General features: G+C 69.5%; 53 protein-coding genes (2 of these 53 running past the window's edge). 10 read left to right on the top strand and 43 right to left on the bottom strand.

Features of this window, described 5'->3' with window-relative positions; all coding sequences use genetic code 11:
• The 6 genes from lepB to rpsP all read right to left on the bottom strand — a co-directional run.
• Positions 1–785 carry the 5' portion of a signal peptidase I gene (lepB, locus tag AB0B90_RS26045; protein WP_350948692.1) on the bottom strand. It extends 82 nt beyond the left edge of the window, so the window shows 785 of its 867 coding nt (coding positions 1–785); the start codon lies at positions 783–785; its stop codon lies beyond the left edge, outside the window.
• A 156-nt stretch (positions 786–941) separates the two neighbouring features.
• On the bottom strand, positions 942–1,295 hold the full coding sequence (gene rplS / locus AB0B90_RS26040; protein WP_350948693.1) for a 50S ribosomal protein L19: 354 nt from the start codon (positions 1,293–1,295) through the stop codon (positions 942–944).
• A 199-nt stretch (positions 1,296–1,494) separates the two neighbouring features.
• On the bottom strand, positions 1,495–2,295 hold the full coding sequence (gene trmD, locus AB0B90_RS26035) for a tRNA (guanosine(37)-N1)-methyltransferase TrmD (RefSeq protein WP_350948694.1): 801 nt from the start codon (positions 2,293–2,295) through the stop codon (positions 1,495–1,497).
• Between the two features lies 1 nt (position 2,296).
• On the bottom strand, positions 2,297–2,845 hold the full coding sequence (gene rimM / locus AB0B90_RS26030; RefSeq protein WP_350948695.1) for a ribosome maturation factor RimM: 549 nt from the start codon (positions 2,843–2,845) through the stop codon (positions 2,297–2,299).
• A 93-nt stretch (positions 2,846–2,938) separates the two neighbouring features.
• A complete protein-coding gene (locus AB0B90_RS26025) occupies positions 2,939–3,181 on the bottom strand; it encodes an RNA-binding protein (protein WP_329091253.1) in 243 nt (80 codons plus the stop codon).
• 1 nt (position 3,182) lies between these two features.
• Positions 3,183–3,686, bottom strand: coding sequence for a 30S ribosomal protein S16 (gene rpsP / locus AB0B90_RS26020; protein WP_350948696.1), 504 nt, complete (start codon positions 3,684–3,686; stop codon positions 3,183–3,185).
• 258 nt (positions 3,687–3,944) lie between these two features.
• Between rpsP and AB0B90_RS26015 the strand changes: the two genes are divergently transcribed.
• On the top strand, positions 3,945–4,520 hold the full coding sequence (locus AB0B90_RS26015; protein ID WP_362925200.1) for a hypothetical protein: 576 nt from the start codon (positions 3,945–3,947) through the stop codon (positions 4,518–4,520).
• Here AB0B90_RS26015 and ffh read toward each other — a convergent pair.
• From ffh to AB0B90_RS25990, 5 genes are all read right to left on the bottom strand, one after another.
• The gene (ffh, locus tag AB0B90_RS26010) at positions 4,498–6,057 is read right to left on the bottom strand and encodes a signal recognition particle protein (RefSeq protein ID WP_350948698.1); all 1,560 of its coding nucleotides are present in this window, start codon (positions 6,055–6,057) and stop codon (positions 4,498–4,500) included. The two genes, AB0B90_RS26015 and ffh, sit on opposite strands and share 23 nt — an antisense overlap.
• A gap of 85 nt (positions 6,058–6,142) precedes the next feature.
• A complete protein-coding gene (locus tag AB0B90_RS26005; RefSeq protein ID WP_031158879.1) occupies positions 6,143–6,703 on the bottom strand; it encodes an ATP/GTP-binding protein in 561 nt (186 codons plus the stop codon).
• 13 nt (positions 6,704–6,716) lie between these two features.
• On the bottom strand, positions 6,717–7,115 hold the full coding sequence (locus AB0B90_RS26000; protein ID WP_362504964.1) for a DUF742 domain-containing protein: 399 nt from the start codon (positions 7,113–7,115) through the stop codon (positions 6,717–6,719).
• Positions 7,116–7,241: 126 nt separating this feature from the next.
• Positions 7,242–7,655 carry a roadblock/LC7 domain-containing protein gene (locus AB0B90_RS25995; protein ID WP_326646986.1) on the bottom strand — a complete coding sequence of 138 codons (414 nt, stop codon included), beginning with the start codon at positions 7,653–7,655 and terminating at the stop codon, positions 7,242–7,244.
• A 43-nt stretch (positions 7,656–7,698) separates the two neighbouring features.
• Complete coding sequence (locus AB0B90_RS25990; protein WP_350948700.1) at positions 7,699–10,860, bottom strand: nitrate- and nitrite sensing domain-containing protein; 3,162 nt, start codon at positions 10,858–10,860, stop codon at positions 7,699–7,701.
• A gap of 502 nt (positions 10,861–11,362) precedes the next feature.
• Here AB0B90_RS25990 and AB0B90_RS25985 point away from each other — a divergent pair.
• The 5 genes from AB0B90_RS25985 (at position 11,363) to AB0B90_RS25965 (ending at position 15,790) form a co-directional block, all read left to right on the top strand.
• Positions 11,363–12,349, top strand: coding sequence for an ABC transporter substrate-binding protein (locus tag AB0B90_RS25985; RefSeq protein ID WP_350948701.1), 987 nt, complete (start codon positions 11,363–11,365; stop codon positions 12,347–12,349).
• A complete protein-coding gene (locus AB0B90_RS25980) occupies positions 12,346–13,134 on the top strand; it encodes an ABC transporter permease (RefSeq protein ID WP_362925197.1) in 789 nt (262 codons plus the stop codon). Before AB0B90_RS25985 ends, AB0B90_RS25980 begins: the two co-directional genes overlap by 4 nt.
• Positions 13,134–13,925: an ABC transporter permease gene (locus tag AB0B90_RS25975; RefSeq protein WP_362925195.1), complete on the top strand. Its 792-nt coding sequence runs from the start codon at positions 13,134–13,136 to the stop codon at positions 13,923–13,925. Before AB0B90_RS25980 ends, AB0B90_RS25975 begins: the two co-directional genes overlap by 1 nt.
• Positions 13,926–13,934: 9 nt before the next feature.
• Positions 13,935–14,717 (top strand): ABC transporter ATP-binding protein, encoded by a 783-nt coding sequence (locus tag AB0B90_RS25970; RefSeq protein ID WP_350948704.1) that lies wholly within the window; start codon positions 13,935–13,937, stop codon positions 14,715–14,717.
• 68 nt (positions 14,718–14,785) lie between these two features.
• Positions 14,786–15,790 carry a methyltransferase gene (locus AB0B90_RS25965; protein ID WP_350948705.1) on the top strand — a complete coding sequence of 335 codons (1,005 nt, stop codon included), beginning with the start codon at positions 14,786–14,788 and terminating at the stop codon, positions 15,788–15,790.
• A gap of 336 nt (positions 15,791–16,126) precedes the next feature.
• Here AB0B90_RS25965 and AB0B90_RS25960 read toward each other — a convergent pair whose 3' ends face one another.
• The 6 genes from AB0B90_RS25960 to AB0B90_RS25935 form a co-directional block, all read right to left on the bottom strand.
• Positions 16,127–16,666, bottom strand: coding sequence for an ATP/GTP-binding protein (locus tag AB0B90_RS25960; RefSeq protein ID WP_350948706.1), 540 nt, complete (start codon positions 16,664–16,666; stop codon positions 16,127–16,129).
• Positions 16,667–16,673: 7 nt separating this feature from the next.
• Positions 16,674–17,075, bottom strand: a complete 402-nt coding sequence (locus AB0B90_RS25955; protein ID WP_350948707.1) for a DUF742 domain-containing protein — start codon at positions 17,073–17,075, stop codon at positions 16,674–16,676.
• A 9-nt stretch (positions 17,076–17,084) separates the two neighbouring features.
• A complete protein-coding gene (locus AB0B90_RS25950; protein ID WP_350948708.1) occupies positions 17,085–17,507 on the bottom strand; it encodes a roadblock/LC7 domain-containing protein in 423 nt (140 codons plus the stop codon).
• The gene (locus tag AB0B90_RS25945; RefSeq protein ID WP_362925192.1) at positions 17,504–20,464 is read right to left on the bottom strand and encodes a nitrate- and nitrite sensing domain-containing protein; all 2,961 of its coding nucleotides are present in this window, start codon (positions 20,462–20,464) and stop codon (positions 17,504–17,506) included. The genes AB0B90_RS25950 and AB0B90_RS25945 overlap by 4 nt, the downstream gene beginning before the upstream one ends.
• Positions 20,465–20,661: 197 nt before the next feature.
• On the bottom strand, positions 20,662–22,068 hold the full coding sequence (locus AB0B90_RS25940) for an aminobutyraldehyde dehydrogenase (RefSeq protein WP_350948710.1): 1,407 nt from the start codon (positions 22,066–22,068) through the stop codon (positions 20,662–20,664).
• Positions 22,069–22,102: 34 nt separating this feature from the next.
• Positions 22,103–23,242 carry a nucleotide disphospho-sugar-binding domain-containing protein gene (locus AB0B90_RS25935; RefSeq protein WP_362925190.1) on the bottom strand — a complete coding sequence of 380 codons (1,140 nt, stop codon included), beginning with the start codon at positions 23,240–23,242 and terminating at the stop codon, positions 22,103–22,105.
• Between the two features lie 257 nt (positions 23,243–23,499).
• Between AB0B90_RS25935 and AB0B90_RS25930 the strand changes: the two genes are divergently transcribed.
• Positions 23,500–24,108: a TetR family transcriptional regulator gene (locus AB0B90_RS25930; RefSeq protein ID WP_350948712.1), complete on the top strand. Its 609-nt coding sequence runs from the start codon at positions 23,500–23,502 to the stop codon at positions 24,106–24,108.
• On the opposite strand, the gene AB0B90_RS25925 is transcribed toward AB0B90_RS25930, so the two are convergent.
• The 4 genes from AB0B90_RS25925 to AB0B90_RS25910 are packed head-to-tail and all read right to left on the bottom strand — an operon-like array spanning position 24,102 to position 27,895.
• Entirely contained in the window at positions 24,102–25,127 is a 1,026-nt protein-coding gene (locus tag AB0B90_RS25925; protein ID WP_350948713.1) for an ABC transporter ATP-binding protein, read from the bottom strand. The genes AB0B90_RS25930 and AB0B90_RS25925 overlap by 7 nt on opposite strands.
• Positions 25,127–25,900, bottom strand: coding sequence for an ABC transporter permease (locus AB0B90_RS25920; protein ID WP_350948714.1), 774 nt, complete (start codon positions 25,898–25,900; stop codon positions 25,127–25,129). The genes AB0B90_RS25925 and AB0B90_RS25920 overlap by 1 nt, the downstream gene beginning before the upstream one ends.
• Positions 25,893–26,774 carry an ABC transporter permease gene (locus AB0B90_RS25915; RefSeq protein WP_350948715.1) on the bottom strand — a complete coding sequence of 294 codons (882 nt, stop codon included), beginning with the start codon at positions 26,772–26,774 and terminating at the stop codon, positions 25,893–25,895. The genes AB0B90_RS25920 and AB0B90_RS25915 overlap by 8 nt, the downstream gene beginning before the upstream one ends.
• On the bottom strand, positions 26,771–27,895 hold the full coding sequence (locus tag AB0B90_RS25910; RefSeq protein WP_350948716.1) for a spermidine/putrescine ABC transporter substrate-binding protein: 1,125 nt from the start codon (positions 27,893–27,895) through the stop codon (positions 26,771–26,773). Before AB0B90_RS25910 ends, AB0B90_RS25915 begins: the two co-directional genes overlap by 4 nt.
• Before the next feature lie 394 nt (positions 27,896–28,289).
• Here AB0B90_RS25910 and AB0B90_RS25905 point away from each other — a divergent pair, with 394 nt between their 5' ends.
• Together AB0B90_RS25905 and AB0B90_RS25900 are read left to right on the top strand one after the other, a co-directional pair.
• Positions 28,290–29,180: a hypothetical protein gene (locus AB0B90_RS25905; protein WP_362925186.1), complete on the top strand. Its 891-nt coding sequence runs from the start codon at positions 28,290–28,292 to the stop codon at positions 29,178–29,180.
• 55 nt (positions 29,181–29,235) lie between these two features.
• Positions 29,236–30,189, top strand: a complete 954-nt coding sequence (locus AB0B90_RS25900) for an SIS domain-containing protein (protein WP_350948718.1) — start codon at positions 29,236–29,238, stop codon at positions 30,187–30,189.
• 90 nt (positions 30,190–30,279) lie between these two features.
• Here AB0B90_RS25900 and AB0B90_RS25895 read toward each other — a convergent pair whose 3' ends face one another.
• Together AB0B90_RS25895 and AB0B90_RS25890 are read right to left on the bottom strand one after the other, a co-directional pair.
• A complete protein-coding gene (locus tag AB0B90_RS25895; RefSeq protein ID WP_350948719.1) occupies positions 30,280–30,876 on the bottom strand; it encodes a DUF742 domain-containing protein in 597 nt (198 codons plus the stop codon).
• 1 nt (position 30,877) lies between these two features.
• Complete coding sequence (locus AB0B90_RS25890; RefSeq protein ID WP_350948720.1) at positions 30,878–33,667, bottom strand: nitrate- and nitrite sensing domain-containing protein; 2,790 nt, start codon at positions 33,665–33,667, stop codon at positions 30,878–30,880.
• Positions 33,668–34,056: 389 nt separating this feature from the next.
• Here AB0B90_RS25890 and AB0B90_RS25885 point away from each other — a divergent pair, with 389 nt between their 5' ends.
• A complete protein-coding gene (locus AB0B90_RS25885; RefSeq protein ID WP_350948721.1) occupies positions 34,057–35,043 on the top strand; it encodes an ABC transporter substrate-binding protein in 987 nt (328 codons plus the stop codon).
• Positions 35,044–35,137: 94 nt separating this feature from the next.
• Here the strand turns inward: AB0B90_RS25885 and AB0B90_RS25880 are convergent, their stop codons facing one another.
• The 20 genes from AB0B90_RS25880 to AB0B90_RS25785 form a co-directional block, all read right to left on the bottom strand.
• The gene (locus AB0B90_RS25880) at positions 35,138–35,725 is read right to left on the bottom strand and encodes an ATP/GTP-binding protein (protein ID WP_350948722.1); all 588 of its coding nucleotides are present in this window, start codon (positions 35,723–35,725) and stop codon (positions 35,138–35,140) included.
• The gene (locus tag AB0B90_RS25875) at positions 35,706–36,068 is read right to left on the bottom strand and encodes a DUF742 domain-containing protein (RefSeq protein ID WP_350948723.1); all 363 of its coding nucleotides are present in this window, start codon (positions 36,066–36,068) and stop codon (positions 35,706–35,708) included. The genes AB0B90_RS25880 and AB0B90_RS25875 overlap by 20 nt, the downstream gene beginning before the upstream one ends.
• A 39-nt stretch (positions 36,069–36,107) precedes the next feature.
• Positions 36,108–36,521, bottom strand: a complete 414-nt coding sequence (locus AB0B90_RS25870) for a roadblock/LC7 domain-containing protein (RefSeq protein ID WP_350948729.1) — start codon at positions 36,519–36,521, stop codon at positions 36,108–36,110.
• Between the two features lie 5 nt (positions 36,522–36,526).
• Positions 36,527–39,337: a nitrate- and nitrite sensing domain-containing protein gene (locus tag AB0B90_RS25865; RefSeq protein WP_362925182.1), complete on the bottom strand. Its 2,811-nt coding sequence runs from the start codon at positions 39,335–39,337 to the stop codon at positions 36,527–36,529.
• Between the two features lie 204 nt (positions 39,338–39,541).
• On the bottom strand, positions 39,542–41,818 hold the full coding sequence (locus tag AB0B90_RS25860; protein ID WP_350948725.1) for a [protein-PII] uridylyltransferase: 2,277 nt from the start codon (positions 41,816–41,818) through the stop codon (positions 39,542–39,544).
• Between the two features lie 3 nt (positions 41,819–41,821).
• Complete coding sequence (locus tag AB0B90_RS25855) at positions 41,822–42,160, bottom strand: P-II family nitrogen regulator (RefSeq protein WP_350948726.1); 339 nt, start codon at positions 42,158–42,160, stop codon at positions 41,822–41,824.
• Positions 42,157–43,476 carry an ammonium transporter gene (locus AB0B90_RS25850; protein ID WP_350948727.1) on the bottom strand — a complete coding sequence of 440 codons (1,320 nt, stop codon included), beginning with the start codon at positions 43,474–43,476 and terminating at the stop codon, positions 42,157–42,159. Before AB0B90_RS25850 ends, AB0B90_RS25855 begins: the two co-directional genes overlap by 4 nt.
• Before the next feature lie 1,492 nt (positions 43,477–44,968).
• Positions 44,969–45,916, bottom strand: a complete 948-nt coding sequence (locus tag AB0B90_RS25845; protein WP_350949804.1) for a sigma-70 family RNA polymerase sigma factor — start codon at positions 45,914–45,916, stop codon at positions 44,969–44,971.
• Between the two features lie 211 nt (positions 45,917–46,127).
• Entirely contained in the window at positions 46,128–47,300 is a 1,173-nt protein-coding gene (gene hutI / locus AB0B90_RS25840) for an imidazolonepropionase (protein ID WP_350949805.1), read from the bottom strand.
• A complete protein-coding gene (locus tag AB0B90_RS25835; protein WP_362925179.1) occupies positions 47,297–48,670 on the bottom strand; it encodes a formimidoylglutamate deiminase in 1,374 nt (457 codons plus the stop codon). Before AB0B90_RS25835 ends, hutI begins: the two co-directional genes overlap by 4 nt.
• Positions 48,658–49,821 (bottom strand): allantoate amidohydrolase, encoded by a 1,164-nt coding sequence (locus AB0B90_RS25830; RefSeq protein WP_350949857.1) that lies wholly within the window; start codon positions 49,819–49,821, stop codon positions 48,658–48,660. Before AB0B90_RS25830 ends, AB0B90_RS25835 begins: the two co-directional genes overlap by 13 nt.
• A gap of 105 nt (positions 49,822–49,926) precedes the next feature.
• Positions 49,927–50,613, bottom strand: coding sequence for an SDR family oxidoreductase (locus AB0B90_RS25825; protein WP_362925177.1), 687 nt, complete (start codon positions 50,611–50,613; stop codon positions 49,927–49,929).
• 126 nt (positions 50,614–50,739) lie between these two features.
• Positions 50,740–51,564 (bottom strand): MurR/RpiR family transcriptional regulator, encoded by an 825-nt coding sequence (locus AB0B90_RS25820; protein ID WP_350949808.1) that lies wholly within the window; start codon positions 51,562–51,564, stop codon positions 50,740–50,742.
• A gap of 180 nt (positions 51,565–51,744) precedes the next feature.
• A complete protein-coding gene (hutU, locus tag AB0B90_RS25815) occupies positions 51,745–53,400 on the bottom strand; it encodes a urocanate hydratase (RefSeq protein ID WP_350949809.1) in 1,656 nt (551 codons plus the stop codon).
• Positions 53,401–53,767: 367 nt separating this feature from the next.
• Positions 53,768–55,588 (bottom strand): ABC transporter ATP-binding protein, encoded by a 1,821-nt coding sequence (locus AB0B90_RS25810; RefSeq protein ID WP_362925174.1) that lies wholly within the window; start codon positions 55,586–55,588, stop codon positions 53,768–53,770.
• Positions 55,589–55,813: 225 nt separating this feature from the next.
• The gene (locus tag AB0B90_RS25805) at positions 55,814–56,011 is read right to left on the bottom strand and encodes a hypothetical protein (protein ID WP_350949811.1); all 198 of its coding nucleotides are present in this window, start codon (positions 56,009–56,011) and stop codon (positions 55,814–55,816) included.
• A gap of 135 nt (positions 56,012–56,146) precedes the next feature.
• Positions 56,147–56,551, bottom strand: a complete 405-nt coding sequence (locus AB0B90_RS25800; protein WP_362925172.1) for a hypothetical protein — start codon at positions 56,549–56,551, stop codon at positions 56,147–56,149.
• Positions 56,552–56,592: 41 nt separating this feature from the next.
• Positions 56,593–56,835 (bottom strand): hypothetical protein, encoded by a 243-nt coding sequence (locus AB0B90_RS25795; RefSeq protein WP_362925170.1) that lies wholly within the window; start codon positions 56,833–56,835, stop codon positions 56,593–56,595.
• A 51-nt stretch (positions 56,836–56,886) separates the two neighbouring features.
• A complete protein-coding gene (locus AB0B90_RS25790; RefSeq protein ID WP_350949814.1) occupies positions 56,887–57,573 on the bottom strand; it encodes a nucleotidyl transferase AbiEii/AbiGii toxin family protein in 687 nt (228 codons plus the stop codon).
• Positions 57,570–57,671: the 3' portion of a hypothetical protein gene (locus tag AB0B90_RS25785; RefSeq protein WP_362925168.1), read on the bottom strand. 294 nt of this gene lie beyond the right edge of the window; 102 of the gene's 396 nt are visible here — the last part of the coding sequence; the start codon falls outside the window, past its right edge — the gene reads right to left on this strand; the stop codon is at positions 57,570–57,572. Before AB0B90_RS25785 ends, AB0B90_RS25790 begins: the two co-directional genes overlap by 4 nt.

Below are 57,671 nucleotides of genomic sequence, written 5' to 3'. Positions count from 1 at the left end.
CCCACGGCCGCGGCCGCCTTGAGGGCCGGTTGGCCGAAGATGTCGGGAATGGGAAGGGTCGTGGCCCTGGAGAACGGCCACACGATCACGAAGGCCCGGCCGATCACCTTGTCCACCGGGATCGTCCCGCCACCGGGGTCGCCGAGGTGGGAGCGGGAGTCGAGGGACACCATCCGGTGGTCGCCCATCACCCACAGGCGGCCCGCACCGACCTTGGCCTCGAAGAAGCTCTGGGACGGCACGTCGCCCGGGTAGAGGTAGTCCTCGTCGAGGGGAACCCCGTTGACCGTCACCCTGCCCTTGTCGTCACAGCACTTCACGGTGTCACCGGGGACGCCGATGACCCGCTTGATGTAGTCCTTCTCACCGGGAACCACCCCGAAGGCGGTGCCGACCCAGCGGAAGAACCCCGCGACCGGGTTGGACGGCTCCTCGATGGAAACCTCGGGGTCCCAGGAGTCGACCCCGGAGAAGACCACCACGTCGCCGCGCTCGATGTCACGGACGTGGTAGACGAGCTTGTTGACCAGCACCCGGTCGTTCGTGAGGAGGGTGTTCTCCATCGACTCCGATGGGATGTAGAACGCCTGGATCACGAAGGTCTTGATGACGAGGGCGAGCACCAACGCCACGACGACCAGGACGGGCAACTCCTTCCAGAAGGAGCCCTTCTTCTTGCCTTTGCCGTCCTCGGCGCTCTTCTGAGTGTCTTCGGCGACCACGTCCACCTCGTCCTCGACAGGTCGACGCGAAACCGCGCCGTACTCCCGGTCTTCGCTAGTCATCGCTGACGAGCCTAGATGATGGGCGGTACCAAGTGCTTGAGTGACGGGGTACCGCATAGCCATGCGTATTGCCATAGGAGGTCAAACCTCCTTACATGCGACTGGCCCGCTCCCCGGTGAAGGGGGCACGGGCCAGGCCGACGGGCGCTGACGCGCCTAGCGGGCTTCGCGCTTCTCGCGGATGCGGGCGGCCTTGCCGCGCAGGTCACGCATGTAGTAGAGCTTGGCGCGGCGGACGTCGCCACGGGTCACCAGGACGATCTTCTCGATGACCGGGCTGTGCACCGGGAAGGTCCGCTCGACGCCCACGCTGTAGCTGACCTTGCGGACGGTGAAGGTTTCACGGGAGCCGCCGCCCTGACGGCGCAGGACGAAACCCTTGAAGACCTGGACACGGGACCGGCTGCCCTCGATGACCCTGACGTGGACCTCAAGAGTGTCACCGGGCCGGAAGTCCGGGACGTCGGTGCGGAGCGAGGACTTCTCAAGCTCGCTGATCAGCGTGTGCATGGCAGTGGTACCTCATTTACGAACGCACCCGGAGGTCCATCCGGCCGCGGCGGAGCGGCGTCGCGATGGACACGCGTGCTGAAGTGGACTATGTCTCGGGACTGGCCGGCCGACCGGCCGCGATGAAACCGGTCTGGGGACCGGATGGGCAGTCGGCGGCAACGCTTCAGTCTGCCATATTTTCCCGACCGACCGGAAATCAACCGGTCAGAGCGGCCGGACCGGCCTGGCCCGCCTCGGGCGGCTCCAGCTCCGCCAGGACCCGCCTGTCGTGCTTGTCCAGGCTCTCAGGGTCGAGCGCCGCCAGGAGTTCGGGCCGGTTTCTCGCGGTACGGCGCAGCGCCTGGTCGCGCCGCCACCTGGCGATCTTCCCGTGGTGCCCGGAGAGAAGGATCTCCGGCACCTCGTGCCCCCGCCACTCGGGCGGTTTGGTGTAGACGGGGCCCTCAAGGAGGTTCTCCATCGCGCCGGGCGCGAAGGAGTCGTCCACCGCCGAGTTGACGTTGCCGAGCACGCCCGGCAGCAGCCGCCCGACGGCCTCGATCATCACCAGCACCGCCACCTCACCCCCGGCGAGCACGTAGTCGCCGACGCTGACCTCGTCCACGCGCATGCGGGCGCCGTACTCGGCCATCACCCGGGAGTCGATGCCCTCGTAGCGGGCCGGGGTGAACAGCAGCCACGGCTCGGCGGCGTACTCCATCGCCAGCCTCTGGGTGAAGGGCACGCCGCTGGGGGTCGGCACGATCATCCTCGGGACTCCGGCCGGGCCCGAGGCGAGGACCGCGTCGAGGGCCTCCCCCCACGGGCCGGCCTTCATCACCATGCCGGGACCACCGCCGTAGGGGGTGTCGTCCACGGTGCGGTGCACGTCGTGGGCGTGGTCGCGGAGCTGGTGGAGGTGGACGTCGAGGATGCCGCGCTCACGGGCCTTGCCGATGAGGGAGACGTCGAGGGGGGCGAAGTACTCGGGGAAGATGGAGATGACGTCGACCCGCATGTCAGACCATCTCGTCCGGGTCGAGCAGTCCGGCGGGGGCGTCCACGACGAGGACGCCCTTGGCGAGGTCGATCTCCGGGACCAGCGCCTTGACGAACGGCACGTAGACCTCGGCGCTCCCGGCGCCTCCGGCACCCCTGGCCCCCGGCTTCCCGCGCCGTACGACGAGCAGGTCCTGGCCGTGGTGGAGCACGTCGGACACCTCTCCCACCGGCTCGCCGTCCGGCTTGACCACGGTGAGGCCGATGAGCTGGTGGTCGTAGAACTCGTCGGGATCCTCGGGTGGCGGGATGTCGTCCGAGTCGATGACGAGCATGGTGCCGCGGAGCTCCTCGGCCCGGTCGCGGCCGGTCACGCCCTCGAACCTGACCAGCAGGATCCCGGAGTGCCAGCGGCGGGACTCGACGACCAGCGGGCCTGTCGACGCGGGGTCCGTGGCCAGTGCGGTGCCCGGGGCGAAGCGCCTGTCCGGCTCGTCGGTGCGCACCTCCACGGACACGTCCCCGCGGAGTCCGTGCGGGCGGCCGATCCGGCCTACGACGAGCTGCACGCCCGCCTCCTCACGTAATGGTGTCTGTGAAAAACGGACGGGCCACCCACGCTGGGCGGGTGGCCCGTTCGCTCGATGGACGCGTCTCGCCGGCTAGCGGGCCTCGTTCAGGTCGAGAAGATCGACCCGGACGTACTTGCCGTCACCAAGGGCGTTCACGACCGTGCGAAGCGCCTTGGCCGTCCGACCGCCGCGGCCGATGACCTTACCGAGGTCCTCGGGGTGGACCCGGACCTCAAGCACACGCCCGCTGCGGATGCGGCGAGCGTGAACCTGGACGTCGTCAGGATGCTCGACGATGCCCTTCACCAGGTGCTCGAGGGCCTCCTCGAGCACCTCAGGCCTCGCCTTCCGGCTTCTCCTCGGCGGCCGCGGTGGGCTCAGCCGGGGTCTCGGCGGCGGCCTCTTCGGCCTTGGGGGCCTCGGCCTTGGGAGCGGCCTCCTCAGCCTTGGGAGCCGACTTGCGGGTCGACTTCTTCGGCGTGGTGGCGGCCTCCAGGGAGAGCGACTCCTTGGCCGCGGCCTCGTAGACGGCGTGACGGTCGGCCTTGGGCTCGGCGACCAGGAGCGGGGCCGGAGCCGGCTCGCCCTTGAACTTCTGCCAGTCGCCGGTGAGCTTGAGGAGCTTGAGCACGGGCTCGGTCGGCTGCGCGCCGACACCCAGCCAGTAGGCCGCCCTGTCGGAGTCGACCTCGATGCGCGAGGGGTTCTCCTTCGGGTGGTACAGGCCGATCTCCTCGATCGCCCGGCCGTCACGCTTGGTGCGGCTGTCGGCGATGACGATGCGGTACTGCGGGTTGCGGATCATGCCGAGCCGCTTGAGCTTGATCTTGACTGCCACTGGTGTGGTCTCTCCTGCATTAGAGCGTGGGTGAGCGGCGTCTCATCGAGTGGGGCACGAGGAGAGGACCGTCCAAGGGACAGGCATGGCACGCGGGAGTGAGAGGGCAACCGCGTGTCACGATGTTCCAACATGTCATTGTGCCAGACGTGCGGGGGTGCCCTGCCAACTCGCGGCCATCCGGTACGGCGGCCGGAGGGCAAATCTCGGTAATCCCCGTGTGTCCGGGCCCTCCTCCGGGGCGGCCTGGTGCGCTAAATGGCCGCCGTGGCAACCACCCTCAGATCCCTGCTGCTGACCGCGACCGGATCCATCGCCGTGCTGGGCACGGTGCTGGCCATCAGGGCGACGACTCCGGCGGGCCAGGCCGACGTGTTCCCGGCGCCCGTCTCGTCCCCCACCGGCGGCTCTGCCGACAGCTCCGCCAGGACCTTCGCAGGACCTTCGGGAGCCGCGGAAAGCCCGGAGAGCCGGGGAGCGCCCACCTCACCGGTGATCCCGGTCCCGCTGGAGGACTCGGCCCCGCTGGGGCTTCTGCCCCCGTGGGGTATCCCGATCCCACCGGGGGCACCCGCGCGCGTCGCGTCCCCGCCGTCCTGGCCGTCCCTGGCACCCCCGCTCTCGCCGTTGGCGCCCGTGCCGCTCCCCCCGCCGTTCCCGCTGCACTCACCGCGCGAGGGGGAGGCCGGGGCGCCGAGGTGGGAACACTATCTGGGGCGTACCCCGAGGAGTTCGAGCACGGCGACGAGGATGAACCCCCCGACGATGATCACCCAGATCCACCTGGCGCGCGCGTGGAAGCCGTCGTCGCTCATTTCTGGCCGGGGAACTTGAACTTCGAGGGGTCGAAGCCCGGCGGCAGCTCCATGCCGGGCGGCAGCTGCTGCCGGGAGCCCAGCTTGCCGAGGAGTCCGTTGCCCGCGGAGGGCGCGGGCTCGTCGGCCTTGCCGGGGGCGGCCTTGCCGAGCGCCGCCTTGCGCGGGTCTCCGCTGACCCTGCGCCCCTTGGCCGCCTTCTTCTGCGCGGCCTTGCCACCCTTGCGACCACCCGGCATGCCGGGGATGCCCATGCCGCCGGCCATCCGCTTCATCATCTTCTGGGCGTCGAAGAAGCGGGTGACCAGGCCGCTCACCTCGGTCACCGTCACGCCGGAGCCCTTGGCGATGCGGGCTCGGCGAGAGCCGTCGATCATCTTCGGGTTGTGACGCTCGGCGGGGGTCATCGAGCGGATGATGGCGGCGATGCGGTCGAGGTCGCGGTCGTCGACCTGGTTGAGCTGATCACGCATCTGCCCCATACCGGGCATCATCCCGAGCAGGTTCTTGATGGGGCCCATCTTCTGGACCATCATCATCTGCTCAAGGAAGTCTTCCAGGGTGAAGTTCTCGCCCGAGGTGAGCTTGCTCGCCATCTTGGCGGCTTCGGCCTCGTCGAAGGTCTTCTGGGCCTGCTCGATCAGGGTGAGGATGTCACCCATGTCGAGGATGCGCGACGCCATCCGGTCGGGGTGGAAGGCGTCGAAGTCCTCGAGCTTCTCACCGGTGGAGGCGAACATGATCGGCCTGCCGGTGATGTGGCGGACCGACAGGGCGGCGCCACCGCGGGCGTCGCCGTCGAGCTTGGTCAGCACGACGCCGTCGAAGCCCACGCCCTCCATGAATGCCTGGGCCGTGGAGACGGCGTCCTGGCCGATCATGGCGTCGACGACGAACAGGACCTCGTCGGGCGAGACCGCGTCGCGGATGTCGGCCGCCTGCTTCATCAGCTCCTGGTCGATGCCCAGGCGGCCCGCGGTGTCGATGATGACGATGTCGTGCTGCTGCCGCTTGGCGTGGTCGATCGACTGACGGGCCACCGCGACCGGGTCGCCGACGCCGTTGCCCGGCTCGGGCGCGTAGACCGCGACGCCCGCGCGCTCGGCCACGACCGAGAGCTGCTGGACGGCGTTGGGCCGCTGGAGGTCGGCGGCGACGAGCAGCGGCGTGTGGCTCTGTTCCCGCAGCCAGCGGGCGAGCTTGCCCGCCAGGGTCGTCTTGCCCGCGCCCTGCAGGCCCGCGAGCATGATGACGGTCGGCGGGTTCTTCGCGTAGCGAAGCCGCCGGGTCTCACCGCCGAGGATCTCGATGAGCTCGTCATTGACGATCTTCACGACCTGCTGCGCCGGGTTCAGCGCCTGGGAGACCTCGACGCCGCGGGCGCGCTCCTTGACCTGGGCGACGAACGCCTTGACCACGGGCAGCGCGACGTCGGCCTCGAGCAGCGCGATGCGGATCTCGCGGCAGGTCGCGTCGATGTCGGCGTCGGACAGCCGACCCTTGGATCGAAGGGAGGAGAAGACCGATGTCAGCCGGTCGGAAAGCGTCTCGAACACGTGATTGGCCAGCCTCTGCGCTACAGGTCTGCGACTCGACCTCCCAGCCTATCCGCTGGGAGGTGCGACTGACGCCCTCCCTCGGTCAGCGACCCCAGCCGGGGACGGCCATCCGCATGGTGAGCGCGTGCTCGACAAGCGTGATGAGCGTGGCCTTCACCGCGTCGCGCGAGCGGGCGTCGGTCCGGGAGATGGGGATGTGAGGCGCGAGTGTCAGAGCCTCGCGTACCTCCTCCTCACCGTGGAGGTAGGTGCCGTCCCAGCCGTTGACCGCGACGACGAAGGGGAGTTTGGCCTCCTCGAAGTAGTCGATCGCCGGGAAGCTGTCGGCGAGCCGCCGGGTGTCGACGAGCACGATCGCGCCGATCGCGCCGCGCACCAGGTCGTCCCACATGAACCAGAACCGGTGCTGACCCGGCGTACCGAACAGGTACAGGATCAGGTCACGGTCCAGCGAGACACGACCGAAGTCCATCGCGACCGTGGTGGTCGTCTTGTTCGGTGTGAGGCCGAGGTCGTCGATCCCGGCGCTGGCGTCGGTCATCACCGCCTCCGTGGTCAGCGGCAGAATCTCCGACACCGCCCCCACGAAGGTGGTCTTGCCGACACCGAATCCACCGGCGACGACGATTTTCGTCGATGTCAGGCCGCCGCCGCGGCTAGAGCCTGCGAAGTCCACTGAGCACCCTTTCCAGCAGGTTGAGATCCGGCTTACCCGCGTCCAGCTGCGGCTGGTGGATCTGCACCAGGCCCTCGGCGGCCATGTCGGCCACCAGGATCCGGGTCACGCCGAGCGGGATGCGGAGCATCGCGGAGATCTCAGCGACCGAACGCACTTGCCGGCACAGGCCGCTGATCGCCTGATACTCCGGGGTGCGGGTGGATAAATCATGATGTATGGAGGTCGCCGAGGAGACCAGGGCCTCCAGGGCGAGTTGGGTCCGGGGGGCTGTGCGCCCCCCGGTCACCGCATACGGACGGACGAGGGAGCTCTGCTCCGACGGCGCCGGGTGCATGAGATGCGAAGGAGCGCCCTGATTCCGGTAGGGGTCGTCCATCGATTGATAGGGACCGCCCTGTTGCCGATGGGGGTCGTCCATTGATTGATAGGGATACCCGCCGTGCGGGTCTCCCTCACCGATCCAGCCACGGCCTGCCACGGCAGCCTCCTCGCGTCATCGCCGTTACCGTGAATGGGAAGACTGCAGCTCAGCGCGAACGGCAGGAGTCAGCACCTGGCCCGCCCGCTCGACGAGCATCGTCATCTGGTAGGCCACCAGTCCCATGTCACAGTCAGCGGCGGCCAGCACCGCCAGACAGGAACCGTCACTGATCGACATGATGAGAAGCAGCCCTCGCTGCATCTCCACCACGGTCTGGGTGACCGCTCCGCCCTCGAAAACCCGGGACGCCCCCTGGGTCAGGCTGATCAAACCCGCCGCTACCGCGGCCAACTGGTCGGCCCTGTCCCTGGGGAATCCATCCGAATACGCCAACGGCAGACCGTCTGCTGACACGACGACCGTGTGCGCCACACCCGGGACGTTGTTCACAAAGTCAGTGATCAGCCAATTGACCCCCCGGGCGGCCTGGCTCATTTCGCGCACGTGTCATCCTCCTTGGCGACCATGATGAGCTCGCTCACCGGTCCTCCTTGTTTCCTTCAACGTCCCGGCCGAAGTCGGGATACGGCCGCCCGTCTCCGGCTCCGCCCCTGGCGGCCGCGCGCCCCTGCCGTACTCCCTGCTGGAAGCTCGCCAGTCTGTTGCGCACCGCCTCCGGGGAGATCGTCGGCCGGTGCACGGGAGCTTGGGGTGCCGCGCTCAGGTCGGGCGCGGCCGTACCGGGTACCAGGTTCGCCTTGGGCACCCGCTTGGGCAGCCCGGAACCGGTGATCCCCCCGAGTGAGGGTTCGCTGGCGGCCTTGGCCGCCTGCCAGCCCACGTCGGCGGGCGACGACCAGCCGTTCCCCTGGGAGGGGGCGGCCGGCTGCGAGAGCTGGACGGTCTCGTGGGCGACCTGGGTCTCGGGGGCCGCCTCGGCCCGTTCCTGAACGGCCGGAGCCGGCTCGACCTTCCTGAACCAGTCGGACTCGACGGCCGCGAAGATCGGCAGGAACTCCTCCTTCGCCTCTTCCATGGGCGAGGAGTCGGGGATCACCGGCAGCGGGCCGGTGTTGTCCGCCGGGTCGAAGACGCGCCGCCCGAACGGTCCGGAGTCGCCGGTGGACGGCCATCCCCCGGAGTCGCCGCGCGAGGCGGCCGACCAGACGTCGGAGCCGCTGTCCCTGCTCTGCTGCCCGCCGGGCCAGACGGGGGCGTCGCCACGCGCGGGTGCGCTCTGGCCCGCCGACCACGTCCCCACCTCGCCACGGGTGCCGCCCCGTCCCTGCCACCCCGGGGGGTCGGGCTGGGAGACGTTCGGCCAGCCGTTGGGATCGGCGCCGGGCGGCGGTACCTGTCCCGGCCAGGGGGTGTCGACGGGCGCCTGCCCGAACTGGCCGCCTCCGAGGGGAGGCTGCGAGGCGTCGAAGGAGTTGAACTGCTGCCCCAGGTCGAAGGAGGCGAACGAGTTCTGGTGGGCGGCCTCGAACGAGGCGAAGGAGGGTATCGGGGGGGCCGCGGGGCTGGCCAGCACGGGCGGGCGGTCCATGGAGGCCATCGACCCCGCCCAGTCGCCGCTCTGCATGCCACCGGGAGGTCCGCCCGGACGGTTGGCGACGGCGAGCAGGTTCTCCGGGAGCAGGACCATCGCGGTCAGACCGCCACTGTCCTGCTGCCTGAGCTGGACGCGGATGCCGTGCCTCAGGGCGAGGCGGCCGACCACGAACAGGCCCATCCTGCGGGAGACGGAGACGTCCACCACCGGTGGGTTGGCCAGTCGCCAGTTGGCCTGGGAGAGCTCCTCGGCGGTCATGCCGATGCCGATGTCGGTCACCGAGACCATCACCCCGCCGCCGTCGATGCGGTTGCTGGAGACGATGACCTTGGTCTCACGCGGGGAGAAGGAGATCGCGTTCTCCACGAGCTCCGCGATCAGGTGGACGACGTCGTTGACGGAGGTGCCCGCCACGGACACTCCCGCGGACAGCTGCAGGTCGACCCGCTCGTAGTTCTCGACCTCCGACAGCGAGGCGCGGACCACGTCGATGAGCGGGACCGGCTGGCTCCACCGGCGGGCGGGCTCCTGGCCCGCGAGGACGAGGAGGTTCTCGGAGTTGCGGCGCATGCGGGTGGCGAGGTGGTCGAGGCGGAAGAGGCTGCCGAGCCGGCCCTCGTCCTGCTCGCCCTGCTCCAGGCTCTCGATGAGGGAGAGCTGGCGCTCGACCAGGGTCTGGCTGCGCCGGGAGAGGTTGACGAACATCGAGTTGACGTTGCTCCGCAGCGTGGCCTCCTGGCCCGCCAGTCGCACGGCCTCGCGGTGGACCTCGTCGAAGGCCCGGGCCACCTCACCGATCTCGTCGTCGGAGGCGACGCCGATCGGGGTGATGTCGGTGGTCGAGACCTCGCCGCTCTCGCGCATGGTCTGGACGGTCTCGGGAAGACGCTGGCCGGCGATGGACAGCGCCTCGGTGCGGAGCCTGCGCAGCGGCCTGACCAGCGAGCGCGCCATGACGGCGGTGATGATCAGGACCAGGAGGAGCAGCAGTCCGCTCAGCCCGGCGGCGATCAACGCGCCGCGCTGCTCGGTCGCCTGCAGGACCTCGCTCTGCATGATGAGGGCGCCGGCGACCTCTTCCTCCACCGTGCGCATGCGCTCGACGACGTGGTTCGAGGCGTCGAGCCAGGTCGCCTGGTCGGTGAGCGCGCTTTTCGAGACGTCGACGTTCCTCAGCGGCTGGCCGTTGAGCGCCATGAAGACGGCGCGGGCGCGCATCGCCGCCGCGCGGTCCTTCTTCTGGCCGCTGACCGTGTCGTCGTAGAACTGGCGCTGTTCGACCGACGCCTCGGAGCGGAAGGTCGCGAGCTCTCCGTCGAACTGCGCGCGGGCGGCCAGCATGGCGTTGAGGCCCTCGGCGCTGAACCCCCTGACGGCGAGGGCGACGGCGAGGTTCGCCCGCTCCCTGGACACCTGTTCCTTCGCCCTCGCCAGCGCGGCGAACGCGACCGCGCCACCGGCGAGCTCCTGGTCGGAGACGCCCTGGATGATCTCGTCGTGCAGGGCGAGCAGGTCGGCGATGGTACGGGAGTACATGGCGATCGTGGGCTGGGCCGGCAGCTGGGTGTTCTCCCCCGAGGCCAGTTCGCGCACGCTCTTGATCTCGTCGATGCGACGGCGGATCTGGGTGAGCTCGGTCTCGCCCCGGGTGCCGAGGGTCTCCAGCAGACCGCTGTCGGCCATCGCGGCGTTGACGCGGGGGCTCACCTGCCCGACGGCCTCGTCGACCTCTTCGTACTGCTTGCGCAGGTTCGGCTTGCCGGTGGACGGACGGCCCTGCGCCACGAACCTGGCCGACAGGTCTCGCTCAAGCTGCAGCTCGTCGACCAGGTCGCTGAGACCCGCCGTGAGCTCGGCGGTGGTGCGCACGCGCTCGTAGTCGGCGGCGCTGCTGATCGAGCCGGTGACCCGCAGGCCTCCCAGCACGATCGCGGCCACCGTGGGAACGACGATGAGCGCGATGAGCCGCGACCTCACCCGCCAGTTCTTGAGCGCTAGCTTGCTGCCGTTTCTCGCGGACTCCTCGGAGTCGCGACCGTCGAGGTCCTGACCCGGGCCGCTCCGCGGCCGCCCCCCCTGGTTGTCGAATCCCAGGGCAGGTGCCGGCCCGGATTCGCGTTCGCTGGGGATTGACGCTGTCCTCACTGGCCTCCGCTGCCTCTCCTCGGATCGTCTGCTTGGAGGGGATCGCGTCACGCAAATGATGTGCGAGTGACGCCGACGCATCCATGGGGTAGGGGTTATTGGAGCACAGCCGGATCAGTTCGGCCAACAGCACATAACTCGCATTCTTCACTTAACGGGTACACAGCACCCGTAACCGGGCGACGACTCTCCGCCCTGTAACCACAAACTTCCACAAAGTTGCCAAACAGATTTATTGACATCTTTCGCTATGCCCGCTACATCCGCTCACCCGGTTGATTGATACGCATGTGACAACCGAGACAGCTATGACCGCTTTGTGGCTTCGGGGCGATAGGGGCGAAAGAGGCGATATTTGTAATTTGACTGATCTACTCCGCTACTCTGATCCGCGGTCGGCATACCCCCCTTTGACCAACATGCCTCCCGGGACCCTCTCCATGTCGCCCGTTGAGTTATCGCGAGTTCCGGCAGGGGCGGTCAAACGCAGCTAAGGAGACCCATGAGGTTCAAACTTGCGAGCCGGGCCGTCGTCGCAGGAGTGGCCGCGGCCCTCGTGCTCACCGCCTGCGGAGGATCTGACACCCCCACTGACACCACCGCGGCGAACGCGGGTGGCCTGGAGAAGACCAGCCTCAAGATGGGGGCGCTGCCGATTCCCGACTCCGCCGCACTCTACATCGCCAACAAGAGGGGGTTCTTCAAGGAGGAGGGGCTCACCGTCGACATCGAGCCGGTGCCCGGCGGCGCCCAGGCCCAGCAGGGCCTCATCGGCGGCAGCCTGGACGCCACGCAGACCAACTACGTCTCCACCTTCCTCGCCGTCTCCAAGGGCCAGAAGATGAAGATCATCTCTGACCTCTACCAGGCCGCCCCCAACTCCTTCAACCTCATGGTGCCGAAGGACTCCACGATCAAGACGCCGGCGGACCTCAAGGGCAAGAAGATCGCGGTCAACAGCAAGCAGAACATCGGCACCCTGGCGGTGACCACGGTGCTCAAGACGCACGGCCTCACCGAGAAGGACGTGGAGTTCGTCGAGTTCCCCTTCCCCGAGATGGGGGCCCAGCTGGCGAGCGGGGTCGTCGACGCCGCCTGGATGACGGAGCCCGCCCTCACCGCGTCGCAGAAGGTCATCGGCGCCCAGAAGCTCGCCGACACGATGGTCGACTCCACCGCCGACTTCCCCATCGCGGGAGTGGCCGTCACCGAGAAGTTCGCCGCCGACAACCCCAAGACGGTCGCCGCCTTCCAGCGGGCGATCGCCAAGGCCCAGCAGATCGCCGCCACCGACCGCAAGGCCGTCGAGGAGATCCTGCCGACCTACACCAAGATCGACGCGGCGACCGCGGCCGTCATCACGCTCGGGTCCTTCCCCACCAGCCTCGACGAGACCCGTCTGCAGCGGGTCGCCGACCTCATGCTTGAGCAGGGCTACCTCACCAGCCCCATCCAGGCCAAGTCCATCCTTCCCGGAAACCTCGGGTGACACGGCGCAACCCGCTCGACAACAGACTGCTCTGCGGCGCCCTCGGCGTCGCGGGGCTGTTCTGCGTCATGGAGGCGGCGGGCCGGGCCGAGCTGATCGACCCGCTCGCGTTCCCGCTCGCCTCCACGGTGCTCGTCCGGGCGGCCGCTCTCGTGACGGACGGGGAGTTCCTCTCCGACGTCGCCTCGACCCTCGGCGCGTGGGCGACCGGGCTGCTGCTCACGGTCGCGATCGCGGTGCCCGCCGGGTTCCTGCTCGGCAGCCTGCCCCGCGTGGAGAGCGCGCTGCGGCCGATCGTGGAGTTCCTGCGCCCGATCCCGTCGATCGCGCTGATCCCCCTCGCGCTCGCCGTGTTCTCCGACAGGTTCGACATGAAGGTCACCCTGGTCGTCTACGCGGCGACCTGGCCCGTCCTGATCAACACGATGTACGGCCTCAAGGACGTCGACCCGCTCGCCAAGGAGACGCTCCGCAGCTTCGGGTTCGGGAAGCCGGCCGTGCTGTGGCGGGTCTCCCTGCCGAGCACCGCGCCGTTCATCGCCACCGGTGTCCGGCTGGCGTCGGCGATCGCGCTCATCGTGGCGATCAGCACGGAGCTGATCGGCGGTGGCTCCGACGGCATCGGCAGCTACGTCCTGGAGAGCGCGGGCGCGGTGGACACGACGGAGTACGTCATCGCCGCCGCCATCTGGGCCGGTGTCATCGGGGTGGTCACCAACGGCCTGTTCGTGCTCGCCGAGCGGCGGCTCTTCCGCTGGCACACCGCCCGTACGGAGGTGGTGTGATGAACGGCGCGATGCGTGCCGTCGGCCGGCTGTGGCCGGTGCCTGTCGTCGTGCTGCTGTGGGAGCTGGTCACCCGCTACCTGGAGATGCTGAGTTTCCCTCCCCCGTCGCAGATCGCCGCGAGTGGATACACGATGTGGCTGACCGGCCCCGCGGAACAGCTCTGGCTCACCGACGCGGCGCTGGAGAACCTCCCGGCGAGCGTCGGCCGCCTGCTGGCCGGATGGGTGCTGGCCGGGATCGTCGGGGTCGGCCTCGGGGTCGCCCTGGGCCGCTCCCCGCTGCTCTTCCGTCTCGTCGATCCGCTCGTCCAGTTCGCCCGCGCCATCCCTCCCCCCATGCTGCTCGCGCTGTTCCTGGCGCTGTTCGCCATCGGCCCCCGGATGCAGATCAGTTTCATCGCGTTCGGCATCGTCTGGCCGATCCTGATCAACGCCTGCGACGGCGCCAGGCACGTCGACCGTCAGCACCTGGACACCGCGTGCGTCTTCGGGCTGTCGGGCCGCGAGCGACTGTTCCGGATCATCCTGCCCTCGGCGATGCCGAAGATCTTCGCCGGTCTCCGGGTCAGCCTGTCGCTCGCGCTGATCCTCATGGTGCTCTCCGAGCTGATCGGCAGCGTCGACGGGATCGGCTTCCAGCTCCTGGACGCCCAGAGGTCGTACGACTTCCCCGGCGTGTGGGCGACCATCGTGGTGCTCGGCGTCCTGGGATACGCGCTCAACTCGGCGTTCCTCGCGGCCGAGCGACGTGCCCTGTCCTGGCACCGATCCGCCAAGCAGACGACCTGAGGACCTGTTGTGCTCGAAATCACGAACCTGTCCCATACCTACGGCAGCGGTCCGAGCGCGCACAACGCGCTGGGCGGCATCAACCTGAAGGTCGCCCAGGGCGAGCTGGTGTGCGTCGTCGGCCCCTCCGGGTGCGGCAAGTCCACCCTGCTGCGCTCCATCGCGGGGCTGCTCCGGCCCAGCGGCGGCCAGGTCACGCTCAACGGCGCCCGCGTGGAGCGGACCCCCGACGATCTGGCCGTGGTGTTCCAGGACTACAGCCGGTCCCTGTTCCCCTGGATGTCGGTGGCCGACAACGTCTCGCTCCCGCTGCGCCGCAAGGGGCTGGACAAGCAGCGCCGCAGGCAGTCGGCGCTGGAGGCGCTGGAGGAGGTCGGCCTGCGGGGCGCCGCGGCCAAATACCCGTGGCAGCTCTCCGGCGGCATGCAGCAGCGGGTGTCCATCGCCCGTGCGCTCGCCTACCGGCCCGCCCTGCTGCTGATGGACGAGCCCTTCGGCTCCGTCGACGCCCAGACCCGCGAGGATCTGGAGGACCTCACCCTGCGGGTTCGCGGCCTGCACAACATGACGATCGTGCTGATCACCCACGACATCGACGAGAGCGTCTACGTCGGTGACCGCGTCGTGGTCCTGTCCAAGGCCCCCGCCGGGATCGTGGGCGACCTGCGCGTGGACCTGCCGGGCCCCCGCGACCAGATCACCACCCGCGAGCACCCCGACTTCGTACACCTGCGCGCCGAGGTCGGCCGTCTGGTACGCGGCATGCGCAGCCCGTCGGCCTCGACCACCTGAAGACGACACGACCTTCGGAAAAAAACGGCTCCCCCTCCGGCCCGCACCCCGGAGAAGAGAGGATTCTCATGAGCGACCCACAGGCACCGGTCTGGGATGCGATCGGCGGTGTATCCCGTTTCGCCGCCCTGGCCGCGATGGCCGAGCTGGGCTGCGCCGACCACCTGCGAGACGGCGCCCTCACCGTCGACGAGCTCGCGCTGCGCTGCGGCGCCGACGCGTCCGCGCTGGGCAGGGTGCTGCGCCAGCTCGCCTCCATGGGCATGGTCACGACGGTCGCGCCCGGCACGTACGAGCTGACCGAGGCCGGTGCCGTCCTCCGCGAGGACACACCCGGCTCGTTGCGCTCCGCCGTACGGATGATCGCCGAGGACGGCTTCTGGTACGGCATGGGCAAGCTCCCGCAGACCGTTCGCAGCGGAAAGTCGGCCTTCGTGGAGCGGCACGGCCCCCTCTACGAATACCTCGGGGCCCACCCCGAGGCGGGCGCGCTGTTCGACGACTACATGGTGGCCAGGGCACAGCCGTTCGCGGACGCGGTGGCCTCCCGCTACGACTTCTCCGGCCTGCGGACCCTGGTGGACGTGGCCGGCGGCAAGGGGCACATCCTGGCCGCGGTACTGAAGGAGTATTCAGATCTCAGCGGGGTGTTGTTCGACCGGGAACGCGTGGTCAGCGGGGCTCGGAGGTTCTTCGCCGAGGCCGGTCTTGAAGATCGGTGCAGTTTCGTCGAGGGCGACTTCTTCGTCTCCGTACCCGCCGACGCGGACGCCTACCTGCTGAGCAGCGTGATCCACAACTGGTCCGACGAGGACTCCGTACGGATCCTGCGCAGCATCAGGGAGGTCATCCCCGACGACGGCCGGGTGCTGATCGTGGAGTTCGTGGTCCCGGACGACGACCGGCCGCACATCAGCAAGGACGTCGACATGCGGATGCTCGCCCTTTTCGGCGAGGGGATGGAACGCAGCACCGACGAGTACGCGGAACTCCTGGGCAAGTCGGGTTTCCGGCTCAACCGGCAGATAGAACTCACCGCCGGTTCCTCCATCATCGAGGCTCTGCCGATGTAGGAATGCGAACGACGGCCGGTGGTGTGAGGTTCACGCCACCGGCCGTCGCTGTTTTGTCCGCCTTTCAGGTGGAACCTCTTCCACCCGCGACCGCCTTTCACCCGGGATCGTTTTCGCAGGCCGTTTTCGCGCGAGGCCGTTCCCATCCGGATCACCGTCATATGACCCGCCTTTCGCGCCGTCCGGCTTTCGTCCGGCGCCGTTTTTCGCACAAAAAGAAAATGACCACCGTGAAATCGGTGGCCACATGGGCGATTGACGGCGCGTACCGTCGGACCGCGGGCGAAGACGGGTATGGGCCCCGCCCCCGAAGGGACGAGGCCCACACCGGTGACGTCAGACCCTGAGCGTCAGGACGTGCTCGACCAAGGTGATCAAGGTCGACTTCACGGCGTCGCGGGACCGGGCGTCGGTCCGGACGATGGGGATGTGCGGGGAGATCGTCAGAGCCTCCCGCACCTCCTCCTCACCGTGGACGTGCGATCCGCCGAACCCGTTGAGGGCCACGACGAACGGCAGGCCGGCCTCCTCGAAGTAGTCGATCGCCGGGAAGCTGTCGGCCAGCCGCCGGGTGTCGACGAGCACGATCGCACCGATCGCGCCCTTCACGAGGTCGTCCCACATGAACCAGAACCGGTGCTGACCCGGCGTACCGAACAGGTACAGGATCAGGTCACGGTCCAGCGAGACACGGCCGAAGTCCATCGCGACCGTGGTGGTCCGCTTCGTGGGAATGTGCGAGAGGTCGTCGACGTCCGCACTCGCCTCCGTCATCACCGCTTCCGTGGTCAGCGGCATGATCTCGGAGACCGCACCGACGAAGGTCGTCTTGCCGACACCGAACCCGCCGGCAACAACGATCTTCGTCGACGTCATTCCGGCGTCAGAGCCTGCGAAGCCCACTGAGCACCCTTTCAAGCAAATTGAGATCCGGCTTACCCGCATCCAGCGACGGCTGGTGGATCTGCACCAGGCCCTCGGCCGCCATGTCCGCGATCAACACCCGGGTCACGCCGAGAGGCATGCGCAACAGAGCGGAGAGCTCGGCAACCGAGCGCACCTGCCGGGACAGCGAGATGATCGCCTGATATTCCGTGGAGAGCGTGGTGGGGTCCACGCTCGCGAACGTCGCCGAGGAAACCAGCGCCTCGAGAGCGAGCTGCATCCGGGGAGCGGTCCTGCCCCCGGTCACAGCGTACGGGCGAATCAAACGATCTCGTCCGCTCTTGGCCTGAGGCGTGCTCGGGGGGTCGTCCCCCGGACCACGCCAACCTGGTGCGTCCATATCACCCCCCTATCGCTGAACCGACTGCAGCTCGGCCCGGAGCGCAGGCGTAAGCGCCTGGCCGGCACGCTCTGCGAGCAGTGTCATCTGGTAGGCCACGAGGCCCATGTCGCAATCCGGCGCGGCCAGCACGGCCAGCGCGGAACCGTCGCTGATCGACATGGTCAGCAGGAGGCCCCGCTGCATCTCGATCACCGTCTGTACCACAGGACCGCCCTCGAAGACCCGCGAGGCACCCTGGGTGAGGCTGATCAGACCGGCCGTGATGGCGGCGAGCTGGTCCGCCCTGTCCTTGGGGAAGCCCTGGGAGTAGGCCAGCGGGAGTCCGTCCGTGGAGACGATCACCGCGTGCGCGACTCCGGGCATCTCCTTCACGAACTCGGTGATCAGCCAGTTGAAGCCGCGAGCGGCCTGGCTGAGTTGGTTGTTCACTGCTGGTTCTCTCCCTCGACGGCGTTGGCTCGCTCGCTCATCTCAGCGCGCCCCTGCCGTACGCCTTGCTGGAAACTGGACAGACGGCTGCGTACCCGTTCCGCCGATATCGGCGGCATCGGGGGTGCCGGGGCCGCCGGGGCCGCCGAGGCGGCTCCGGGAACGAGGTTCGCCTTGGGTACCCGCTTGGGAAGGCCCGCTCCGGTCACGCCACCCTCGACGGGCTTCTTCGCGACCTCGGCGGCGGCCCAGCCCTGGTCGGACGGGGTGCTCCACGGCTGCCTCTCGGCCGCGGGCTCGGCCGGCCGCGACGGCTGCCCCTGCTGCTGCGGCGTCCGCTGCGGCAGTGGTTGTGCCTGTGGCTGCTGCGGCGTCCGCTGCGGCAACGGCTGGGCCTGCTGCGCGGGCGGCGGCGTGGAATGCGTGATCTGCGGGATGTTCTGGGTCTCCAGGCCCTGCGGACCCCGCCTCACCCGCTGTTCCATCGGCCGCGGCTTGACCTCCGGCTCCGGTTCCGGCTCGATCTCGGGCTCCGGAGTGATGGGCGCGCTGCGGCGGAACCAGTCGGATCCCACCGCCTCGAAGATCGGCAGGAACTCCTCGGGCTCCGGTTCCGTCGGCGGCACCTCGACCACGGGAAGGGCCTGGGTGTTCTCCACCGGCTCCAGCCGGCGCGGCGTCCACGGGTCGATCGCGGGCGGGTCCGGCCAGGCCGAGGGGAACGACGGCGGCGCGGTCGACGCGAGCGGGGACGACCACAGGTCCTCCACCGCCGAGGCGGGCACCACCGGCCCCGACCACATGTCCGCGGACGTCGGCATCGGCACCTGGGGAGGCGGCTGGGAAGGCGCCTGGGCGGGCGGCGTGCCGAGACCGGTCGGCTGCCGGGATCCGCGCGCCGCACCGGTCCCGAACGGGTCCGGGTTCGGAGCGGTCCCGAACGGGTCGGGGTTCACCGAGGCGAACGGGTCCTGGTTGGACATGGACCCGAACGAGCCCGGCTGGCCGTCGAAGGAGCCGGACTGCATGCCCTGCCCCGACATGGCCATCTCGGGCATCAGCGGGGACTGGGCGACCACCTGCACCGGCAGGAGCACGACGGCGCTGAGGCCACCGGTGTCCGGGCGCCTGAGCTGGACCCTGATGCCGTGGCGCATGGCCAGGCGGCCGACCACGAACAGACCCATCCGGCGGGAGACCGACAGGTCGACCGCGGGAGGCTCGGCCAGGCGGCGGTTCGCCTCGGCCAGTTCCTCGTCGCTCATGCCGATGCCGGAGTCGGTGACCGCCAGGATGACGGCGCCCGTCTCGTTGCCGTTGCTGGACACCGTGATCTTGGTGTCCTGCGGCGAGAAGAAGATGGCGTTCTCGACGAGCTCCGCGACCAGGTGGACGATGTCGTTGACGGCCTGGCCGATGATCGAGATGCCCGACTCGACCCGGAGGTTGACCCGCTCGTAGTTCTCGACCTCCGACAGCGAGGCGCGGACGACGTCGCTGAGCGGGACGGGCTCGCTCCACCGGCGGCTCTGCTCCTGACCTGCGAGGACGAGGAGGTTCTCGGAGTTGCGGCGCATGCGGGTGGCGAGGTGGTCCAGCTTGAAGAGGCTGCCCAGCCGCCCTTCGTCCTGCTCGCCCTGCTCCAGGTCGTCGATGAGGTCGATCTGCCGTTCCACCAGCGACTGGGTACGGCGGGAGAGGTTGACGAACATCGCGTTGATGTTGCTGCGCAGGCGGGCCTCGTCACCGGCGAGCCGGATCGCCTCACGGTGGACCTCGTCGAAGGCCCGGGCCACTTCCCCGATCTCGTCGCGGGAGACCACTCCGATGGAGGGCACCTCGACCTGGGGGGCGTGGTCACCGGACTCGCGCAGCACCCGGACGGTCTCGGGCAGCCGGGTGTCGGCGACCTCGAGCGCCTCGCTGCGCAGCCTGCGCAGCGGCCGCACGAGCGTGCCGGCCACCCAGGCGGTGATGAGCAGGATCATGACCAGCAGGACCAGGATCGCCGCACCGGAGATCATCGCGCTGCGCTGCTCGGCGCTCTGCATCTCCTGGCTGCGGGAGACCACCGCGGACGCCAGCCGGCGCTCGACGGTCCGCATGCCCTCCACCGCCGCGGTGGAGTCGTCGTACCAGACGGCCGCGCTCCTGGCCCAGGTGCGACCGGTCATCCGTTCCAGCGGCTTGTTCTCGCGCATGAGGGACATGACGAGGGCGCGGGTGGCGTCGGCCTGGTCGACCTTGGGGCCGTTCACCGAGTCGCGGAAGCTCTTGACGTCGGTGGCCGAGGCGGTGGCCTGGAAGGCGTTCTCCTCGCTCTGCTGGCTCCGGTAGGCGCCGAGGAGGTCGGCGGGGTCGTCGAAGTCGAACTTGCGGTCGAGGAAGCTGATCAGGAGCGTTCCCCGCTGCCTGGCGACCTGCTCCTTGGCCCGGGTCAGCGCGCCCAGCGCGAGCGCGTCTCCGATGAGGCGCTCGTCGCCGCCGCTGCGACCCAGGTCGTCGTGGAGGGTGATGAAGTCGGTGATCATCCGCGTGTACATGCCGAGGGCCGCTCGGGGGAGCACGCTCCCCTCGGCCATCAGCCTGCGCAGGCCGGGGAGCCCGTTGAGCCAGCGGCGGATCTGGGCGACCTCGGTACGGACGCGGGTGGCCTGCGAGGAGTCGAGTGCGTCGATGGCGGCCAGCACCTGGCCACTGCTCCGGTCGACCACGTCGCGCTGATCCCGCACCTTGTTGAGGTTGGCGCGGTTGGTGGCGGCGATGTACCAGGCGGTGAGGTCGCGTTCCTCGGCCATCTCGTGGGAGAGGGTGCCGAGCGAATCGACCAGCCCGGCGACCTGGCTCATCCGGCGGTATCCGTCGGCCGTGGACAGGGCCGTGGTGAGCTGGAGGCCGGTGAGAAGTACGGCCGCGGCGGTCGGGAGCAGGATCAGCGCGACCAGACGGGGACGCACGCGCCAGTTCGCCGGCAGGAGTCGACTGCCCACCCCTGACGCGCGGTGGCTCCGGCGGTCTTGTGTCATCACTGGCCTACGTAACCCCTCGCCGGATTTGGAAGCGGCGGAAGCAATTTGAGCACATCCTTTATGTCACTTCGAATGGAGTAAGTGTGGATATATCCCCACAAAAGGGACATGCGGCATCAAAGCCGTCAGGCCGGTCGGAAGGAATCCCTCACCTCCGGAGCCTGATGTTTGATCATCAGATGGCGGGTCACAGAGTATTCCTGAACCGCCTCCTGACTCATGTCCTTACCGAAGCCACTTCCCTTGACACCGCCGTGCGGCGCCTCGGACGCGATGGGCAGATGGTCGTTCACCCAGGTCACGCCCACGTCGAGCCGGTGCGAGACGCGCAGCGCCCTCGCCACGTCCCTGGACCAGACCGAGGAGGCCAGGCCGTAGGGAGTGTCGTTGGCGAGCCGTACCGCCTCGTCCTCACCGTCGAAGGGCAGGGCCACGAGCACCGGACCGAAAAGTTCTCCCTGAACGATCTCACTGTCCTGCGCCGCGCCCGAAATCAGGGTGGGCGGGTAGTAGAAACCGGGCCCTTCGAGCGGGACACCGCCGTGGAGCACCGAGGCGCCCGCGGCCGCGGCGCGCTCGACGAAGCCGTGGACGCGGTCGCGGTGCGCGGCGGAGATCAGCGGACCGATGTCGGTGGCCGGGTCCCAGGGGTCGCCCACCGTGATCTGGGCCAGCGTCGCGTGCAGCGCCTCGACCGACTCCTCGTACACGTCGCGGGAGATGTAGACCCGGGTCGCGGCGGTGCAGTCCTGGCCGGTGTTGTAGGTGGCGCCCATCGCGACGCCCCTCGCCATCTCGGACAGGTCCGCGTCGCCGAAGACCAGCGCCGGCGCCTTGCCGCCGAGCTCCAGGTGGACCCGCTTCAGCGAGCCGGTGGCGCCGCGCATGACGGCGCGGCCGGTCGCGGTGGAGCCGGTGACGCTCACCATGTCGACGCCGGGGTCGGTGACGAGGGCCTCGCCCACCTCCGCGTCGCCCAGGACGACCTGGAACAGACCGTCGGGCGCGCCGGCGCGGGCGAACAGCCGCGCCATCCTGAGCGTGGTGCCGGGGGTCTGCGGGGCGGGCTTGATGATCACGGCGTTCCCCGCCGCCAGCGCGGGACCGATCTTCCATACCGCCATGACCAGGGGGAAGTTCCAGGGGGCGATCGATCCGACGACCCCGACCGGGCGGCGTACCAGCACCGAGGTGTAGCCGGAGCTGAGCACCCCCGCGCCGGTGCCGTCCAGGGAGCGGGCCGCACCGGCGAAGAAGCGGAGGTTGTCGGCCGCGAACGGCAGCTCGCCGTCGCGGAAGACCGCGGCGGGCTTGCCGGTCTCGATGACCTCCAGCCGGGTGAGCTCCTCGGCGTCGGCCTCTACGAGGTCGGCGAAGCGCAGCAACACCCTGGACCGTTCGGCCGGGGTCGCCGTGCTCCACTCCTCGAACGCCGCGCGGGCCCGCCGCACGGCGGCGGCCACCTCCTCGATCGAGGTCTCGGCCACCTCCCGCAGGAGGTCGCCGGTCGCCGGATTGATCAACTTGCCCATGGAACTTCCCTTGTCGTGGTGATGCGAAAAGCGATCAGGCCCCTGCCCGCTCGATCAGGTCGGCCGCCTTGCGCAGGCCGTCCCTGCGGCGGATCTCCTCACCCGCGGCGGCCAGGCGCTCGCGCAGCGCGGTGTCGCCCAGCAGCCGCTCCAGCGCGCCGGTCAGCTCCTCGTCGGAGAAGCCGTAGGTGGACAGGCGCACACCGTAGCCGAGCTCGTCGACGCGCTGCGCGTTGTCGTACTGGTCCCAGAACAGGGGCAGCAGGATCATCGGCTTGCCGAAGTGCAGCGCCTCGGTGGTGGTGTTGTTGCCGCCGTGCGTGATGACGAGGTCGACCAGCGGAATGATCTTCGTCTGCGGGACGAACTCGGCGCCCCACATGTTGTCGGCCAGCTTGATCTCCTCGTGCAGCGGGCCCTTGGAGACGATGAAGCGGTACGGGGTGGTGGCCAGCACGTCGACGACCCGCTGCATGAGGCCGACGTCCGCCGAGCCGAGCGAGCCGAGCGAGAAGTAGACCAGCGGCCCCTCCTGGCCGGCGAGCGAGTCGGGGAGCTCGAAGCTCTCGTCCGTCTCGCGCACCGAGGAGTCCAGGCGGTGCCAGGAGTCGCCCAGCGGCCGGGCGTCGGTGTAGTCGGCGATCTCCGGGAAGACGTACAGGTTGAGGTCGCCCTCGTGGATGAAGTCCAGGTCCGGCAGCGCGGGGGCGCCCTGCTCGACGACCCACTCGTTGAAGGCCGTCCAGATCTCGCGGTGGGTGCGGTCGTACTCGGCGTTGAATGCGTCCCACTCGGAACGGTCGTCGGCGGGAAGCCCGGAGAAGACCGGAGCGACGCCCTCGCCGCGCACCTCCAGCGGGTTGCAGGACACGATGCGGACGAACGGCTTGCCCGCCGTCACCAGCGCGGGGAAGGCGATGACGTTGTCCTCGACGATGACATCCGGCCGGACGCGCTCGATAATCGCCTTCAGTTGAGGCTCGCAGTACTTGGCACCGTCGATAAGCGCGTCCCAGATCGGCTTGGTGACCGTCTCCAGCTGTTCCAGGGTCGACTTCCTGTATTCAGGGGCGGTGTCCCTGATGAAGTCCTTCCAGAACTGTCCCGCGTCCTGCTCCTCTTCGGAGGGCGGCGCGAGATCGACAAGGTCCTCCTCGAATCCAAGGGCCTCCAATTTACCCTTCCATGAGGCCTCAGCTGCGAAAACGACTCGATGACCGCGCTTACGAAGAATGTCACCGATGCCGATGCAGTTGTTCGTGGGCCCGTAGGCACTCTCCGGCATGAACAGGATCGTGAGCGACATCACGCCTCCTTGCGTCTAGGGGTTGCGGCTCTTTAGGAATGATTCAATTCTCGGCTGGCAAAAACGCGGGGAAAGGGCCACTATGGACCCCGGCACAGAGCGTGGTTTTCAACGAACGGGGGAGTATGACGCGCAAGGGACGGGCGGACCGGCGCCTGGATCTCATCGCGGCCGCACACCGGGCGATCGTCCGGCACGGCACCGAGGGGGTGCATCTCAACCACGTCGCCGAGGAAGCCGGTCTCACGTCCGGAGCGGTCCTCTACCACTACCCGCGCCTGAGCGAGCTGCTCGTCGACGCCCACCACGCCGGGATGGAACGCTTCTACGAGCAGCGACTCAAGCGGATCAGCGGGATGCGCGACCCCGCGGAGAAGCTCGTGGTGACCATCCGCTCGGGGCTGCCGCACGGCCCGGACGATCCGGACGTCCGGCTGCTCAACGAACTCGGCGGCGCCGCGGCCCGCAACAGGATGTACGCCCTCCTGCTGACCACCCTCTACGACCGCCAGGTCTCGCTCTACCAGAGCATCCTCGACACCGGGGCCGCCCTGGAGACCTTCAGGCTGTCGGGCGACTCCCTGCCCATCGCCCGCAACCTGGTCGCGCTCGAAGACGCGTACGGCTATCGCATAACGGCCCGCCACCCGGTTATCGGCCCGCAGGAGGCGGCGGAACTCATCCTCGTCTACGCCAGGACCGCGACGAACAACCCGCTCAAGTCTTCTCATTGAGGGATCAGCACTCCGTCCCCGTCCGCCCAGCCGAGCGCGACGACGGAACCCGCCCGCACCTGCGTGGCCCCCGGGGTGGCCACCAGGACGGGCGTGGAGCGCCCGCCCACCTGGACCGACACGTGCGAGACGCCGCCGAAGAAGCTCACGTCGACGACCTCGCCGCGCAGCACCCCCTCGTCCCCGATCCTGAGCCGCTCCGGCCGTACGGCGAGCAGCGCGGGCGTGCCGTCGGGCAGGTTCGAGACGCCAGGAAGGATGCCGAGCCCGTCGCCGGCCAGGCCGACCGAGCAGGCCCTGCCGGGGAAGATGTTGTTCGCCCCCACGAAGTCGGCGACGAACGGGGTGCGCGGGCGCTCGTACAGCTCCACCGGGGCGTCCACCTGCTCGACCGAGCCGGCGTTGAAGACCGCGATCCTGTCGGCGAGCGACATCGCCTCCTCCTGGTCGTGGGTGACCACGACGAAGGTGATGCCGACCTCGTTCTGCAGCCGCTTGAGCTCCAACTGCATCTCCGCGCGCACCTTCTTGTCCAGCGCGGACAGCGGCTCGTCGAGCAGCAGCAGGCGCGGCCGCTTCACGATCGCGCGGGCGAGCGCGACCCGCTGGCGCTGCCCGCCGGAGAGCTGATGCGGCCTGCGCCCGGCCATGGCGTCCAGCCCGACCTTCTCCAGCACCTCGTCGACCCTGCGGCGGATCTCCGCCCTGCCCAGCCTCTCCCGCTCCAGGCCGTAGGCGACGTTCTTCGCCACGGTCATGTGCGGGAACAGCGCGTACGACTGGAACATCAGGTTGACCGGGCGGCGGTGGGCCGCCTGGCCCAGCAGGTCGTCGCCGTCGAGCGTGACGGAGCCCTCGTCGGGTGTCTCGAAGCCCGCCAGGATCCGCAGGAGCGTCGTCTTGCCGCAGCCGCTGGGACCGAGCAGCGCGAAGAACTCGCCCTGCCGGATCTCCAGGGAGACGTCCGACAGCGCCGTGACGTCGCCGAACCGGCGGCTGACACCTGTGATCTTCAGCATTAGGACAGCGACTCCGTCAGTCGGGTCATCCGCTGGGTCACGATGACCGCGGTGAAGCTCACCAGCAGCAACAGCGTGGCCAGCGCGTTGATCTCGGGGGTGACCCCGAAGCGGACCATTGAGTAGATGACGATGGGCAGGGTCGGCGTGGTGGGCGCCGCCGTGAAGTACGCGATGACGAACTCGTCGATCGAGAGGGTGAACGCCAGCAGCGCCCCCGCCATGATGCCCGGCGCCAGCTGCGGCAACGTCACCCGCAGGAACGTGGTGAACGGCGTCGCCCCCAGGTCTCTGGACGCCTCCTCCAGTGAGGTGTCGGCGCCGGTGAGCCGGGTGCGGACCACGGCGGTCACGAACGCCATGCCGAAGACCGTGTGGGCGAGCAGCACCGAGTGCAGCCCGAGGGTCGACTTGATCGTGGCGTAGAACATCAGCAGCCCGATGGCGAGCACCAGGTCGGGCAGGATCGCGGGCAGCACGCCGAGCGCGTCCAGCGTCCGCGACCTGGTGTGCCTGGCCAGGCCCACGGCGAGCAGGGTGCCGAGCACCGTGGCGAGCACGGTGGAGCCCGCGGCCACGACGAGGGTGTTGACCAGTCCTTCGCGGATCTTGGCGTCTCTGGCGAGGACGCCGTACCAGTCCAGGCTGAAGCCCTCGTAGACGTAGGGGGACTCGCCCGCGTTGAACGACATCACGACGAGCACGACGATCGGCGTGTAGAGGAAGACGTAGGTCACCCAGAAGGGGACGTACAGCAGGCGTGATCTACGCACGTCGGGTACTCCAGGCCTGCAGGAGCAGCAGGACGATCAGCACGGCGATCAGCGCCAGCGCGAGGGTGGACCCGAACGGCCAGTCGCGCGCCTTGAGGAACTGGTCCCTGATCAGGTTGCCGACCATGATGGAACGGCCGCCGCCGAGCAGCTCGGGGATGACGAAGTTGCCGAAACTCGGCACGAAGACGAACAGGCAGCCGGTGAGCACCCCCGGCAGGGTGAGCGGCAGCGTCACCGACACGAACGTGCGCGCGGGTGAGGCGCCGAGGTTCGCCGAGGCCTCGCGCAGTTGCGGGTCGAGCTTCTCGATCGCCGCGTACAGCGGCAGGACCATCAGCGGGAGGTACGAGTAGATCAGGCCGGTGACGATGGTGCCCTGGTTGTAGAGCAGTTCCAGCGGTCTGTCGATCAGCCCCAGGTCCATCAGCGTGCTGTTGACCAGGCCCGGACCGCTCAGCAGGATGATCCAGGCGTAGATGCGGACCAGGAAGTTGGTCCAGAACGGCAGCACGATCGCCACCAGGGCGATCGTCTTCCACTTCCGCGGGAGCTGGGCGATGAGATAGGCCGTCGGATAGCCCACCAGCAGGGCGATCAGTGTCGCGATCGTGGCCAGCTTCAGCGAGCCGAGCACGATCTCCAGATAGAGCGGGTCGAGCAGCCGGGTGAAGTTCTTCCCGGTGACCTCGTAGACCACCCCGCCGAACCGGCCCCTGCGGAAGATCGTGAAGCTGATGAGCAGGGCGAGCGGTACCAGCAGGAAGACGAGCAGGTAGATCAGGCCGGGCCCCAGGAAGACGAGCCTTCCCAGCGCACGCGACCGGCGCGCCCGCGATCTCGCGGACGCGCCGGAAACGGCGGAACGTGTCACTGCTTCGCCGTGACCTCGGTCGCGAGCTGGGTGAACTTGGCCGAGTCCTCGCCCAGGTCGATGATCGACTCGCCCTTGAGCAGGTCGGAGGGGCTCATCTGCAGCGGGGCGTTGTCAGCCTTGAGCTTGGGGTCCAGCGCGTCCATCGCGGCCTTGTTCGGGACCTTGTAGAGGATGTTCTCCGCGGCCCAGGCGTGGACCTTCGGGTCCAGGATGTAGTTGATGAAGGCGTGTCCCGCCTCCTTGTTCTTGGAGGACTTCAGCACGACCATGGTGTCCACCCACAGGTCGCTGCCCTCCTTCGGCACCACGAACTTGATGTTCTTCTCGGTGGTCGGGCACCAGCCGTCCCACGCCTCGACCATCACGGCCTCGCCGCTCTTGAGCATGTCTCCGAAGGTGACGTCCTCGTACTTGAGCAGCTTCGGCTTGGCCTCCTCCAGCTTCGCCTTGACCTTGGCGAGCTCCTCGTCGCTCCTGGTGTTGACCGAGTAGCCGAGTGCCTTGATGGCGGGAAGGGCGAGCCAGCGCTCGGTGGTCATCATCGTGACCTTCTTCACCGCGTCCGCCGGCGGGTTGAGAATATCGTTCCAACTCGTCGGAGGCGTCTTCACCAGGTCGGTGCGGTAGCAGATGCCCGTGGTGCCCCAGGTGTAGGGGACCGAGAAGACGTTGCCCTTGTCGTAGGACAACTCCTTGGCCTCGGGGTAGAGGTTCGCGAGGTTGGGGATCAGCTCGGGGCTGAGCTGCTCGAGCAGTCCGGCCTCGTTGAGCGCCTGGGCGTACTGGCCGGAGACGAAGGCCACGTCGATGCCGGTGTCGGCGCCGCTGGTGAGCTTCGCCATGACGTCCTCGTTGGTGGCGTGCTCCGTCACCTTGAGGGTCGTCTTGAGGTTGTCCTTGATCCTCTGGGGCAGGTCCTCGGGCGTATAGCCTGTCCAGACAGAGATGGTGATGCTCTGCTTGGAAAGGTCCGCGTTGGGGTTGAGCTGCGCCGCCGAGGCACCGGCGGCGGGCGCGGCCGAGTCCGCGGCCTCCCCGCCACATGCCGAGACTGCGAGCGCGAGACCGGCGGCCAGGGCGGCGGCCGGAAGACGACGGGTGTACCGGATGCGGGACACGACCGCTACTCCTTCAGAATTCAGTGTAAGTGGGGTAGACCGGCCGTAAGGGACACGGCAGACCAAAGCAGGAGTGTTGCAGTCAACATTAACTTGAGCAAGACTTCCACCGACATCACCACTGGAGAGTTTGGTCCGTTTGTTAAATCCTGCTTCAATCTGGCACCGGATCGACACGGTCCCCAGGGCCGGCGACGGGCGGACCAGCGAGCTCGTCGAGGCTCTGACCTGTGATGTTCCCGCCCCATTCGGTGTGCGGAGATTCCACTCACTCCCCGTAACGATCACTCCTCTTTCCTCAATCGACACTCAATCGTCATCGAGGGCAGCGGCCGAACGAGGGTTCGAGGTCGATCAGACCAACTATTCGGTGGTCGTCGGCGAGAAGGTCGTTGTGAAATGGCTCACCACGCCCGCGCCGCTCCCCCACCCCACACCCGATATGTTCGCGCACCTCACGTCGGTCGGTTTCACCGCGACCGCGACGCCGTACGCGTCCGTCTCCCGGCGCGCCGACGACGGCTCCGAGCTGCTGCTCGCCCTCGTCACCGCGTACCTGCCCGGGGCCGGTGACGGCTGGGAGTGGTGCGTGGACGAGGCCGTCTCGCACGGCACCTCCTTCGCCGTCGACCTTGGCGTCCTCGCCGCCGACCTGCACACGGCGATGGCGACCCCCTCCGCGACCTTCCCCACCCCCGTCAGGCGGTCGGACGCGGTACGGGCGGGAGAGAGCCCGTGGTCCCTCCGGGCGGGCGAGGCCCTGGCGGAGGCCCTCGCGCTGACCGACGGCGAGGACGGCGACTGGCTCGCGGAGCGCGCCGACGCGCTCCGCGCCGAGCTGGCGCCCCTCGCCCGGGTGGGGGCCACCCCGTTGATCCGCATCCACGGGGACCTGCACGTCGGCCAGATCCTGCGCTGGCGGGACGGCTACGCGGTGATCGACTTCGACGGCAACCCGACCGTCGCGGGCGCCGACCCCTTCCAGCCCGCGGCCCGCGACCTCGCCCAGCTCACCATGAGCCTCGAACACGTCGGCCAGGTCGCGATCAGGCGCCGCGACGCGGACCCCGCGGTGATCGCCGGGTGGTCCGCCACGGCCCGCGCCGTCCTGGAGTCGGCCTACCTCGGGCGGCTGGACGAGCTGGGGCACGCCGCCCTGCTGGACCGTTCCCTGCTGCGCCCCTTCGAGATCGAGCAGGAGTGCCGCGAGCTCGTCTACGCGGCCAGGCATCTTCCCCGCTGGCGCTACGCCCCGATGGGCGTGCTGCGCTCCCGATACCGCTGACCTCGGCGAACCCACCGAACCGGCCGAACCCGCTGTTCCCCACGAAGGAGACCCCGTGATTCCCGACCTGTACCTCGCCGACCTGGAGGCCAAGCCCGCCGCACTGGCCGCCCTCGCCGGCACCCTGGAGGCGGGCGATCCCTTCGCGGGGATTCCCGCCGGGATCCGGCGGGTGCTCCTCCTCGGCATGGGCAGCTCCCGGTACGCCGCCCAGGTGGCCGCGCTGCGCCTGCGGGCCGCCGGGATCGACGCCGTGGCCGAGTACGCCTCCGCCGCGGCGTCCTACCCGCCGAGCCCCGACACCCTGGTGGTCGCCATCTCCGCCACCGGCGGCAGCCGGGAGACCCTGGACGCGGTCGCCCGCCACCGGGGCCGGTCCTTCGTCCTCGCGCTGACCAACCACCCGGACTCGGCCGTCACCGAGGGCGCCGACCTGGTGGTCCCGATGGTGGCGGGCGAGGAGCGCGGCGGTGTCTCCTGCCGGACCTTCCAGCACACCCTCGCCCTGCTCCTCGCACTCGGCGAGCGTCTCACCGCATCGGGCGGGGACGTGCCCGGGTTGATCCGCCGTACGGCCGAGGCCACCGCCGACCTGCTCGACCGCCGCGACGAGTGGCTGGAGCCGGCCGCGACGCTGCTCGACGGCCCGAACGGCGTCTACACGATCGCTCCCGCCGAGCACCTGTCCTCGGCCGAGCAGTCGGCCCTGATGTTCCGCGAGGGGCCCCGCAGGGCGGCCGACGCGTGCGAGACCGGTGACTGGGCCCACGTGGACGTCTACCTCACCAAGACCCTCGACTACCGCGCCATCCTCTTCCCCGGCTCCCGCTACGACGAGCAGGCCATGGACTGGATCCGGCAGCGCGGCTCCACCGTCCTGACGGTCGGCGGCGAGCTTCCCGGCGCCAAGGCCTCCGTCCGCTACCGCCACGACGACGACCCCGACGTGGCGCTCCTGACCGAGACCCTGGTGGCCGAGCTCGTCGCCGCCCGCTGGTGGCTCGCCTGAGACCGGCGTCCGCTCCGCCTGACGCGGTACGCCCGCCGTCCCACGCGCGTACCGGATCTCCGTGAGACGCGGCGCGTGCGAGGAACGGGCCTATTCCTTGAGGTGGTTGAGTACGCGTTCGAGGAGGTCGGGCCCGGGACCCGCCGCGCTGACCCGGGGGTGGTGGATCCGCACCAGCCCTTCGGACTCCATGTCGGAGACCAGGACGCGGGTGACGCCGAGGGGGACCCCCAAAAGCGCGGATATCTCAGCGATCGAGCGGATACTTCGGCACAGATCGCTGATGAAACGATATTCCCGGATATAGGAGAGGCCGAGCGGGGCCGTGGTCGTGGTCGAGACGAGTGCCTCCATGGCGAGCTTGGAACTCGGGACGACCCGCCCCCCGGTCACCGCGTACATCCGGATCAGCGAGCTCTCCTCCTCGGCCGGCTCCTCGTCCTCGTCCTCGGACGCGTATCCGAAGCGCCCGCCCCGCCGGGCCGCGGCCGTCTCCTCCTGAGCCTCGTATCCCCGCGCCCCGGCCGCGCCGACGAACGGCACGAACCCCGGCCTCTCCTCCGGCGAGCCGTATCCCCGCGCCCCGGCGGAAAACCCGTACCGAGGCGTGTCGTCCCACCGCTCCTGCCATGAGGAGGCCCGGCCGTCGGGAAGCTCCCGCCCCTGGTCCCGGTTGTCGGCCCGCACGCTACCCCTCCCTGTCCGGGAGCTCGTTGCGTGCCCTGCGCACACCCTCCTGGAAGCTCGACATGCGGCTGCGCATCTGCTCCGGCGAGAGGCGCGGCGCGTCCGGCGCGGGGGACGGCTCGGGTCCCGCGACCGGCGCGACCGAGCCGGGGACCAGGTTGGCCCGGGGGGTGCGTCTGGGCAGGCCGGCCTCGGTCGTACCGCCGTGCGCCGGAGCGCTCACCGCCTGCGCGGCCTGCCAGCCGCTGTCACCGGGCGAGGTCCACGGCTCCGGCTCGACCGGCGACCCCTCCGGCGCGGAGTCGTCGGGAGCGTCGTCCGCCTCGGGGCGGGCCGTCTCCGCACCGGAGTCCCCGGCGGGATCGGCGATCCGGAACCAGGCGGACTCGACCGCGGCGAAGATCGGCAGGAAGTCGTCCTCCCGCTCGGCCGGGACCTCGCCGGCGAGGGGGTCGGACGCTCCCGGAAGAGGGTCGAACAGGCCGGGGGGCGGCTGCGGGAACTCCCCTCGCTCCCCCGGAGGACGGAACCGCTCCGCGGGCGGGCTCCACACGTTCCGCTCGGTCGCGTCCGGCCCGCCCTCCTCGGTGAGAGGTGCCTGCGTGACCGTGGGCGCCGCGAACACGGGAACTCCCCGGTGCGGGAACGGCGCGGGCGCGTCACCCGGGACGTGCGGGAACGGCGAGTCGGGTGAATCGGGCGCCTCACCGGGGAACAGGTGACCGGTCTCGCCCCGCGGGAAGCCGACCACACCGGCGGGCAGCCCCGCGCTCGGCGACGTACCGGGGAAGACGGCCGAGGGCCGCGAGGAACCGGGCATCTGTTCCCCGATGGGCGGCAGGACGAGAAGCGACTCCGGGAGCAGGACCATCGCGGCCAGACCGGAGTCCTGCGGGCGGAGCTGGACGCGGATACCGTGCTTGAACGCGAGGCGGCTGACGACGAACAGACCCATGTGGCGGGCGACCGAGGCGTCGGCGGCCTGCGGGTTCGCCAGCCGCCAGTTGGCCTCGGAGAGCTCGTCGAGCGTCATGCCGATGCCCTTGTCGGTCACCGACACCATCACACCACCGCCGTCGATCCGGCTGTCGGACACCGTGACCCTCGTGGTCGGCTGCGAGAACGAGACGGCGTTCTCGATCAGCTCGGCGAACAGGTGGACCACGTCGCTCACCGCGGGACCCGCGACGGCGACCTCCGCCCGGACCCGGTTCGTCACCCGCTCGTAGTTCTCCACCTCCGACAGCGAGGCCCTGACCACGTCCATCAGCTCGACCGGCTGCCTCCAGCGCCGCGCCACCTCCTGTCCGGCGAGGACGAGCAGGTTCTCGCTGTTGCGGCGCATCCGGGTGGCGAGGTGGTCGAGCTTGAACAGGTCCGCCAGCCGCTGGTCGTCGCGCTCGCCGCGCTCCAGCCGCTCGACCAGGGTGAGCTGGCGTTCCACCAGGGTCTGGCTCCGCCTGGAGAGGTTGACGAACATCGCGTTCACGGTGTTGCGCAGCCTCGCCTCCTCCCCCGCCAGCCGGACCGCCTCCCGATGGACCTCGTCGAACGCCCTGGCGACCTCGCCGATCTCGTCACGCGACAGTACCCCGATCGGCGACACGTCGGCGACCATGCTCTCACCGTGTCCACCGTGCGATTCGCGAACCCGCTGGACGTACGCGGGCAATCTCTCCCCCGCGACCTCCAGGGCCTCCCTGCGCAGCCGCCGCAGCGGCCTGACCAGCGAGCGCACCACCCAGATGGTGACCACCAGCACGAGCGCCATCAGGGCGGCGACGGCCGCGGCGACCATCAGGGCACGGTTCTGCTCGTCGTCGCCGAGTTGCTGGCTGCGCGCGACGATGACCTGGGCGTGCCGCTCCTCTGCCCCGCGCATGTGGCCGATGGTGACGGTGGCCGCGTCGTACCACTCCTTGGCGTCGTCCTTCCGCTCCAGGTCCAGGCCCTTCAGCGAGTCGCCGGAGGCGGCGCGGAGCAGGACCAGCTCGCGGATGAGGTCGGCGCGTTCCGCGGTGCGGCCGTTGACGGTCTCGTCGAAGAGGCGGCGCTCCCTGCTTCCGGCCTCGGCGGCGAAGGTCCTGCGCTCGTTGCGCTCGATGGAGATCGCGCCGAGGAACTGCTCCATCTGTCCCTGCTCGAACCGTCCCGCCACGAGCACCACCGCGAGCAGCGCCCGTTGGAGGGAGAGTGCCTCCTTGGCGCGGGCGAGCGCGTCCAGGGTGAGCGCCTGGCCGAAGAGGACGTCGTCGTCGCTGCCCTTGCCGAGTTCGTCGTGCAGGGAGAGCAGGTCGGCGATGACCAGGGAGTAGGCGGCGATGGTCGCGTCGGGCAGCAGCGTCGACTTCAGTGCCTGCTCGCGCAGCAGGTGAAGGTCGTCCAGACGGGTGATCGCGCTCTCGACCTCGTCCCTGGTACGCCCGCTCACCCCCTCACCGAGCAGCGAGCCGCTCTCGCGGACGCGCTCCGCGGAGCCGTCGACCAGATCCATCTGGGCCCTGATGTTCCTTACGCCGCCCTCAGGGCGGCCGAGGGCGATGAACCAGGCGGTGCGATCGCGTTCCTCGGCCAGCTCATGGGTGAGCGCGCCGACGCGGGCGGAGAGCCGGGCGAGGTCGTTGACCCGCTGGTAGTCGCCCGCCGCGCGCAGCGAGGCCACTACCTGGACACCGCCGAGCAGCACCGCGGCGATGGAGGGCACCAGAACGAGCGCGACGAGACGACGGCGCACCCGCCAGTTCCGCAGGCGCAGGCGGCTGCCCGCGCCCTGGATCTCGTGTGTACTCACCGAACGCTGCCCTCTCGGTGGATGAACCCCTGGCCGAATTTCCCGTGGTTCCCGGCAATTCGAGCACATATCAACCGGTGGGGCCAAGCGAACGAAGCTCTATAGATGCGTATTCGTGGTGAAGCAGGGACCGCATCCGGAGCTCCAGCTACGACTGGAACTCCGGTTCTGGTCAGCCGAATAATCTTATTAGGAACTTCCGGACCTCTATGGCCGTTTGCATCGTTCCAAACAGAGGAGGATGGAGGCATCCCCGACGAGCTCCCGAGGAGCGTGACATCGTGATGCACGATATTCGCGATTCGCGCTATACCTCGCCCCCCTGCATCCGTAGTTCTCACCGTGCACCCCGGCCCGCCGAGCCCGGGTGGCGGGCCCTGGAGGAGACCGTGGCCACACCCGGCGACGCCGCGCGTCAGGTTCGCGGCTCCCGCTCGACCGTTCGTGTCCTGCCGGCGCTCATCGCACTGCTCCTCTCACTCGCCGCCTGCACCGGGGAGGCGGTCGCGCCCGCGCCCCGGGCATCCGACGGCGAGACCGTGAGGATCGCCGTCAACGGCTGGGCGGGCTCCGAGGCGAGCGCCGCGGTCGTCGGCCGCCTGCTCACCCAGGAGCTCGGCTACCGGGTGGAGACGGTGAGGCTCGACCCGCTCCGGTCCTGGGAAGGGCTGGAGAGGGGCACGGTGGACGTGATCGTGGAGAACTGGGGGCAGGAGGCCCTGAAGCGGACCTACATCGAGGAGAAGAAGGTCGCGGTCTCCGCGGGAAGGAGCGGCCCCACGGGGGTCGTCGGCTGGTACGTCCCCCAGTGGATGGCGGACGAGCATCCCCAGATCACCGACTGGCGGCAGCTCAATAAGTACGCACATCTCTTTAAAACGGATAAATCCGGTAATTTAGGTCAACTGCTCGACGGGGATCCCTCGCATGTCACCAACGACGAGGCCCTGGTCCGCAATCTCGGCCTCCACTACAGGGTCGTCCACGCGGGCAGCGAGAAAGCGCTGATCGACGCGGCCAGGCGGGCGACCCGCAACCGGACCCCGCTGCTGATGTACTTCTACGAGCCACACTGGCTTTTCGGCCAGATCAAACTGGCGAAGGTCAACCTTCCGCCGTACGCGATCGGCTGCGACGCCGACCCCGCCAGGATCAGGTGCGACTACCCGCCGTACCTGCTCGACAAGATCGTGAGCAGGCGGTTCGCCGACACCGGCGGCAGGGCCTACGAACTGGTCAGGAACTTCAACTGGACGAGCGAGCAGCAGAACGCGGTGGCGAGCGACATGACCGACAATGGCCTCGGCGCCCCCCAGGCGGCCCAGAAATGGATCGACGCCAACAAACTAACCTGGAAGGAGTGGGTGCCGGGCTGACGACTCCCGGCTCACGCCCCGCCGGGGAAGACCCGGACCCCTTCTCCGGAGACGACCCCGCCGAGCACGGAACCGTCCCGGAGAAAACGCCGGACTACGCGGACGTCCCAGAGGCCGTGCGGACCCGCAGAACATGCTCGACCAGAGTGATCAGCGTGCGCTTGACGGAGTCGCGGGAGCGGGCGTCGGTCCGCACGACGGGAATGTGCGGAGCCAGCGTCAGCGCCTCCCGCACCTCCTCCTCGTGGTGCGGGAACTCCCCGTTCCAGCCGTTGACACCGACCACGAACGGAAGCTTGGCCTCCTCGAAGTAGTCGATCGCCGGGAAGCCGTCCGCGAGCCGGCGGGTGTCGATCAGAACCACCGCGCCGATCGCGCCGCGGACCAGGTCGTCCCACATGAACCAGAACCGGTGCTGACCCGGCGTACCGAACAGGTACAGGATCAGGTCACGGTCCAGGGAGAGCCGGCCGAAGTCCATCGCGACCGTGGTGGTCGTCTTGTGAGGAGTCAGCCCGAGGTCGTCGATCCCGGCGCTGGCGTCGGTCATCACCGCCTCCGTGGTCAGCGGCAGAATCTCCGACACCGAACCCACGAACGTGGTCTTGCCGACACCGAACCCGCCCGCGACAACGATCTTCGTTGACGTCAGGCCACTCTGGCTAGAGCCTGCGAAGTCCACTGAGAACCCTTTCGAGCATGTTGAGGTCCGGTTGTCCCTCGTTGAGATGCGGCTGGTGGATACGGACGAAGCCCTCATCGACCATATCGGCCACCAGCACGCGGGCCACGCCGAGCGGAACCTTCAGGAGAGCGGATATCTCGGCGACCGAACGATACGAACGACAGAGCCTGATGATCGCATCCTGTTCGGGAGTGAGCAGCGCCAGGTCCTCCTCCATGATGAAGGAGGAGGAGACCAGTGCCTCCATCGCCAGGTGGAAACGAGGCTCCGACCTGCCACCGGTCACGGCGTACGGGCGGAACAGAGGCTCGTCGTCCTCGGTTCCGTCAATCCCGAGCACGGGCCTCTCCCGTGATGAGACCGAACGGGAGCGCGGTCATCACCGGCCCCGGGAAGACTGCAGCTCGGCGCGGAGCGCCGGGGTGAGCACCTGTCCCGCCCGCTCGACGAGCAGGGTCATCTGGTAGGCCACCAGACCCATGTCGCAGTCGGGGGAGGCGAGCACGGCGAGCACGGAGCCGTCGCTGATCGCCATGACCAGCAGCAGGCCACGCTCCATCTCGACCACGGTCTGGGTGACGGCGCCCCCCTCGAACACCCGCGAGGCACCCACCGTCAGGCTGAGCAGTCCCGCCGCGACCGCGGCGAGCTGATCCGCCCTGTCCGGCGGAAACCCCTCGGAACTGGCGATCCTCAGCCCGTCGGCGGAGACGCACACCGCGTGCGCGACACCGGGTGTGCCACGGACGAACTCGGTGATCAGCCAGTCGAACCTGCGTGCCTCATGACTCAGGGTCGTCACGAGCCTTCCTCCTCGTCAACCAGGCTTCTGGTGGTGGTTTCGACTACTTCGGCGCGGCCCCGCCGTACGCCTTGCTGGAAGCTCGACAGACGGTTGCGCACCCTGTCCGGCGACAGGGGCGGCATGGGGCTGGCCGGTACGGCCGCGGCCGTACCGGGTACGAGGTTCGCCTTGGGGGTGCGTTTGGGCAGCCCCGCAGCGGTCACCCCGCCGAGCGAGGGTTCACTCGCCGCCTGGGCGGCGCGCCACCCGGCGTCGGCCGGGGTGTTCCAGCTGTCGGGCTCCTCCGCCGGAACGGACTGCTCGGCGGCCACCGCCCCCTCCTGCTCTCTCGTCCGCGGTGTCTCGTGAGCCGGCATGCCGGTCGGGGGTGTCGGCTCCTCCGGCTCGTAGGACCCGCCCTCCGGCCCGGCGCCCTCGGAGCGGCGGAACCAGGCGGACTCGATCGAGGCGAAGATGGGCAGGTACTCCTCCTGCTCGGCTTCGAGCGAGGAGACGCCCACCGTGGGCATCTCCTCCGCCGTCTCCTCGTACGAGGACTGGCTCCAGGCGGAGAAATCGGAGGCGGGAGGAGCACCGTTGCCGTTGACCTGACGCTTGGGCAGGGGCTGGCCGCCTCCCTCGGAGGCACCGGAGGAAACCGGCCAGTCCTGGGCCGGGCGGTCGGCGGAGCCGAACGAGGGCAGATCCACGGACGCCTGCCCGAACGAGGTCTGTCCGAAAGGATCACGTCCGAACGGGTCCTGCCCGAACGGAGACTGCCCCTGCTCGAACGAGGGGTGGGTGTGTCCCAGCCCCGGCTGGGACTGCCCGTAGGAGAACTGCTGAACGGGCGGGCGACCCGCGGTGGACGGCTGGGCGGAGAGATCCCGCGAGGAAGCCTGCTCGCCACCCCACGAGGGCGTCTGCACCGGCTGGGGTGCCTGGACGACGAGCGCGGGCGGGAACAGGACCATGGCGACGAGACCGCCGCCCTCCTGCGGGCGCAGCTGGACCCGGATGCCGTGGCGCAGCGCGAGGCGGCCGACCACGAACAGGCCCATGCGCCGCGACACCGAGACGTCGACGACGGGCGGGTCGGCCAGCCTGCGGTTCGTCTCGACCAGTTCCTCGTGGGTCATGCCGATGCCCGGGTCACTCACCGCGAGCAGTGCGCCGCCGCCCTCGATCATGCTGCTGGAGACCACGACCTGGCTCGTCCGGGGGGAGAACTGGATGGCGTTCTCCACCAGCTCGGCGACCAGGTGCACGATGTCGTTGGCGGCGCTGCCCGCGACCGAGATCGTCCGGTGCACCTTGACCTGGACCCGCTCGTAGTCCTCGACCTCCGACAGGGAGGCGCGGACGACGTCGACGAGCTTGGCCGGCTGGCTCCGCCTGCGGGTCGGCTCGTGACCCGCGAGGACCAGGAGGTTCTCGGAGTTACGCCGCATGCGGGTGGCCAGGTGGTCGAGCTTGAACAGGTCGGCCAGGCGGCGGCCGTCCTCCTCGCCCTTCTCCAGACCGTCGATGAGCGAGATCTGCCGCTCGACCAGGGTCTGGGTGCGCCGCGACAGGTTGACGAACATCGCGCTGATGTTGGACCTGAGCTCGGACTCCTCGGAGGCGAGGCGGACGGCCTGCCGCTGCACCTCGTCGAAGGCCCTGGCGACCTCCCCGATCTCGTCGCTGGTGTCGATCGAGATGAGGTCGACGTCGGGCTCACGGGCGTCGCCGGAGACCCGGAGCCGTCGCACGATCTCGGGAAGCCTGAAGCTCGCGACCTCCAGCGCCTCGGCGCGCAGGCGACGCAGCGGCGTCACCATCGAGCGGGCGATGACGACCGTGAGTCCGAGCACCAGCAGGAGCAGCAGCAGGATCAGCCCCGCGGTGATGATCGCGTTGCGCTGCTCGGCGTCCTGCAGATCCCTGGCCCTGGTGACCACGTCACCGGCGACCTTGTTCTCGACCTTCCGCATCTGGTCGAGGACCACGGCGTTGTCCGAGAACCACTGCTTGACCTCGTTGAAGTTCGACAGCAGCCGCCCGGTGCGCGCGGGATTGCTGGCGAGCACGATGACCCTGGCCTTGGTGAGCTCGGCCCGGTGGACCCTCTCGTCGATCAGGGCGCTCGCGAGAAGCTGCGCGTTCGCCGGGGTCGACTCGACGCCGAAGTCGGCCTGGTACTCGTCCATCCGGGAGCGGGAGGCGATGAACTTCTCGATCTCCTGCGGGGTGATGAGCGTGGGCGCGTAGTAACCGGCCAGCAGCCGGGCGCGCTGCTTGGAGACCTCCTCCTTGGCGTACGCCAGATCGCTGAGCGCGCGGGTGTTACCGACGATCTCCGGATCGTCGCTGACCAGGGTGAGCTCCTCGTGGAGGGTCAGCAACGGAGCGATCATGAAACTGTATCGTTCCATCCGGTTGATACCGGGCAGAGCACGCAGCGCGGGGAGGCCGTCCAAATGGTAGGTCACGTTCTTGGCCGCCTCGACGATCCTGGCTCCGTAGGAGTCGTCGATCGCCTGGACTTCCTGCCGCACCTTCCTCACCAGCGCGTCCACGGTCTTCCGCTGCGCGTCGGAGCTGTCCTTCAGGCTCTTGTTCGTGGGCTGGAACGACGACCAGGCACCGCGGTCACGCTCCAGGCCGAGCGCCTGGGCGAGGTCGCGGAGTCCACCGGAGTACTCCGCCGCGGCGGCGGTCCGCTGGTAGACCGCCACACTGTCGATGGAGGCCACCACCCGCGTGCCGGCGAGCACGACGCCCACCGCCGTCGGAACCAGGATCAGGGCCGTCAGGCGCGAACGGACGCGCCAGTTCTTCAAGCCGAAGCGGGCGGCAGGCCGCTTAGCGCGGTCGGGTGCCGAAGCGCCCCCGCCCTCGGATGTCGCCGTAGTCACCGCTCTCGATACCCCTCAATCACGACACAAGTGGACAACATCACACCACAAGGTCACGAGTAAGAATCGGCAAAACCGACATAGCGCCTTTAATCGTTACGAAGGCGACTAGGGACCGATTTTTTACGGTTATCGCAGGGCAGCGAGCACTTGATCGCGTACCTGTGCCCGCTGGACCTCGTCGGTCAGTGGGCGACCGGCTCTGTCGACCACGTAGAAGACGTCCACCGCCTCTGCGCCGAGAGTCTCCACACGGGCGGCCCGTACGTCAAGGCCACATTCACCAAATGCTCTACCAATCCGCCACAAAAGACCCGGACGGTCATGGGCGCGTACCTCGATGACGGTCGCGGTGTTGGAGGCGTCGTCCACCAGGTTCACCCTCGGCGGCGCCACCGGCACCCGGGCCGGGCGCATCGACCTGGTCCTCCTGGCCAGGCGTTGCTCGATGTCGAGACGACCGGCCAGGACGAGACGCAGGTCGGCCTCCAGCGTCGCGGGGTCGGGCGGCGAACCGTACTCGGGAACGACCGAGAACTCGATGACGGCGGTCGCCCCCGCCGAGGCCGCCGACGCGGAGCGGACCACCATCCGATGCGCGGCCAGCACCCCGGCCGCGCGCCAGAGCAGGCCGGCGCGGTCGGGCGCGACCACGGTGACCGCTCCCCCGTTGATGCGCACGGCGCCGCCGCCGTGGCGGGCGAGGGAAGCCTGCTCCACCGAGAGCGAGGGCGCGGGACGCAGCGGGGTTCCCGAGAGCGCGGAACGCACCCGGCGTACCAGGTCGGCGACGAGCGAGGCCTTCCACGAGTTCCAGGCGGCGGGCCCGGTGGCGTGGCCGTCGGCCACCGCGAGGGCCGCCAGCAGTTCGAGGACCTCACGCGAGCCGACGGCCTCGGCCACCCGGGAGATCGTCACCGGGTCGTCCAGGTCGCGGCGGGTGGCCGTCTCGGGCAGCAGCAGGTGGTGGCGGACCACGGTCTCCAGGATGTCGACGTCCGCCGGGGGCAGGCCCATCCGGGTCCCGATGTCGCGGGCGACGACGGCGCCGGTGGTGGAGTGGTCACCGGGATAGCCCTTGCCGATGTCGTGCAGGAGCGCGGAGATGAGCAGCAGATCGGGCCGCGAGACCTCGCGGGTGAACGAGGCGGCCCCCGCGGCGGCCTCGATCAGATGCCGGTCGACGGTGTAGCGGTGCACCGGATTGCGCTGCGGTCGGTGCCGCACCCGCTCCCAGTCGGGCAGCAGGCGGACCAGCACTCCCGCCTGGTCGAGCTCCTCCCAGACGGGCACGGCCGCGCGGCCGGCCCCGAGCAGCGCCACCAGCGCGTCACGCGCCTCGTCCGGCCAGGGCACGGGCAGCGGCGGCGACTGGGCGGCCAGCGTGGTGACCGTGGCGGGCGCCAGCGGCAGCCCCGCCTCGGCCGCCGCCGCGGCGGCGCGCAGCACCAGCACCGGGTCCTTGCGCGGGTTCACCCCGCGAGCGAGCACGACCTCTCCGCCGTGCTCGACGACGCCGTCGGCGAGCGGGCGGCGACCACGGGGGGTGGGGCCGGTGAGCAACCGGTCGACGGTGCGCCAGGTGGCGTCGAAGGCGTGCCCGATCGTCCTGGCGGCCTCGGCGAGCCTGCGCATCAGCGCCTCGGCGTCGAGCAGCCCGAGCATCCCGGCCACGGCGTCCTGCTCCTGGAGCACCAGCCTGTCCGCGCCGCGGGCGGTCACCAGGTGCAGACCGTGCCGGATGTCGAGCAGCAACTCATAGGCCTCACGGACCCGGGGACCCGGGGCCGAGGCGACCCAGGCCGCCGCCACCGCCTGCATCGCCTGCACGTCGCGGATGCCGCCGCGGGAGTCCTTGAGGTCGGGTTCGAGCAGGAACGCCAGCTCGCCGCTCGCCTCCGCCCGCTTGTCCGCGGCGTCACGCAGCTCGCCCAGGCGGCGCCGGGAGTCGGCACGCCACTCGGCGAGCACGATCTCACGCGCCGAGCGCGTCAGCTCCGGGTCTCCGGCCACGTGCCGCGCCTGGATCAGGCCGAGGACCGCCTTGAGGTCCTCCCTGGCGACCTTGGCCGCCTCGTCCACCGTCCGCACCGAGTGGTCGAGACCGACCCCCGAGTCCCAGATCGGATACCAGATGCGGTCGGCGACACGCGCGACGTCCTCCCGCCCGTCGTGCAGCAGGACCAGGTCGAGGTCACTGCCCGGCGCGAGTTCGGAGCGGCCAAGGCTCCCGACCGCGACGAGCGCGACCCCGTTGAGGGCGCCGCGCTCGTCGTTTCTCGTCGTTCCCCCGTTAGGCCCGTACGGCGTACCGCAGGCGGTGCGGACCAGGTCCGTCAACCAGCGGTCGATGTCCGCGGCCCGTTCCTTACGGGCCGCGGCGTACGAGCGAGCGTCGCCTCTCACCGGTTAGAGCGCCTCAGGTCCGCGTTCCCCGGTGCGGACGCGGATGACCGTGTCCACAGGGACGGACCACACCTTGCCGTCACCGATCTTGCCGGTCTGCGAGGCCTTGACGATGACGTCGATGACATCCTCGGCGTCCTCCTCCTCGGCGAGCACCTCAAGGCGGACCTTGGGCACCAGGTCGACCTGGTACTCGGCACCCCGGTAGACCTCGGTGTGACCACGCTGGCGGCCGTAACCGCTCGCTTCGCTGACCGTCATTCCCTTGACCCCGAACTGCTCCAGGGCCGCTTTCACGTCATCGAGCTTGAACGGCTTGATGATCGCTGTGATGAGTCTCATGCGTCCACCTTCTTAGACGCCGGGGTGGGGGCCGGACCGTTGACGGCGGCCACACCCGAGGAGTGGATGGTGCCGAGGTCGTAACCGGTCTCGGCGTGGGAGGTGATGTCGACGCCGGTGATCTCGTCTTCCTGCGAGATGCGGAAGCCCATTGTCTTGTCGATGATCTTAGCGATGATCCAGGAGATAACGAAGGAGTAGGCGCCGACCGCGACGGGACCGAGCACCTGCACACCGAGCTGGGAGATCGGCCCGCCGTAGAAGAGGCCCTTCTCCTGGCCGTCGGCGAACGGGTAGGCGGCGACGAAGCCCAGCGCCACCGCACCCACGACACCGCCGACGAGGTGGACGCCGACCACGTCGAGGGAGTCGTCGTAGCCGAGCTTGTACTTCAGGCCGACCGCGTAGGCACAGGCGACACCGGCGAGCGCGCCGATCACGAACGCCGCCCAGGGGTCGACGAAACCACAGGCCGGGGTGATCGCGACCAGGCCGGAGACCGCACCGGAGGCGACACCCAGGGTGGTGGAGTGACCGTCGCGGATCTTCTCGACGAGGATCCAGGCGCCCGCCGCGACGGCGGTGGCGATCTGGGTGTTGATGAACGCCAGGCCGGTCGTGCCGTCAACGGCGAGCTCGGAGCCCGAGTTGAAGCCGAACCAGCCGAACCACAGCAGGGCCGCGCCGAGAAGGACCAACGTGAGGTTGTGCGGTCGCATCGGGTCCTTGCGCCAGCCGACGCGCTTGCCGATCACCAGGGCGACCGCGAGGGCCGCGGCTCCGGCGTTGATGTGGACGACCGTACCGCCGGCGAAGTCCTCGATGCCGAGGCTGCTCAGCCAGCCGCCGCCCCACACCCAGTGGGCCACGGGGAAGTAGACGACCGTCGCCCAGACAATGGCGAAGACGACCCACGCGCCGAACTTCACCCGGTCGGCGAGCGCTCCGCTGATCAGCGCGACCGTGATGATCGCGAAAGTCATCTGGAACGTCGAGAAGACCAGGCTCGGCATACCGGTGCCGTCATCCTTGGTCGCCGTCTCGACCAGGCCGCTCAGACCGATGTTGTCGAGTCCACCGATAATCTTGTTGAGGAATCCCGAACCGTCTCCGACGGTGTCGAAGGCGAGCGAGTGACCGTAGAGCACCCAGGCGATCGTCACGACGATGATGCTGACCCACGACATCATCATCATGTTCAGAACACTCTTGGCCCTGGTCATGCCCCCGTAGAAGAACGCGAGACCCGGTGTCATGAGTAGGACGAGTGCGGTACTCGCGAGCATCCAGGCTGTGGAGCCGCTATCGATCTCCATGCGAAGCGACCCTCCTTCCAATTGGCTTTTGCCGGTTTCACATGCAGTGATCGCTTCTGGGCTCCATCGACCGGCCGCGCACTGACGTTGCGCCACAGCGTGTTCTTCTACCGTTTCAAGGTGTGACCTTGTGTGTTTCACATCTGTGAATCTCGGCAGCAGGGTGTTTCAGATGTGTTTCGGACAAGGTGTGCCATGACTTGGAGATGGCCTTAAAAGAGCCCAGGTCAACTCCACTTGGCGGTTACCAGGGCTTCCGCCACCCCTACGCCACGCCCACCGGACCCCCTCGGTCCGGGCGAATAGGCTGGCCCGTAACCCCTGGTCACCCTCGGTCCCCTTCCCCGGAACGGACCCCGGCAGGCTTCTGGGGACGGATCGGGCCCGCGACCGTTCACGCTGCGGTGGGCGGGTGTTCCGGCCGGCCGTCTCAGTTGCGCTCTGGTGGTTCAGGCCTCCGGCCTGCTCGGGCGCGGTGGTTGCGGGCTCTTTTCAAGCCGGCCGGAACACCCGCCCACCTCCGCTGCGCACGCCCCCACCGCACGGCGCGCGGACCGTAGTCGCTCTCTCTCCGGCCGCCCTGTGACCTCTGTGCGGCTGAAGCGATCCGTACGAGACCGCTCAGAGCGGGCCGCCGTAACTGAAGCGTTACTTTCGAAAGGAGCGCACGGCGCGCACCGTAGAAAACCAGACCCCCACCGCACCGATCCCTCTCACCACACAATGCGGCGGAACACATAAACAAACCACGAAACAGCCCGAACCATGCCGGTTCAGACCCTTACCAATAGCCGACGTCCCATAACGCAGGAGTAGCGAGCATTCGCCACAGTGGTCACGTTGCCCGTCCCGTGAGGCGAGTCTCACATCCTGCGCAACAACCACGCATTCGGATCGAACATCGGCGCACGATTCCGACGACGAAAGCAGCCGCTCTCACAGAACCTCTGACCCGCGCTGCCCCCTCCTCACGCCCGTCGTGTTCTCCCCCGTGGAAGATCGACGCCCGCCCTGCGCACCTTTCCGAGGTGGAGCTTCAGCTACGGCGCTCCCTCCCGACGGTCCCGTACGGATCGCTTCAGCCACCCACGGAACCCAGGGCGGCCGGAGAGAAAGTCACTACGGTCCGCACGCCGTACGGCGAGAGCACGTGCAGCGGAGGTGGGCGGGTGTTCCGGCCGGCTTAAAAAGAGCCCGCAACCACCGCGCCCGAGCAGGCCGGAGGCCTGAACCACCAGAGCGCAACTGAGACGGCCGGCCGGAACACCCGCCCACCGCAGCGTGAACGGCGAAGAAACCCACCGCGACGAACCACAACCCGAACAGCCATGGAACAGACCAAGCGTGACCTCGACGGAACCAACCAGGCGTGAGCGGCGATGGAACTCACCACCACAGCCCGAACACCACGGAACCGCCGCAGCGAACCGCCGTAAAAGCCGAACCCCACGATCCGGCACGGTCCAAACGAGACCGTGCCGGATCACGAGGCTCAGGCCGCAGTCGCCATCTTCCGCAGCCGGGCCAGAGCGTCACGCTCGATCCGGCGGGCGCGGTCGCGGCCGATGCCGTACCGCTCGCCGACCTCGGTCAGCGTGTGCTCGCGGCCGTCCATCAGGCCGTAGCGCCAGCGGAGCATCTCACGGGTCTGCCCCTCAAGCCCGGTCAGCCACACCTCAAGGCGCTCGCGCTCCAGGATGTCCATCGCCTGCTGCTCGGGGTCGGCCCACGTGTCATCGGCGATCATGTCGCCGAGCTCGGTCTCGTCCTCGTCACCCACGCCCAGTTGCAGGGAGACGGGGTCGGAGGCCCAGCGGCGGAGCTCACGGACCCGCTCGATGGGGAGTTCGAGCACCGTGGCCAGATCGGCGTCGGTCGGCTCGACGTCGAACTCGGCCAGCATGTCGCGGCGGACCCGCATCAGCCTGGTCATCTGCTCGCCCGCGTGGGTGGGCAGTCGCACCGGCCTGGCCTGCTCGTGGATGGCGCGTCCCACCGACTGCCTGATCCACCACGTGGCGTATGTGGAGAACTTGTAACCGCGCCGGTAGTCGAACTTCTCGACCGCGCGGACCAGCCCCAGGTTTCCCTCCTGGACCAGATCGATCAGCGGCATTCCCCGCCCGGAATATTTACGCGCGACGGCCACCACAAGACGTAGATTGGCCTGGATGAATTCATCCTTGGCCCTCTGTCCGGAAACGGCCAGTCGTTCAAGCTCCTCATCGGCCGCGTCACCGATCCGCGGCTCCGTCAATCCGCCCAACCCACCGTCCAGCAACTGCTCAGCGAAGAGACCCGCCTCGATCCGCTTGGCGAGCTCGACCTCTTCCTCCGCGGTGAGCAGGGGCACCCGTCCAATCTCTGCCAGGTAGGTCCCGAGCAGGTCTCGATCAGAGACATGCTGATCCTGCGTCCGATTCCCCGTCGGCCTTGCCATCCGATGGCACCTCGCTCCGCGTGCTTATGACGTGTCCGACCGCTCGCTCAAGGCCCCGTGCGCTCAGACACATCGCTTGTCTTTTCAACGGACGGATCAGGGCAAAGATTCCCTCAAGAAGTACGCCTGGAGAATGGTTTTGGATTTCCTCCTCAAGGAGGATGTTTCCCTGCGCCGCGACGAGGGCCACCACTAACCCCAGCAAAGGGGCTCAAACCAGGCGGCGCCCCTCCTTCCAGACCTGCCTTACCAGCGGTACCCCCGGCCGGTAGGCGAGGTGGACGTAGGTGGGTGTGTCGAGAATCACCAGATCCCCCCTGCTGCCCGCCCGCAGCGTGCCGACGTCCCCGCGGCGCAGCGCCCTCGCCCCGCCGTACGTGGCGGCCCTGATCGCCTCCAGCGGTGTCATCCGCATCTCACGGACCGCCAGTGCCACGCAGAACGGCATGGAGGAGGTGAAGGAGGAGCCGGGGTTGCAGTCGGTGGCGAGCGCGACGGTCACCCCGGCGTCCAGCAGGCGGCGGGCGTCGGGGTAGGGCGAGCGGGTGGAGAACTCCGCGCCGGGCAGCAGGGTCGCCACCACCCCCGACGACGACAGCGCCGAGACGTCGTCGTCGCTCAGATGGGTGCAGTGGTCGGCGGAGGCCGCGCCCACCTCGGCGGCGATCCGCACCCCCGGCCCCTCACCCAGCTGGTTGGCGTGGATCCGCGGCAGCAGTCCCGCCTTCACCCCGGCGAGGAGGATCTCCCTGCTCTGGTCGGCGTCGAAGGCTCCGCGCTCGCAGAACACGTCGATCCACCGGGCGTGCGGCGCGCACGCCTCCAGCATCTCCCCGGTGACGGTGCGGACGTACTCGTCGGCCGAGGAGGCGTCGGGGGGGACGACGTGCGCGCCCAGGTAGGTGGTCTCCTCGGTGAACCTCCGCGCGATCTCCAGTGACCGGCGCTCGTCCTCGACCGTGAGACCGTAGCCGCTCTTGATCTCGACCGTGGTCGTCCCCTGGGCGAGCATCTCGGCGACCAGGGCGGCGGTACGCGCCGCGAGTTCGGCGTCGGAGGCGGCGCGGGTGGCCGACACCGTCGTACGGATGCCTCCCGCCGTGTACGGGCGCCCCGCCATGCGGGCGGCGAACTCGGCGCTGCGGTCGCCCGCGAAGACGAGGTGGGCGTGGCTGTCGACGAAACCGGGGATGACGCAGCGCCCCTCCACGTCCACCCGTTCGTCGGCGTGCGGAGCCCCCTCGGCGGGACCCGCCCACACCACCTCGCCGCCCTCGACCACCAGCGCCGCGTTCTCGATCTCCTCCCGCGCCGGGTCGCCCGTGTAGAGCAGGCCGATGCCGTCGAAAAGGGTGCTCGTCACCGGACGGTCCTCGCTCGTCATACCGACCTCTCCTCCCGCGCCTCGGCGAGTGCCTCGCCGACCGCTTGCGCGAGCATCGCGCCCACGTCGCCGAGTACGTGCCCGCCGTCGACGACCACGTGACGCCCGCCCGACACCACGGAGTGCACGTCGGCGGCGGTCGCGGCGAAGACCACGGTCTCCGCCAGGTGCGCCGGGGATGCTCCGGCCGTACGGACCGAGTCCAGGCGCACCGACACCAGGTCCGCCCAGGCACCGGGAACGAGCATGCCCGCGTCGGCGAAGCCGAGCGAGTCGTGCCCCGCGGCCGTGGCCGCGTTCAGGAGTTCGGCGGCCGACCAGTGACCGCGCCGCTCGGTCGCGAGCCGCTCGTCCAGCTCGACCGCGCGGGCCTCCTCGAACAGGTCGATCACCGCGTGGCTGTCCGAGCCGAGCGTGATGGGCGAGCCCGCCTCGAACAGCCTCCTCGCCGGCCCGATGCCGTCGGCGAGGTCGCGCTCGGTCGTCGGGCACATGCACACGCGCGTGCCGGAGGCGCCGAGCAGCGCGACGTCCACGTCCGACAGGTGCGTGGCGTGCACGGCGGTCGAGCGGGGACCGAGCGCGCCGTGCGCGTCCAGCAGCTGGACCGGGGTCGCGGCGTAGGCGTCCACGCAGGCGGCGTTCTCGGCCCGCTGCTCGGAGACGTGGGCGTGCAGCGGGACCGCGTGGTGCCGGGAGAACTCGGCGACCACGGGGATCTGCTCGGCCCGCACCGCGCGGACCGAGTGCACGGCCACGCCGATCTCCACGTCCCGATCCTCCCGGTATCCGGCCACGAGCGCCTCGGCCCGCGCGGCCCACCCGTCGGCGTCCCCGTCGCCGAAACGCCGCTGCGCACCGCTCAGCGGGGTGCCGACGCCGCCGGTCAGGTAGCAGGCGTCCAGGAGCGCGATGCGCAGCCCCGCCTCCCGCGCGGCCTGGACGAGCGCGTGTCCCATCGCGTTCGAGTCGTCGTACGGCCTGCCGTCCGGCCCGTGGTGCAGGTAGTGGAACTCCCCCACGCAGGTGATCCCGGCCAGCGACATCTCGGCGAACGTGGCCCTGGCGAGCCTGAGGTAGGAGTCGGGGTCGAGCGTTCCCGCCACGCCGTACATCCGCTCGCGCCAGGTCCAGAAGCTGCCCTTCTCGCGCTGCGTCACCCCGCGCAGGGCGCGGTGGAAAGCGTGGGAGTGCGCGTTGGCGAGCCCGGGAAGGGTGAGGCCCGCGAGCCGGACGGCTCCGCCGGGCGGGGTCGTCACGCCGGTGACGATCTCGGCGATCAGGGTGTCCCTGACCTTGACGAGTACTCCCGCGACGGCCTCGCCCGGCGGCAGCCAGGCCAGCTCGCACCAGTAGTTCAGCTCCCGCACAGGTCCTCCACGACGGCGGCGAGGGCGGTGACCCCGGCGTGACAGTCGGCGCGGTCCGCGTGTTCCTCAGGAGAGTGCGAGATTCCCGTTGGATTGCGGACGAACACCATCGCGCTGGGCACGCCCGCGGAGGCGAGGATGCCCGCGTCGTGTCCGGCGCCGGTCGGCAGGACGGGTGCGCCGCCCGCGGCCTCGGCGACCCGTTCCCGCAGGGCCGCGTCGAAGTCGACGACCGGGGTCCACGACTCGACCGTGACCTCGGCACCGGAGAAGTCGGTGAGTTCGGCGACGAGCTCCCTCACCGCGTCCTCGTCGCCGCCCCTGGCGTCCAGCCAGGCGCTGACCAGGCCGGGGATGGCGTTGGCGTTGTTGGGCGACACGCGCGTCCTGCCGAAGGTGGCGACCACGCCGCCGCGCTGGGCGGCCTGGCGGGCGTGCAGGACGGTACGGGCGAAGGGCAGCATGGGGTCGTCGCGGTCGGCCAGGCGGGTGGTGCCCGCGTGGTTGGCCTGGCCGTGGAAGTCGAACCGCCAGCGGCCGTGCGGCCAGATGGCCGAGGCGACGCCGACCTCGGCGCCGGTGTGGACGAGGTCCTGTCCCTGCTCGACGTGGAGTTCGACGAAGACGCCGATGTGCCGCAAGGTCTCCTCGTCCCTGCCCAGAGCGCCGGGGTCGCGCCCCGTCGCACGCAGCACCTCGGCGAGCGAGTCGCCCTCGTCGTCCTTCAGGGCGCGGGCCCTGTCGGGGTCGAGGATGCCGGTCAGCAGGCGGGAGCCGACGCACGGGACGCCGAACCTGGCGCCCTCCTCGTCGGTGAAGCAGGCGATTCCCACGGGGCGCGCGGGCCGGAAGTCCTTCGCCCGCAGCAGGTCGAGGGCGGCGAAGGCCGACACGACGCCGAGGGGGCCGTCGAAGGCGCCGCCCTGGCGCACCGAGTCGAGATGACTGCCGGTGACCACGCCGGGCCGGTCCGAGGGGTCACCCCACCAGGCCCACAGGTTGCCGTTGCGGTCCTCCCTCAGGTCGAGGCCGCGTCTGTCGGCCTCCTGCCCGAACCATCGCCGGAGTTCCAGATCCGCGGGCGACCACGCGTCTCGCAGGTAGCCCCGGGTCCGGCCGTCACGTCCGAGGTGCTCTATGGCACCCCACATCTCGTCGAACACCCTCCCATTATGTGAATGAGACCATTCATTGGCGAGCCCGCCGCGCCCTCGGCCCGGCGCCCTCCCAACCTGAGGCGCCTTCGGTTACCGTGCTCAGTTCGAGGGCTTGCCGGTGGGACGAATGGTGATCTCGGTGATGTTGGCGTCCGGGGACGCGGTCAGAGCGGTCAGCACCACCCTGGCCACCGAGTCCGCGTCGAGGTGATCCTCCTGCCGGTAGGGGCCGCCCTCCTGTGCCCGTACCTCGCGCTGCATGTCGGTCGCGACCCGCCCCGGGTAGATCGTGGTGACCTGGAGCTCGGGCTCCTCCAGGCGGAGCCCGTCGGCGAAGGCGCGCAGCGCGTACTTGCTCGCCGCGTAGGAGACCCAGCTCGGGTTCGCCCGCAGCCCGGAACCGGAGTTGATCAGCACCACGTGGCCGTGCGCCGCGCGCAGGGCGGGCAGCAGCAGCCGGGTGAGCTCGGCCACCGCGACCACGTTGATCTCCATCGTGCGCCGCCACACCTCGGCGGGGGTCTCCTCGACACGGCCCAGGTGCACCACGCCCGCGCTGTGCACCAGCACGTCGAGCCGGTCGATGTCGGCGACGTCGGCCTCGGTGACGGCGGTGAGCTCCACCGGCCAGGGCCGCGCGCCGGGCAGCTCGGCGACCATCCCGGACAGTGCCTCGGCGTCGCGTCCGCCGAGCAGCAGGTCGTGCGTGGGGGCCAGGGCACGGGCGATCGCGGCGCCGATCCCTTTGGAGGCGCCGGTGATCAGCGCGGTAGGTCGTTCTGACATGGCGATCACCTTACCCATGGCGAAAACGATCACCACAAGCCCTCAGCGGGACAGTCGAGACGTCGGTCAGTCGGTGGTCGGAGCCACCGCAGCGTCACCGTGACCGTCATCTGACCGTCATCGCCGTCAGTCGAGTTGCTCGGTGAAGACCCCGGCCTGGTCGGTCATCCGCTCGTACTCCTCAAGCCTGGCCTGGGTGCGCAGCGGCGCCGCGTCGGCCATCGCCTCCACCAGCACCATGGCCAGGGCGAGAGGGCCCGCGTGCGAGTCGAAGACGAGCCGCTCGCCGACGGGGGCGGCCAGGACCACGTCCGCCGCGAAGGGCACGTCCCGCCGGTCGGTGATCACCGCCGTACGCAGGCCGAGGTGGCGGGCGTCCCGCAGGGCCTGCACGGCCTCGGCCGGGTAGCGGGGCAGGACGACGGCGACGAGCCAGGCCGCTCCCGCCCTGCGCGCGGCGTACAGGCCGTCGGCCAGCTCGGAGCCGCCGTGGGTGAGCAGGCGGACATCGGGGTGGATCCGCCGCGCGAAGTAGGCGAACGTGGTGGCGAGCCCGCTCGACACCCGCAGGCCGAGCACCGGCAGGGGCTCGCATCCCGCCAGGTTGGCGCCCAGCTCGGAGAGGTCGGAGGGGTCGCTCAGCGCGTCGCGCACGCTCCGCAGGTTGTCGATCTCCACGTCGATCGCGGTCTGCAGGTCGTTGGCCCGCGACGGCCTCCTGCCGCCCACGACCAGGGGGCGCAGCGCCTGCCGCAGCTCGGGATATCCCCCGAAGCCGAGCACCATCGCGAACCTCGTCACCGACGGCTGGCTCACCCCGGCCCGGTCGGCGAGCTCCACGCTGGACAGGAAAACGGCCTCGGACAGGTGGTCGCCCAGGTAACGCGCGATCCGCCGCTGCACGGGCGACAGTCTCCGCCCCTCCAGAAGCCGATCGAGTCCGTCACCCACGCCCCCTCCAACCGCTCGAACCCCCACGAGCATTCCCCTCCCGTCCCGCCCCGCTGTCGTTCATACACCCGCGGAGACGAAAACGAGCGGCACCGGGGGAATTCGCGCACCGCGATCGGGACGCGGCACGCGAATCGGCACCCGTACGTTCCCGCGGGGACCCGGTCGCGGCGCGTCCGGTCAGGACTCGCGCATCGGGACGCGCACACCCCGCTCCTCGGCCACGGTGACGGCCTCGTCGTACCCGGCGTCGACGTGGCGGATGACGCCCGTGCCCGGGTCGTTGGTGAGGACCCGGTTGAGCTTCTCGGCCCCCAGCCTGGTGCCGTCGGCCACGGTGACCTGCCCCGAGTGGATGGAACGGCCGATGCCGACACCGCCGCCGTGGTGGATGGAGACCCACGCGGCGCCGGAGGCGACGTTGAGCATCGCGTTCAGCAGCGGCCAGTCGGCGATCGCGTCGGAGCCGTCCGCCATGCCCTCGGTCTCCCGGTACGGGCTCGCGACGCTGCCGCAGTCGAGGTGGTCACGGCCGATCACCAGCGGGGCCTCGATCTCCCCCGAGGCGACCATGTCGTTGAACCGCTCCCCCGCCAGGTGACGCTCGCCGTACCCGAGCCAGCAGATGCGGGCGGGCAGCCCCTGGAAGTGGACCTTCTCCCCGGCCATCCGGATCCACCTGGCGAGCGGCTCGTTGTCGGGGAACAACTCCAGGATCGCGCGGTCGGTCTTGGCGATGTCGGAGGCGGCGCCGGACAGCGCGGCCCAGCGGAACGGGCCCTTGCCCTCGCAGAACAGCGGCCGGATGTAGGCGGGCACGAAGCCGGGGAAGTCGAACGCGCGGGTGTAGCCCGCGAGCAGCGCCTCGCCCCGGATCGAGTTGCCGTAGTCGAAGACCTCGGCCCCGGCGTCCTGGAAACCGACCATCGCCTCCACGTGGGCGGCCATGGACTCGCGGGCCCTGCGGGTGAAGCCCGCCGGGTCCTTCTCGCGCTCGCCGGCCATGTCCTCGAAGGCCACGCCGACCGGCAGGTACATCAGCGGGTCGTGGGCGGACGTCTGGTCGGTGACGACGTCGATCTCGGCGCCCCTGCGCAGCAGTTCCGGCACGACCTCGGCCGCGTTGCCCTCGACCCCGATGCTCAGCGGCTCGCGCCGGTCGCGGGCCTCGTACGCCAGGCGCAGCGCCTCGTCGAGGTCGGCGGCGCGGACGTCCAGGTAGCGGTGCTCGATGCGCCGGTCGATCGACCTGGGGTCGCAGTCGACGCAGATCACCACGCCGCCGTTCATCGTCACGGCGAGCGGCTGGGCGCCGCCCATGCCACCGAGCCCGGCGGTCAACGTGATCGTCCCGGCGAGGCTCCCGCCGAACCGCTTGGCGGCCACGGCCCCGAAGGTCTCGTAGGTGCCCTGCAGGATGCCCTGGGTGCCGATGTAGATCCAGGAGCCGGCCGTCATCTGCCCGTACATGGTGAGCCCGGCGGCCTCCAGACGCCGGAACTCCTCCCAGTTGGCCCAGTCGGGCACCAGGTTGGAGTTGGCGATGAGCACCCGGGGCGCCCACTCGTGGGTGCGGAACACTCCGACGGGGCGGCCCGACTGCACCAGCAGCGTCTCGTCGCCCTCCAGGGTGGTCAGCGTACGGGTGATCGCGTCGAAGGAGCGCCAGTCGCGGGCGGCCTTGCCCGAGCCGCCGTAGACGACGAGCTGCTCGGGATGCTCGGCGACCTCGGGATCGAGATTGTTCTGGATCATGCGGAGCGCCGCCTCCTGCGGCCACCCCTTGGCGGTGAGCGTGGTGCCGCGCGGCGCGCGCACGATCCGGCTGCCGGACATGCCCGACCTCCCCCTCAAGAATGAATGAACGTATTCATACTTGGTCACCCGGAGGCCACCGGTCAACCCGGCAAAAGGGGTGCCGCGGGCAGCACGCCCGTGGCACCCCCTGATGTAGCCGTAACGATCGCCACGCCCCGGCTCCTCCGTCCCGCACGGACGGGACCGGGTGATCGAATGCGGCGCGCGCCCGATGGGCGCTCCGATGCGAAGGAGAGGCTCCGCACAGGCGGGGATGCCCGGTTCACCGGACGGCGAATCAGCCCCTCGACTCAGCGTCCGAATTATTCCTTTATGAACGATATGAATTTACGTAACCAAGCCGATCCCCGCAGGACCAGGTGGGAAAGGGAACGGGCAGGCGGCCTCAGCCGGGCAGCAGGAACTGGGTGGTGGCCAGCTCGCGGTAGAGGGCGTCGTCGGCGAGCAGCTCGTCGTGGGTGCCCACGGCCCTCACCCGGCCCGCCTCCATCACCACGATCCGGTCGGCCCCCGCCACGGTGGAGAGGCGGTGGGCGATCACCAGCACGGTCGTCTCCGCCGCCACCTCCGCGACCACCTCCCGGAGCCTCAGCTCGTTGACCGCGTCGAGCTGGGAGGTGGCCTCGTCGAGCAACAGGAGCCGAGGACTGCGCAGCAGTGCGCGGGCGATGGCGACCCGCTGGCGCTCGCCGCCGGAGAGCATGATCCCTCGATGGCCGACCCGGGTCTCCAGGCCCTCGGGGAGCCGGGAGACCAGATCCTCCAGCCGGGTACGGGCGAGCACCCGCCAGATGTCGGCCTCGGCCACACCCGGCGCGGCGAAGACGAGGTTCTCCCTGAGCGTGCCGTCCAGCACCGGCGCGTCCTGCTCGACGTAGCCGAGGCAGGCGCGCAACTCGGCGAGCGGCCAGTCCGCGATGTCGCGACCGTCGATCGTGATCGCCCCCGCCTGCCGCTCGTAGAAGCGCTCCAGCAGTGCGAAGACCGTGGACTTGCCCGCTCCGGAGGGGCCCACCAGGGCGGTCAGGCCGCCCGCGGGCACCTCGAAGGAGACGTCGTCGTGGACGACCGGTCTGTCGTCGCCGTAGCGGAAGGCGACGTTCTCGAAGACGACCCCGGCGGGGGCCCTGCCGACCTCGTACGCCGCACCGTCCGCTCTCTCGGCGGGAAGCTCCTCGATCTCGCGGATCCTCTTCACCGCGGCCAGGCCGTTCTGCACCTGCGTGAAGCCCTGAACCAGCTGGCCGATGGGGGCGACCAGATAGAACAGGTACAGCAGGAAGGCGATCAGCGAGGAGACCTCCAGCACGCCGGAGGTGACCCGCGCGCCGCCCACGCCGAGCACGGCCACGAACGCCAGTTGCGCGGAGACCCACGCCGAGACGCCGGCGATCGACGTCAGCCAGGCGACGGCGATCCCCCGGTCACGCGCCTCGCGGGCCGCCTCGCCCACCGCGGCGATCTCCCGCTCCTCCGCGCCGCTCGCCTTCACGGTACGGAACGCCTGGAGCACCCGGTCGAGGACCGCGCCCATCTCGCCCACCGCGACCTGCGCCTGCATCGAGGCCCGCTGGATGCGGGGCATGATCAGGCTGACGAACCCGCCGACCACGACCATCACTCCCAGCGTGATGAGCAGCAACATCCCGTCGATGAGCGCCATCATCACCACGGCGCCCACGAGCATGAACAGTGAGCCGACCGTCTCGACCACGCCGTTGGTGAACACCGCCCGCAGCAGCGTGGTGTCCGAGGTCACCCTGGACATCAGGTCACCCGGCTTGAGCCGATCGACCTCGGAGACCCGCAGCCGCAGCATCCGGTCGACGAGGGTACGGCGGGCGGAGAAGACGATGCCCTCGCCCATCCGTTCCAGCACGTAGTTACCCAGCGCGCCGATGACCGCGCCCAGGAGCACGGCGGCGGTCAGGCCGAGCACCGGACCGAGCAGGGAGCGCTGCTCGCCGAAGGCGTCGATGACCGTCTTGGCCAGGAGTGGCATCGCCAGCCCCGCCAGCGAGCCGACCAGACTGAGCACCCCGCCCAGCAGCAGGGCCCTTCTGTGGGGCCGTATGTAGGCGACCAGCAACCGCCAGGAGGCGGACTCCGGCACGGTGTTGCCGAATTCCCCCGGTTTCCCCGGTTCGCCGGGCTCTTCGGGGTTTCCCGCGTCGTTTCCCGCGTCCCGCAATACGACCCCCGCCAACGTGTCCCCCTCAGAAACGACGCGATCGGCCTTCGGCCGCTTTTCCTGTCTACCGCGCACGAATCCATCTCGGGCGGCTCGCCCTGGTCGGAGATGAAAACGATGACGTCAATGTAGGTTGACACTCTCGAGGATGTCAACCTACATTGACGTCATGCGGCGGGAAAGGCGCCGGAAAACCGATCGGAAGGGAGTTGGCGAGCGGCAGGACACCCGGGGCGGGAGTCAGCGGCGGCGGACGCCGTACTCCCTGCGCATCTCCGCGACGGTGTCCAGGATCTCGTCCTTGGTCTTCAGAAGCCTCGCCTCGGCCTCCTCCGTCCTCGCCTCGGCCACCTTGCGGCGGTCACCCACCCGACCGGCCAGTTTCAGCTTGGCCTTGGCCTTCATTTCACGCAGGTTGAGCTTCTCCATAAGACCCATGATCAGCACCCTTCGGCAGAGAGGACCCCCACCTGCCCCGCGAGGGGCCGAGTATGCGTCACAGGAACCCCCTCCCCCCCTCGGGTCCCCGGCCTCACCGTCGGCCCGATCCCGGCGCCTTCCGGATCAGGGGCGTCAGAGGGGAACCCAGCCCAGCGGAGAAGTCCGCCTGAGCTTGGCGGCCGCGATCAGTTTGGGCACGTGTGAGGCGTCACCGGACGTCACCTTCGCCGGCCCGCTTCCGGTCGCGGCGGTCGCGACCACGAGGGCGTCGACCACACATTCGTGCCCGTCCAGGCCGGCGTCCTCAATCAGCAGGGCGGCGAGGTCGGCGACCGCCTCGGAGGCGGGGATCACCGTGAGGCGCGATCGCTGCCAGGCCAGACGCCTTCCCACCTGGCCGGTACGGCGTACCTCCGCCAAGGTCACAGTGCTGATGGCGGGGACGAATCCTTCCTGCCGGGCGATCGCGATACGTGCCACGATCCTGGGATCGTCCTCGGCGAGAAGCGAGAAGGGCTGGGCGTCGAGAACGAACAAAGGTGTGGGAAAAGCGACCTCCGGTGGCGTGTTCCGTCCTCTCACTCTCCGTGCCACGCGCGCCTGGCCTCTTCCAAATCCGCCTCGGACAGAGGAGCGACCCTGGTCTCGTGATCCTCCACGATCTCCTGGGCCTTCAACAGCGCGAGCCCGTACTCGACCGACTGGTCGACGAAGTGCGAGAAGCCCCGAGGGCCCGTTCTGGACTCCACCTCCTCGGCGACGGATCGACGCAGGGTGACCGACTTCTTGACCGTTGGATCCACGGGCTGGGGCATCGCCATACACCAACTATGCCACTCATGGTGGCATAGCCGGTGTCCTTTCCGGTCTTCTCAGTCGGGGTCGGGAACGTCGTCGTAGTCGACGTCACCCTCCTCGGCGCGGCGGAGACCGATGTCCTCCACCCAGGCGCGGGCGAACCGGCGGATCTCCGTGATCCGCTCGTCGTCCACGCCGTAGGCCTCGAAGTCCTCGTCCGCGATCAGGTCGACGAACTCCAGCCTCATCACCAGCTCGGCGAGCTCGAACTCCTCGTTGTGCAGGCGGGCCAGGTGTTCGAGCTCGCGGAAGCCGTACAGGTGGGAGATCGAGGCGATGTCGATGACGTCGCGGGCGAGGCTGCGCTCGTGCAGCGCCCGCATCTTCAGGCCGACCGCGTCGTCCAGGGAGACGACGGAGATGTCGCCGACGATCACGGGCTGCTGCTGGAACGCCTCCCTGAGCAGGTCGAATTCGCAGCTCTGCTCGGTCACCGGGTCGCTCACCACGAGGCGGCCCATCCGGGGCGTCACCTCCGTCATGGTGACCTCCAGCCCGGCCTTCCTGAACGCCTCGGCCATCCCCTCCGCGACCTCGGGCAGCGGCGTCTCGGCGGCGGTGGCGAAGTCGAGGTCGTCGCTCGGGCGTTCGGTGAAGCCATGGGCGTTCATCGCGTAACCGCCCGCCAGGACAAGCCCGAACCGGGTGCAGGCGGGTAGCGCGGCCTCCAGCATCCGCTGCTGGAACGGAGGCAGGATCACCGTTCCCACCCCGGCGCCGCGGTGCCCGCCTCGGCGTCACGGTCGCCCGGCCCGCTGTCGCGGCCCGTCTCTGTCCCCCACCCCAGGGCGGTGATCTT

The organism is Streptosporangium sp. NPDC049078, from assembly GCF_040648855.1.
Taxonomy (GTDB): Bacteria; Actinomycetota; Actinomycetes; order Streptosporangiales; family Streptosporangiaceae; genus Streptosporangium.
This window is presented reverse-complemented; position numbering and strand designations above follow the sequence as displayed.

Excerpts from the sequence above, each read along its gene's own strand:
- hutI (WP_350949805.1), bottom strand. The coding sequence starts at position 47,300 with ATGACGAGCGAGGACCGTCCGGTGACGAGCACCCTTTTCGACGGCATC.
- AB0B90_RS25925 (WP_350948713.1), bottom strand. The coding sequence starts at position 25,127 with ATGCTGAAGATCACAGGTGTCAGCCGCCGGTTCGGCGACGTCACGGCG.
- AB0B90_RS25830 (WP_350949857.1), bottom strand. The coding sequence starts at position 49,821 with ATGTGGGGTGCCATAGAGCACCTCGGACGTGACGGCCGGACCCGGGGC.
- AB0B90_RS25845 (WP_350949804.1), bottom strand. The coding sequence starts at position 45,916 with ATGGCAAGGCCGACGGGGAATCGGACGCAGGATCAGCATGTCTCTGAT.
- AB0B90_RS26015 (WP_362925200.1), top strand. The coding sequence starts at position 3,945 with ATGGCCGCCGTGGCAACCACCCTCAGATCCCTGCTGCTGACCGCGACC.
- AB0B90_RS25855 (WP_350948726.1), bottom strand. The coding sequence starts at position 42,160 with ATGAGACTCATCACAGCGATCATCAAGCCGTTCAAGCTCGATGACGTG.
- AB0B90_RS25995 (WP_326646986.1), bottom strand. The coding sequence starts at position 7,655 with ATGAGCCAGGCCGCCCGGGGGGTCAATTGGCTGATCACTGACTTTGTG.
- AB0B90_RS25965 (WP_350948705.1), top strand. The coding sequence starts at position 14,786 with ATGAGCGACCCACAGGCACCGGTCTGGGATGCGATCGGCGGTGTATCC.
- AB0B90_RS25805 (WP_350949811.1), bottom strand. The coding sequence starts at position 56,011 with ATGGGTCTTATGGAGAAGCTCAACCTGCGTGAAATGAAGGCCAAGGCC.
- AB0B90_RS25940 (WP_350948710.1), bottom strand. The coding sequence starts at position 22,068 with ATGGGCAAGTTGATCAATCCGGCGACCGGCGACCTCCTGCGGGAGGTG.
- rplS (WP_350948693.1), bottom strand. The coding sequence starts at position 1,295 with ATGCACACGCTGATCAGCGAGCTTGAGAAGTCCTCGCTCCGCACCGAC.
- trmD (WP_350948694.1), bottom strand. The coding sequence starts at position 2,295 with ATGCGGGTCGACGTCATCTCCATCTTCCCCGAGTACTTCGCCCCCCTC.
- AB0B90_RS25850 (WP_350948727.1), bottom strand. The coding sequence starts at position 43,476 with ATGGAGATCGATAGCGGCTCCACAGCCTGGATGCTCGCGAGTACCGCA.
- AB0B90_RS25975 (WP_362925195.1), top strand. The coding sequence starts at position 13,134 with ATGAACGGCGCGATGCGTGCCGTCGGCCGGCTGTGGCCGGTGCCTGTC.
- hutU (WP_350949809.1), bottom strand. The coding sequence starts at position 53,400 with ATGTCCGGCAGCCGGATCGTGCGCGCGCCGCGCGGCACCACGCTCACC.
- AB0B90_RS25795 (WP_362925170.1), bottom strand. The coding sequence starts at position 56,835 with ATGGCGATGCCCCAGCCCGTGGATCCAACGGTCAAGAAGTCGGTCACC.
- AB0B90_RS25825 (WP_362925177.1), bottom strand. The coding sequence starts at position 50,613 with ATGTCAGAACGACCTACCGCGCTGATCACCGGCGCCTCCAAAGGGATC.
- AB0B90_RS26000 (WP_362504964.1), bottom strand. The coding sequence starts at position 7,115 with ATGGACGACCCCTACCGGAATCAGGGCGCTCCTTCGCATCTCATGCAC.
- AB0B90_RS25955 (WP_350948707.1), bottom strand. The coding sequence starts at position 17,075 with ATGGACGCACCAGGTTGGCGTGGTCCGGGGGACGACCCCCCGAGCACG.
- AB0B90_RS25985 (WP_350948701.1), top strand. The coding sequence starts at position 11,363 with ATGAGGTTCAAACTTGCGAGCCGGGCCGTCGTCGCAGGAGTGGCCGCG.
- AB0B90_RS25930 (WP_350948712.1), top strand. The coding sequence starts at position 23,500 with ATGACGCGCAAGGGACGGGCGGACCGGCGCCTGGATCTCATCGCGGCC.
- AB0B90_RS25960 (WP_350948706.1), bottom strand. The coding sequence starts at position 16,666 with ATGACGTCGACGAAGATCGTTGTTGCCGGCGGGTTCGGTGTCGGCAAG.